General features: G+C 58.9%; 50 protein-coding genes and 1 pseudogene (2 of these 51 cut by a window edge). 36 read left to right on the forward strand and 15 right to left on the reverse strand.

Going from position 1 to position 57,671, the window contains the following annotated elements; all coding sequences use genetic code 11:
- The 14 genes from AEQ63_RS08065 to AEQ63_RS08120 all read left to right on the forward strand — a co-directional run.
- Positions 1–606 carry the 3' portion of an AraC family transcriptional regulator gene (locus AEQ63_RS08065; RefSeq protein WP_064362681.1) on the forward strand. The gene continues 300 nt to the left of window position 1, outside the view, so only the last 606 of its 906 coding nucleotides appear in the window; its start codon lies beyond the left edge, outside the window; it ends in the stop codon at positions 604–606.
- A 341-nt stretch (positions 607–947) separates the two neighbouring features.
- On the forward strand, positions 948–2,258 hold the full coding sequence (locus AEQ63_RS08070; protein WP_042610085.1) for an ABC transporter substrate-binding protein: 1,311 nt from the start codon (positions 948–950) through the stop codon (positions 2,256–2,258).
- A gap of 149 nt (positions 2,259–2,407) precedes the next feature.
- Positions 2,408–3,334: a carbohydrate ABC transporter permease gene (locus AEQ63_RS08075; RefSeq protein ID WP_041480415.1), complete on the forward strand. Its 927-nt coding sequence runs from the start codon at positions 2,408–2,410 to the stop codon at positions 3,332–3,334.
- An 8-nt stretch (positions 3,335–3,342) separates the two neighbouring features.
- On the forward strand, positions 3,343–4,173 hold the full coding sequence (locus AEQ63_RS08080; protein ID WP_016774872.1) for a carbohydrate ABC transporter permease: 831 nt from the start codon (positions 3,343–3,345) through the stop codon (positions 4,171–4,173).
- A 163-nt stretch (positions 4,174–4,336) separates the two neighbouring features.
- A complete protein-coding gene (locus AEQ63_RS08085) occupies positions 4,337–5,440 on the forward strand; it encodes an ABC transporter ATP-binding protein (protein WP_042606892.1) in 1,104 nt (367 codons plus the stop codon).
- Between the two features lie 15 nt (positions 5,441–5,455).
- Positions 5,456–6,928: a mannitol dehydrogenase family protein gene (locus AEQ63_RS08090; protein WP_064362683.1), complete on the forward strand. Its 1,473-nt coding sequence runs from the start codon at positions 5,456–5,458 to the stop codon at positions 6,926–6,928.
- 204 nt (positions 6,929–7,132) lie between these two features.
- Positions 7,133–8,629: a xylulokinase gene (gene xylB / locus AEQ63_RS08095; RefSeq protein WP_064362686.1), complete on the forward strand. Its 1,497-nt coding sequence runs from the start codon at positions 7,133–7,135 to the stop codon at positions 8,627–8,629.
- A gap of 13 nt (positions 8,630–8,642) precedes the next feature.
- On the forward strand, positions 8,643–9,581 hold the full coding sequence (locus AEQ63_RS08100) for a carbohydrate kinase family protein (RefSeq protein WP_064362688.1): 939 nt from the start codon (positions 8,643–8,645) through the stop codon (positions 9,579–9,581).
- Positions 9,582–9,625: 44 nt separating this feature from the next.
- A complete protein-coding gene (locus AEQ63_RS08105) occupies positions 9,626–10,246 on the forward strand; it encodes a transglycosylase SLT domain-containing protein (protein WP_064362690.1) in 621 nt (206 codons plus the stop codon).
- A gap of 288 nt (positions 10,247–10,534) precedes the next feature.
- A complete protein-coding gene (locus tag AEQ63_RS08110; RefSeq protein WP_064362693.1) occupies positions 10,535–12,607 on the forward strand; it encodes a type VI secretion system Vgr family protein in 2,073 nt (690 codons plus the stop codon).
- The gene (locus AEQ63_RS08115) at positions 12,604–13,452 is read left to right on the forward strand and encodes a DUF4123 domain-containing protein (protein ID WP_064362694.1); all 849 of its coding nucleotides are present in this window, start codon (positions 12,604–12,606) and stop codon (positions 13,450–13,452) included. Before AEQ63_RS08110 ends, AEQ63_RS08115 begins: the two co-directional genes overlap by 4 nt.
- Positions 13,449–14,309, forward strand: coding sequence for a hypothetical protein (locus AEQ63_RS27105; RefSeq protein ID WP_082367760.1), 861 nt, complete (start codon positions 13,449–13,451; stop codon positions 14,307–14,309). The genes AEQ63_RS08115 and AEQ63_RS27105 overlap by 4 nt, the downstream gene beginning before the upstream one ends.
- Entirely contained in the window at positions 14,302–15,159 is an 858-nt protein-coding gene (locus AEQ63_RS27110) for a hypothetical protein (RefSeq protein ID WP_082367762.1), read from the forward strand. The genes AEQ63_RS27105 and AEQ63_RS27110 overlap by 8 nt, the downstream gene beginning before the upstream one ends.
- 12 nt (positions 15,160–15,171) lie before the next feature.
- Positions 15,172–17,397, forward strand: a complete 2,226-nt coding sequence (locus AEQ63_RS08120; protein WP_064362696.1) for a lipase family protein — start codon at positions 15,172–15,174, stop codon at positions 17,395–17,397.
- A 76-nt stretch (positions 17,398–17,473) separates the two neighbouring features.
- On the opposite strand, the gene AEQ63_RS08125 is transcribed toward AEQ63_RS08120, so the two are convergent.
- Positions 17,474–17,770: a hypothetical protein gene (locus tag AEQ63_RS08125; RefSeq protein ID WP_007912147.1), complete on the reverse strand. Its 297-nt coding sequence runs from the start codon at positions 17,768–17,770 to the stop codon at positions 17,474–17,476.
- A gap of 78 nt (positions 17,771–17,848) precedes the next feature.
- Complete coding sequence (locus tag AEQ63_RS08130) at positions 17,849–18,247, reverse strand: hypothetical protein (protein ID WP_064362698.1); 399 nt, start codon at positions 18,245–18,247, stop codon at positions 17,849–17,851.
- A gap of 14 nt (positions 18,248–18,261) precedes the next feature.
- On the opposite strand from AEQ63_RS08130, the gene AEQ63_RS08135 reads away from it, so the two are divergent.
- Both AEQ63_RS08135 and AEQ63_RS08140 read left to right on the forward strand, forming a co-directional pair.
- Positions 18,262–18,531: a DUF2790 domain-containing protein gene (locus tag AEQ63_RS08135; RefSeq protein ID WP_064362699.1), complete on the forward strand. Its 270-nt coding sequence runs from the start codon at positions 18,262–18,264 to the stop codon at positions 18,529–18,531.
- Positions 18,532–18,620: 89 nt separating this feature from the next.
- Positions 18,621–19,019, forward strand: a complete 399-nt coding sequence (locus AEQ63_RS08140; RefSeq protein ID WP_064362701.1) for a hypothetical protein — start codon at positions 18,621–18,623, stop codon at positions 19,017–19,019.
- Here the strand turns inward: AEQ63_RS08140 and AEQ63_RS08145 are convergent.
- Positions 19,016–19,282, reverse strand: a complete 267-nt coding sequence (locus AEQ63_RS08145; protein WP_064362703.1) for a DUF1652 domain-containing protein — start codon at positions 19,280–19,282, stop codon at positions 19,016–19,018. The two genes, AEQ63_RS08140 and AEQ63_RS08145, sit on opposite strands and share 4 nt — an antisense overlap.
- 366 nt (positions 19,283–19,648) lie before the next feature.
- Here AEQ63_RS08145 and eco point away from each other — a divergent pair, with 366 nt between their 5' ends.
- Both eco and AEQ63_RS08155 read left to right on the forward strand, forming a co-directional pair.
- Complete coding sequence (gene eco / locus AEQ63_RS08150; protein ID WP_064362705.1) at positions 19,649–20,134, forward strand: serine protease inhibitor ecotin; 486 nt, start codon at positions 19,649–19,651, stop codon at positions 20,132–20,134.
- A 21-nt stretch (positions 20,135–20,155) separates the two neighbouring features.
- On the forward strand, positions 20,156–20,461 hold the full coding sequence (locus AEQ63_RS08155; RefSeq protein WP_064362707.1) for an NIPSNAP family protein: 306 nt from the start codon (positions 20,156–20,158) through the stop codon (positions 20,459–20,461).
- Between the two features lie 30 nt (positions 20,462–20,491).
- Here the strand turns inward: AEQ63_RS08155 and ilvA are convergent.
- Positions 20,492–21,481: pseudogene (gene ilvA / locus AEQ63_RS08160) on the reverse strand (threonine ammonia-lyase, biosynthetic); the annotation flags it as partial.
- Between the two features lie 248 nt (positions 21,482–21,729).
- Here ilvA and AEQ63_RS08165 point away from each other — a divergent pair.
- Positions 21,730–22,068: a DUF2834 domain-containing protein gene (locus tag AEQ63_RS08165; RefSeq protein ID WP_064362708.1), complete on the forward strand. Its 339-nt coding sequence runs from the start codon at positions 21,730–21,732 to the stop codon at positions 22,066–22,068.
- Between the two features lie 98 nt (positions 22,069–22,166).
- Here AEQ63_RS08165 and AEQ63_RS08170 read toward each other — a convergent pair whose 3' ends face one another.
- Positions 22,167–22,961 carry a class I SAM-dependent methyltransferase gene (locus AEQ63_RS08170; protein ID WP_064362710.1) on the reverse strand — a complete coding sequence of 265 codons (795 nt, stop codon included), beginning with the start codon at positions 22,959–22,961 and terminating at the stop codon, positions 22,167–22,169.
- 158 nt (positions 22,962–23,119) lie between these two features.
- Here AEQ63_RS08170 and AEQ63_RS08175 point away from each other — a divergent pair, with 158 nt between their 5' ends.
- Complete coding sequence (locus AEQ63_RS08175) at positions 23,120–23,380, forward strand: hypothetical protein (RefSeq protein WP_152972339.1); 261 nt, start codon at positions 23,120–23,122, stop codon at positions 23,378–23,380.
- 5 nt (positions 23,381–23,385) lie between these two features.
- Here the strand turns inward: AEQ63_RS08175 and AEQ63_RS08180 are convergent, their stop codons facing one another.
- The 3 genes from AEQ63_RS08180 to AEQ63_RS08190 all read right to left on the reverse strand — a co-directional run bounded on the left by AEQ63_RS08180 (position 23,386) and on the right by AEQ63_RS08190 (position 27,937).
- Complete coding sequence (locus AEQ63_RS08180) at positions 23,386–25,653, reverse strand: hypothetical protein (protein WP_064362714.1); 2,268 nt, start codon at positions 25,651–25,653, stop codon at positions 23,386–23,388.
- 276 nt (positions 25,654–25,929) lie between these two features.
- Positions 25,930–27,231 (reverse strand): ATP-binding protein, encoded by a 1,302-nt coding sequence (locus AEQ63_RS08185; protein WP_042606876.1) that lies wholly within the window; start codon positions 27,229–27,231, stop codon positions 25,930–25,932.
- A gap of 4 nt (positions 27,232–27,235) precedes the next feature.
- Complete coding sequence (locus AEQ63_RS08190; protein WP_016774890.1) at positions 27,236–27,937, reverse strand: response regulator transcription factor; 702 nt, start codon at positions 27,935–27,937, stop codon at positions 27,236–27,238.
- Positions 27,938–28,204: 267 nt separating this feature from the next.
- Here AEQ63_RS08190 and AEQ63_RS08195 point away from each other — a divergent pair, with 267 nt between their 5' ends.
- From AEQ63_RS08195 to AEQ63_RS08230, 8 genes are all read left to right on the forward strand, one after another.
- The gene (locus tag AEQ63_RS08195; RefSeq protein ID WP_042606875.1) at positions 28,205–29,362 is read left to right on the forward strand and encodes an efflux RND transporter periplasmic adaptor subunit; all 1,158 of its coding nucleotides are present in this window, start codon (positions 28,205–28,207) and stop codon (positions 29,360–29,362) included.
- 15 nt (positions 29,363–29,377) lie between these two features.
- Entirely contained in the window at positions 29,378–32,476 is a 3,099-nt protein-coding gene (locus AEQ63_RS08200) for an efflux RND transporter permease subunit (RefSeq protein ID WP_064362716.1), read from the forward strand.
- 162 nt (positions 32,477–32,638) lie between these two features.
- A complete protein-coding gene (locus AEQ63_RS08205) occupies positions 32,639–33,280 on the forward strand; it encodes a DUF1345 domain-containing protein (RefSeq protein WP_064362718.1) in 642 nt (213 codons plus the stop codon).
- A gap of 140 nt (positions 33,281–33,420) precedes the next feature.
- Positions 33,421–34,449 (forward strand): LacI family DNA-binding transcriptional regulator, encoded by a 1,029-nt coding sequence (locus AEQ63_RS08210; protein ID WP_064362719.1) that lies wholly within the window; start codon positions 33,421–33,423, stop codon positions 34,447–34,449.
- A gap of 151 nt (positions 34,450–34,600) precedes the next feature.
- Positions 34,601–35,383 (forward strand): sugar phosphate isomerase/epimerase family protein, encoded by a 783-nt coding sequence (locus AEQ63_RS08215; RefSeq protein ID WP_064362721.1) that lies wholly within the window; start codon positions 34,601–34,603, stop codon positions 35,381–35,383.
- Positions 35,376–36,395 carry a sugar kinase gene (locus AEQ63_RS08220; protein ID WP_064362722.1) on the forward strand — a complete coding sequence of 340 codons (1,020 nt, stop codon included), beginning with the start codon at positions 35,376–35,378 and terminating at the stop codon, positions 36,393–36,395. Before AEQ63_RS08215 ends, AEQ63_RS08220 begins: the two co-directional genes overlap by 8 nt.
- Positions 36,396–36,452: 57 nt before the next feature.
- Positions 36,453–37,751 (forward strand): MFS transporter, encoded by a 1,299-nt coding sequence (locus AEQ63_RS08225; RefSeq protein WP_042606869.1) that lies wholly within the window; start codon positions 36,453–36,455, stop codon positions 37,749–37,751.
- Between the two features lie 13 nt (positions 37,752–37,764).
- On the forward strand, positions 37,765–38,742 hold the full coding sequence (locus tag AEQ63_RS08230) for a 2-hydroxyacid dehydrogenase (protein WP_064362725.1): 978 nt from the start codon (positions 37,765–37,767) through the stop codon (positions 38,740–38,742).
- A gap of 116 nt (positions 38,743–38,858) precedes the next feature.
- On the opposite strand, the gene AEQ63_RS08235 is transcribed toward AEQ63_RS08230, so the two are convergent.
- A complete protein-coding gene (locus AEQ63_RS08235; RefSeq protein WP_064362727.1) occupies positions 38,859–40,046 on the reverse strand; it encodes a pyridoxal phosphate-dependent aminotransferase in 1,188 nt (395 codons plus the stop codon).
- Between the two features lie 190 nt (positions 40,047–40,236).
- Between AEQ63_RS08235 and AEQ63_RS08240 the strand changes: the two genes are divergently transcribed.
- Entirely contained in the window at positions 40,237–41,004 is a 768-nt protein-coding gene (locus AEQ63_RS08240; protein WP_152972340.1) for a hypothetical protein, read from the forward strand.
- A 66-nt stretch (positions 41,005–41,070) separates the two neighbouring features.
- Here AEQ63_RS08240 and AEQ63_RS08245 read toward each other — a convergent pair whose 3' ends face one another.
- The 3 genes from AEQ63_RS08245 to AEQ63_RS08255 form a co-directional block, all read right to left on the reverse strand.
- Positions 41,071–42,696 (reverse strand): methyl-accepting chemotaxis protein, encoded by a 1,626-nt coding sequence (locus tag AEQ63_RS08245; RefSeq protein WP_064362730.1) that lies wholly within the window; start codon positions 42,694–42,696, stop codon positions 41,071–41,073.
- 304 nt (positions 42,697–43,000) lie between these two features.
- The gene (locus AEQ63_RS08250) at positions 43,001–44,140 is read right to left on the reverse strand and encodes a glycerate kinase (protein ID WP_064362732.1); all 1,140 of its coding nucleotides are present in this window, start codon (positions 44,138–44,140) and stop codon (positions 43,001–43,003) included.
- 199 nt (positions 44,141–44,339) lie between these two features.
- Positions 44,340–45,458, reverse strand: a complete 1,119-nt coding sequence (locus tag AEQ63_RS08255; protein WP_064362734.1) for a sugar diacid recognition domain-containing protein — start codon at positions 45,456–45,458, stop codon at positions 44,340–44,342.
- Positions 45,459–45,629: 171 nt separating this feature from the next.
- On the opposite strand from AEQ63_RS08255, the gene AEQ63_RS08260 reads away from it, so the two are divergent.
- From AEQ63_RS08260 to rarD, 4 genes are all read left to right on the forward strand, one after another.
- Complete coding sequence (locus AEQ63_RS08260) at positions 45,630–46,940, forward strand: MFS transporter (RefSeq protein ID WP_064362736.1); 1,311 nt, start codon at positions 45,630–45,632, stop codon at positions 46,938–46,940.
- 178 nt (positions 46,941–47,118) lie between these two features.
- Positions 47,119–48,132, forward strand: a complete 1,014-nt coding sequence (locus AEQ63_RS08265) for an aldo/keto reductase (protein ID WP_064362739.1) — start codon at positions 47,119–47,121, stop codon at positions 48,130–48,132.
- A 154-nt stretch (positions 48,133–48,286) separates the two neighbouring features.
- Positions 48,287–50,398, forward strand: coding sequence for an acyltransferase family protein (locus tag AEQ63_RS08270; RefSeq protein WP_064362740.1), 2,112 nt, complete (start codon positions 48,287–48,289; stop codon positions 50,396–50,398).
- Between the two features lie 179 nt (positions 50,399–50,577).
- The gene (gene rarD, locus AEQ63_RS08275) at positions 50,578–51,459 is read left to right on the forward strand and encodes an EamA family transporter RarD (RefSeq protein ID WP_064362742.1); all 882 of its coding nucleotides are present in this window, start codon (positions 50,578–50,580) and stop codon (positions 51,457–51,459) included.
- Between the two features lie 144 nt (positions 51,460–51,603).
- Here rarD and hppD read toward each other — a convergent pair whose 3' ends face one another.
- Entirely contained in the window at positions 51,604–52,680 is a 1,077-nt protein-coding gene (hppD, locus tag AEQ63_RS08280; RefSeq protein WP_016774910.1) for a 4-hydroxyphenylpyruvate dioxygenase, read from the reverse strand.
- A 351-nt stretch (positions 52,681–53,031) separates the two neighbouring features.
- Here hppD and AEQ63_RS08285 point away from each other — a divergent pair, with 351 nt between their 5' ends.
- Together AEQ63_RS08285 and AEQ63_RS08290 are read left to right on the forward strand one after the other, a co-directional pair.
- Positions 53,032–54,567 carry an EAL domain-containing protein gene (locus AEQ63_RS08285; RefSeq protein WP_064362744.1) on the forward strand — a complete coding sequence of 512 codons (1,536 nt, stop codon included), beginning with the start codon at positions 53,032–53,034 and terminating at the stop codon, positions 54,565–54,567.
- Between the two features lie 227 nt (positions 54,568–54,794).
- On the forward strand, positions 54,795–55,160 hold the full coding sequence (locus AEQ63_RS08290) for a histone-like nucleoid-structuring protein, MvaT/MvaU family (RefSeq protein WP_042606858.1): 366 nt from the start codon (positions 54,795–54,797) through the stop codon (positions 55,158–55,160).
- Between the two features lie 215 nt (positions 55,161–55,375).
- On the opposite strand, the gene AEQ63_RS08295 is transcribed toward AEQ63_RS08290, so the two are convergent.
- On the reverse strand, positions 55,376–55,894 hold the full coding sequence (locus AEQ63_RS08295; RefSeq protein WP_064362745.1) for a DUF4946 domain-containing protein: 519 nt from the start codon (positions 55,892–55,894) through the stop codon (positions 55,376–55,378).
- Positions 55,895–56,031: 137 nt separating this feature from the next.
- On the opposite strand from AEQ63_RS08295, the gene gloA reads away from it, so the two are divergent.
- Positions 56,032–56,553 (forward strand): lactoylglutathione lyase, encoded by a 522-nt coding sequence (gene gloA, locus AEQ63_RS08300; protein WP_039762746.1) that lies wholly within the window; start codon positions 56,032–56,034, stop codon positions 56,551–56,553.
- 252 nt (positions 56,554–56,805) lie between these two features.
- Here gloA and ahpF read toward each other — a convergent pair whose 3' ends face one another.
- Positions 56,806–57,671, reverse strand: partial view of an alkyl hydroperoxide reductase subunit F gene (ahpF, locus tag AEQ63_RS08305; protein WP_064362747.1) — the 3' portion only. 697 nt of this gene lie beyond the right edge of the window; 866 of the gene's 1,563 nt are visible here — the last part of the coding sequence; its start codon lies off the right edge, out of view — the gene reads right to left on this strand; its stop codon occupies positions 56,806–56,808.

The raw sequence follows: 57,671 nt of genomic DNA on the forward strand, positions 1-57,671 counted from the left end.
GACGAATTATTCGAAAGCGGGCACCAGGTTTTCGCTGAACTGAAAAGTCTCGCGCCGCTGCTTGAGCGTGCGCAATACGGCATCGAGTTCCGCTGCAAACGCACGATCCGCCAGGCCATGACGCTGATGCAACGCATCGCCGACAGCAGCGGCATCACCCGCCTCGGGCACTTTTTCATCCTGATGGAACTGCTCGCGGCCAGTGACGACTTCCAGTTGCTGTCCGGCGCCACCACGCCGCAATTGGCCGACGAACACAACATCGACCGCACCAACCGTGCGGTCGATTACATCTTCAGTCACTACGCCCGAGATATTTCATTGGAAGAGGTGGCCGAACACTTGGGCATGACGCCGACCTATTTCAGTCGAGTGTTCAAACAGGCCACCGGACGCAATTTCATCGAGTTCGTCAATCGCCTGCGCATCAGCAAATCCTGTGAACTGCTGGCCGACGGCGACAAACCGGTGACTGAGGTGTGCTTCGAGTCGGGCTTCAACAATATTTCCAACTTCAATCGGCGCTTTCAGCAGCTCAAGGGCATGACGCCTACGCACTATCGACGGCTGGCGGTGCAGCGCCTGACAGAACAGAACCACGGCTGATAAACAAAGCCCCTGTAGGAGTGAGCCTGCTCGCGATGGCGCTGAGTCAGCCAACACATTTGCAATGTGAAACACCGCTATCGCGAGCAGGCTCACTCCTACAGGGGCTGTGTTGGCATCAGAAATCTGTACGCATTCGCTAACGCTCCATCGCGCAAAACCCCTTCCCTGCGTTCCCCCAAGCAAACCCCAGTGCAAAAAAGTATCAACAAAAGTGCTAGGGATGATTTGTCAGTCCTGCCATTGAAGGCTGTAATCAGCGCAGATTCTTCCTGCATTCGGAAGACACAAAAACAATAACTGTCCTTCTGCCCCGACGGGTGTCAGAAAAGGAGTGCACGATGCAACCCACTGCAAAAGCTCTGCTCGCTCTCACCTGCATGACCCTCAGCAGCGTCAGCCTTGGCGCCCAGACCCTGACCATCGCCACCGTCAACAACAGCGACATGATCCGCATGCAAAAACTCTCGAAGACCTTCGAGAGCGAGCACCCGGACATCAAGCTCAATTGGGTGGTGCTGGAAGAAAACGTCCTGCGTCAGCGTCTGACCACTGACATCGCCACCCAGGGCGGACAGTTCGACGTGTTGACCATCGGCATGTACGAAGCGGCACTCTGGGGCGGCAAGGGCTGGCTCGAGCCGATGAAGGATCTGCCGGCCAGTTACGCTCTGGACGACGTGTTCCCCTCGGTGCGCGAAGGCCTGTCGGTGAAAGGTTCGCTGTATGCGCTGCCGTTCTACGCAGAGAGTTCGATCACCTACTACCGCACCGACCTGTTCAAGGACGCCGGGCTGACCATGCCGGAGCGTCCGACCTGGGAAGAGATCGCCGGTTTCGCGGAAAAACTCACCCAGAAAGACAAAGAGCAATACGGCATCTGCCTGCGCGGCAAGGCCGGTTGGGGCGAGAACATGGCGCTGGTCACCACGGTCGCCAACGCCTACGGCGCGCGCTGGTTCGATGAGCAGTGGAAGCCGGAATTCAGCGGGCCGGAATGGAAAAATGCGCTGAATTTCTACGTCAACACCATGAAGAAATCCGGCCCGCCGGGCGCATCCAGCAACGGTTTCAACGAAAACCTCGCCCTGTTCAACAGTGGCAAATGCGCGATCTGGGTCGATGCCAGCGTCGCCGGCTCCTTCGTCACCGACAAGACCCAGAGCAAGGTCGCCGATCACGTCGGCTTCACCTTCGCCCCGCATCAGGTCACGGATAAAGGCTCGGCGTGGCTGTATTCATGGGCGCTGGCGATTCCAACCAGTTCCAAGGCCAAAGACGCGGCGAAAACCTTCAGCGCGTGGGCCACTTCCAAAGAGTACGGCGAACTGGTTGCCAAGACCGATGGCATCGCCAACGTGCCGCCGGGCACCCGCGCTTCGACCTACAGCGACGCGTACATGAGCGCCGCGCCGTTTGCCAAGGTGACGCTGGAGTCGCTGAAGGCCGCCGACCCGAGCAAGCCGACGCTCAAACCAGTGCCGTACATTGGCATTCAGCTGGTGACCATTCCTGAATTCCAGGCCGTGGGCACCCAGGTCGGCAAGCTGTTCTCGGCCGCGCTGATCGGCCAGACCACGGTGGACCAGGCGCTGGCAGCGGCGCAGCAGACCACGGAACGTGAGATGAAGCGCGCGGGTTATCCGAAGTAATCCGCAAAGCTTGCTCCTGCTTTTGTAGGAGTGAGCCTGCTCGCGATGAGGCCGTGTCAGTCGACATCAACGTTGAATGATATTGCGCTATCGCGAGCAGGCTCACTCCTACAGGGGATCTTCATTCGCCTGTCGAATCGGTTACTGCCATGAATACTTCAACTGCCAAAGCCCACATCGATCTGTCGCCACCCCAGCGCAAGCTTCGGGTGCGCAACCCAGGCTGGTTTCTGGTCAGTCCTTCGGTGGCACTCTTGCTGCTGTGGATGATCGTGCCGCTGGGCATGACCCTGTACTTTTCGATGATCCGCTACAACCTGCTCTACCCCGGCGAAAACGAATTCGTGGGGCTTGAGAACTTCACGTATTTCCTTACCGATTCGGGTTTCATGCCCGGTGCGACCAATACGTTGTTGCTGGTTGGCAGCGTGTTGCTGATCAGCGTGGTCTTCGGCGTGCTGATCAGCGCGTTGCTGGAGGCCAGCGAATTTCTGGGTCGCGGTCTGGTGCGAGTGATGCTGATTTCGCCGTTCTTCATCATGCCCACGGTCGGTGCGCTGATCTGGAAGAACCTGATCTTCCACCCGGTTTCGGGGATCCTCGCCTACATCTGGAAGCTGTTCGGCGCGCAACCGGTGGACTGGCTGGCGCACTACCCGCTGCTGTCGATCATCATCATCGTTTCGTGGCAATGGCTGCCCTTCGCGATCCTGATTCTGATGACGGCGATGCAGTCGCTGGATCAGGAACAGAAGGAAGCCGCACGCCTGGACGGTGCCGGCCCGATCGCGATCTTCTGGCATCTGACGCTGCCGCATCTGGCACGGCCGATCGCCGTGGTGGTGATGATCGAAACGATCTTCCTGCTCTCGGTATTCGCGGAAATCTTCACCACCACTAATGGCGGCCCCGGCTACGCCTCGACCAACCTCGCCTACCTGATCTACAACCAGGCGCTGGTGCAGTTCGACGTCGGCATGGCTTCGGCGGGCGGTTTGATTGCCGTGGTCATCGCCAACATCGCCGCGATCATTCTGGTGCGGATGATCGGCAAAAACCTGACTGACAAAGCGTGAGGCCTGCCATGACGCTCCAACAATCCCGCCGCCTGCAAAGCCTGCTGCTCGGTACGCTGGCCTGGGCCATCGCGATCGTGATTTTCTTCCCGATCTTCTGGATGGTGATGACCAGCTTCAAGAGCGAAATCGACGCTTTCGCCACGCCGCCGCAGTTCATCTTCACACCGACGCTGGAGAACTACCTGCACATCAACGAGCGCAGCGACTATTTCAGTTTCGCCTGGAATTCGGTGGTGATCTCCTTCAGCGCCACCGCCCTGTGTCTGTTGATCGCGGTGCCGGCGGCCTACTCGATGGCGTTCTACGAAACCCAGCGCACCAAAGGCACGCTGCTGTGGATGCTCTCGACCAAGATGCTGCCGCCGGTGGGCGTGCTGATGCCGATTTATCTGTTGGCCAAGAGCTTTGGCCTGCTCGACACGCGCATTGCGCTGATCGTGATCTACACGCTGATCAACCTGCCGATCGTGGTCTGGATGGTTTACACCTACTTCAAGGACATTCCCAAAGACATCCTCGAAGCCGCCCGGCTTGACGGCGCGACGCTGTGGCAGGAAATGGTGCGCGTGCTGCTGCCGATCGCCAAGGGCGGCCTCGCCTCGACCGTGCTGCTGTCGCTGATCCTGTGCTGGAACGAGGCGTTCTGGTCGCTGAACCTGACCTCGTCGAATGCCGCGCCACTGACTGCGTTGATCGCCTCGTACTCAAGCCCCGAGGGTCTGTTCTGGGCCAAGTTGTCGGCAGTCTCGACCCTCGCCTGCGCGCCGATTCTGATCTTCGGCTGGATCAGCCAGAAACAACTGGTGCGCGGGCTGTCGTTTGGTGCCGTCAAATGAATACCCCTGAGCGAACACATTCCCCTGTAGGAGTGAGCCTGCTCGCGATTCGGCCGTGTCAGTCGACATCAATGTTGAAGGACATTCCGCTATCGCGAGCAGGCTCACTCCTACAGAAAAGCGCGTCCGGCTTAACAGAATGAAAACCACGGAGGCCCATCTCATGGCCAACCTGAAAATCAAGAATCTGCAAAAAGGCTTCGAAGGCTTTTCCATCATCAAGGGCATCGACCTGGAAGTGAACGACAAGGAGTTCGTGGTCTTCGTCGGCCCGTCGGGCTGCGGCAAGTCCACCCTGCTGCGGCTGATCGCCGGGCTGGAAGAAGTCAGCGGCGGCACCATCGAACTCGACGGCCGCGACATTACTGAAGTCAGCCCGGCCAAGCGTGATCTGGCGATGGTGTTCCAGACCTACGCGCTGTATCCGCACATGACCGTGAAGAAGAACATGTCCTTCGCCCTCGATCTGGCCGGCGTGCCGAAAGCCGAGGTCGAGCGCAAGGTCGGCGAAGCGGCGCGCATTCTCGAACTCGGGCCGATGCTCGAGCGCAAACCCAAGCAGCTGTCCGGCGGCCAGCGCCAGCGCGTGGCGATCGGCCGTGCCATCGTGCGCAACCCGAAGATTTTCCTTTTCGATGAACCGCTGTCCAACCTCGACGCGGCGTTGCGCGTGCAGATGCGTCTGGAGCTGCTGCGCCTGCACAAAGACCTGCAAGCAACGATGATCTACGTGACCCACGATCAGGTCGAAGCGATGACCATGGCCGACAAGGTCGTGGTGCTCAACGGCGGCAGGATCGAACAGGTCGGCTCGCCGCTTGACCTCTATCACCACCCGGCCAACCTGTTCGTCGCCGGCTTTCTCGGCACGCCGAAAATGGGTTTCCTCAAAGGCAAGATCGCGCGCATCGACGGCGCCAGCTGCGAAGTTGCGCTGGACGCCGGCACGCGCATCACCCTGCCGTTCAATGCCGCCAACCTCAGCGTCGGCAGCGCGGTGACGCTGGGCATTCGCCCGGAACACCTTGAGCTGGCGCAACCCGGCGACTGCACGTTGCAGGTGACTGCCGACGTTAGCGAGCGCCTCGGCAGCGACACTTTCTGCCACGTCACCACCAGCGCCGGCGAAGCCCTGACCATGCGCGTGCGCGGCGATCTGGCCAGCCGTTATGGCGAACAATTGAACCTGCGCCTGGATCCGACTCACTGCCATCTGTTCGACGCCGAGGGTGTGGCGCTGACCCGCCCACTGCGCGCTGCCGCCTGACTTCGAGACTATCCGATGAAACTCAACCAACAGAACCTCAATCGCCTCGCCGCCGAAGTGCAACTCCCCGGCTACGACCTCGGCGACACACGCCAGGGCATCGCGCACATCGGCGTCGGTGGCTTCCACCGCGCGCATCAGGCCTATTACACCGATGCCTTGATGAACACTGGCGAAGCGCTCGACTGGGCCATCTGTGGCGTCGGCCTGCGCCCGGAAGATCGCCGCGCTCGCGATGATCTGCGCGAGCAGGATTATCTGTTCACTCTGTTCGAACTGGGCGACAGCGACGACACCGAAGTGCGCGTCATCGGCGCCATCCGCGACATGCTGCTCGCCGAAGATGGCGCACAGGCGCTGATCGACAAACTGGCCGAACCGCAGATCCGCATCGTCTCCCTGACCATCACCGAGGGCGGTTACTGCATCGACGACAGCAACGGCGAGTTCATGGCGCATCTGCCGCAGATTCAACACGACCTGGCCCATCCCGAAGCGCCGGGCACCGTGTTCGGTTTCCTCTGCGCCGCATTGGCCAAACGCCGAGCGGCGGGCGTTCCGGCGTTCACGGTGATGTCCTGCGATAACCTGCCGCACAACGGCGCGGTCGCTCGCAAGGCGCTGCTGGCCTTCGCCGCCCTGCGTGATCCGCAACTGCGCGAGTGGATCGAGCAGAACGTCAGTTTCCCCAACGCCATGGTCGACCGCATTACACCGATGACCAGCACCGCACATCGCCTGCAACTGGCCGACAAACACGCCGTTGACGATGCCTGGCCGGTGGTCTGCGAACCGTTTGTGCAGTGGGTGCTGGAGGACAAATTCGGCAACGGCCGCCCCGCATGGGAAAAGGTCGGCGTGCAGTTCACCGACGATGTTTCGCCGTATGAAGAAATGAAAATCAAGCTGCTCAACGGTAGTCACTTGGCGCTCACCTATCTGGGTTTTCTCAAGGGTTATCGCTTCGTCCACGAGACCATGAACGACCCGCTGTTCGTGCGGTACATGCGCGCCTATATGGACCTCGACGTCACGCCGCAACTGGCACCGGTACCGGGCATCGATCTGAGCGAGTACAAGGACACGCTGGTGGCGCGATTTTCCAATCAGGCGATTGCCGATCAGCTTGAGCGGGTGTGTTCGGATGGCTCGTCGAAGTTTCCCAAATTCACCGTGCCGACGATCAATCGGTTGATTGCCGATGGCAAAGAGACCAAACGCGCGGCATTGGTCGTCGCCGCGTGGGCCTTGTATTTGAAGGGCGTGGACGAGAACGGCGATACGTATTCGATTCCGGATCCGCGAGCGGCTTTCGTTCAGGGACTGGTGGCGGACGATGAGTTGATCACGGAGCGGTTACTGGGCGTTGAAGAGATTTTCGGCACGGCGATCGCGAATTCGGCGGAGTTTGTTGCGGCGTTCGAATGGTGCTGCCAGAGTCTGCGCGAGGTTGGGGTTTCGCGGACTCTGGAACGGGTGCTCGGCTGAAAAGCCCCTCACCCTAGCCCTCTCCCTGGGGGAGAGGGAACCGACCGCGGGGTTCTTCGTTATTCATCGACCTGAAATTTCGAATCGAATACAAAGTTTGAAAAGCATGAAAATCTGCTCCCTTTTCCCCTCGCCCCCCCTGGGGGAGAGGGCTGGGGTGAGGGGGTAGCTCTTGATCTTCAGCGCAATCTGACAGGCCCATACATGACAACAACAAAGCTCTTCCTGGGTATCGACTGCGGCACCCAAGGCACCAAAGCGATCATCCTCGATGCCGACAGCGGTCAGGTGCTCGGTCTGGGCGCGGCGCCCCATACGATGATCAGCGGCGCCAATGGCCGCCGCGAACAAGACGTCCAGCAGTGGCTCGACGCTTTCGTCAGCGCCACTCGCCAGGCCTTGCAGGCGGCCAATGTCGACGGTCAGGCGATTCTCGGCGTCGGCGTCTCCGGGCAGCAACACGGTCTGGTTCTGCTCGACGAGAAAGGGGCAGTGCTGCGCCCGGCCAAGCTCTGGTGCGATACCGAAACCACGCCGGAAAACGACCGCTTGCTCGCGCAACTGGGCGGCGAGCAAGGTTCACTGGAACGCCTCGGCGTGGTCATTGCACCGGGTTACACGGTGTCGAAACTGCTCTGGACCAAAGAGCAGCACCCCGAGGTGTTCTCACGCATCGCTCGGATCCTCCTGCCCCACGACTACCTCAACTACTGGCTTACCGGCCGCGCCTGCAGCGAATACGGCGACGCGTCCGGCACCGGTTATTTCAACGTACGCACGCGTCAGTGGGATTTGCAGATCCTGCGCGACATAGACGCCAGCGGCCGTTTGCAAACCGCGCTGCCGGAGCTGATCGACGCACATGCCGCGGTTGGTACCCTCCTGCCAGCGATTGCCGAGCAACTCGGCATCAACCCCAACGCAGTCGTTTCGAGCGGCGGTGGCGACAACATGATGGGCGCCATCGGCACCGGCAATATCCAGCCCGGCGCGATCACCATGAGCCTCGGATCGTCCGGCACGGTCTACGCCTTCTCCGACGCGCCGAAGGTCAGCGCCGATGCCTCGGTGGCCACGTTCTGCTCGTCCAGCGGCGGCTGGCTGCCGCTGATCTGCACCATGAACCTGACCAACGCCACCGGCGCGATTCGTGAATTGTTCAAGCTCGATCTGCCGACCTTCAATGAATTGGTCGCGCAGTCGCCGATCGGCGCCGAAGGCGTGAGCATGCTGCCGTTTCTCAACGGCGAACGCGTCCCCGCCCTGCCCCACGCGACCGGCAGCCTGCACGGGCTGACCATGGACAATCTGACCCAGGCCAATCTGTGCCGCGCCGCTGTCGAAGGCACCACCTTCGGTTTGCGCTACGGGCTGGATTTGCTCCGTCAGAATGGTTTACAAAGCCTGCGCATCTGCCTGATCGGAGGCGGCTCGAAGAGCGCGGTGTGGCGGCAGATCGTCGCCGACATCATGAACGCCCCGGTGATCTGCACCGAACAAAGCGAAGCCGCCGCACTGGGCGCAGCGATTCAGGCAGCGTGGTGCGCGTTGCGTTTGAACGGTGACGATGTCTCCCTGGCCGCTCTGTGCGAACGCTGCGTGAAACTCGACACGCGCAGTGAAACCCTGCCGATTGCCGCCAATGTCGCGGCGTTCCAGCAGGCCTACGAACGCTATCAACAGCATGTCGCAACCCTATAACGAGCAAACAACTATGTACCTGGTGTGTGGCGAAGCCCTGTTTGATTTCTTCAGCGAAAACGATGCCAGCGGTCTGGCCTCGAAAGTCAATTTCAAAGCGATTGCCGGCGGCTCGCCGTTCAACGTTGCCGTCGGTTTGCGCCGTTTGGGCGTGGACTCGGCGTTGTTCGGCGGCCTGTCCACTGACTACCTCGGCCGCCGACTGCAGCAAGTGCTGCAGGACGAAGGCGTGCGCCCGGACTATCTGGTGGATTTCGCCGCGCCGACCACCCTGGCAATGGTCGCCGTGGGCGCCAACGGTTCGCCGCATTACAGCTTCCGTGGCGAGGGTTGTGCCGACCGGCAGTTGAGCGAGGCGCATCTGCCGACACTCAGCGACGAGGTGCGCGGCCTGCACATTGGCTCGTTTTCGCTGGTGGTGCAGCCGATTGGCGACACGCTGCTGAGACTGGTTCAGCGCGAAAGCGGCAATCGCCTGATCAGCCTCGATCCCAATGTGCGTCTCAACCCCGAGCCGAACATCGATCTATGGCGCGAGCGCATCGCCACGCTGGTGCGGCTGGCCGATCTGATCAAAGTCAGCGACGAAGACCTGAGCCTGCTTTATCCCGAGCAGGATCCGCAGCAGGTGATTGAAGGCTGGCTCGAACATCGCTGCCAGATCGTCTTCCTGACGCGCGGCGGCGACGGCGCGACCGTGTTCAGTCGCGCCCACGGCTCATGGTCGGTGCCGGCCAACCCGGTAACGATTGCCGATACCGTCGGCGCCGGTGATACCTTCCAGGCAGCGCTGATCACTTGGCTGACCGAGCACTCGCTGGACTCGGTCGCAGGCGTGCAGCAGCTCAGTCGCGAGCAAATTGACGGCATGCTCAGGTTCGCCGTGCAAGCCGCCGCGCTGACGTGTAGCAAAACCGGTCCGGATCTGCCCTATCGTCATCAATTGAGCTGAGCGCGTAGACTGTCGGCCTTTTTGCGCACGACGGAAAACAGCTTTTGAATCACAGGCACATCTTCGCCCTCCTGACCCTGGCCACCCTGCTGAGCGGTTGCGGCACCTCGCCGCCCCGCTCGCCGGAAGACATCTGCGCAATCTTCCGCGAGAAAAGCGACTGGTACGACGCCGCGCAAGTCACCCAGAAACGCTGGGGCGTGCCGATTCAGGTGCCCTTCGCGATCATGTACCAAGAGTCCGGCTATCGCTACGACGCCAAGACGCCTCGCAAATACCTGCTCTGGGTGATTCCTTGGGGCCGCGTCTCGACCGCGTCCGGCTACGCGCAAGCCAAGGACGAAGTCTGGGCCGACTACCAGAAAAGCACCGGTCGCAACTGGGCCGATCGCGAAGACTTCGACGACGCCATCGACTTCGTCGGCTGGTACATGGACAAGACCACCTCGATCAACGGCGTGTACAAATACGACGCCTACAACCAGTACCTGAACTACCACGAAGGCTGGGGCGGCTTTCGCAACAAGACCTACGCGAGCAAAGCGTGGCTACTACCGACCGCACGCAAGGTGCAGAACCGCTCGGATCTGTACGCGCAGCAGTATGCCGGGTGCAAGGAAGACCTCAATCGCGGGTTCTGGAGCCGGTTCTGGCATTGGTTGTAGGGTGATCCGAACGCCTCATCGCGAGCAGGCTCACTCCTACAAGAGATCTTCGGTGGACGCGGTAATCATGCCCGCCACCCATCCAATGCAGGAGTGAGCCTGCTCGCGATAGCGCCCGATCAGACACTAAAAATCCATTCACTGCCCGGCTTCACTGGCCGAAACCGCCCTCCTAAGGGTTTTCCCTATGGCATCGCAGTCCCACGCCTACGCCATTTGCGCCTTGAATGAGGCCGTCTAATCCTGCAACATCCATCACCTGCTTATTCAACGGACGGAATTCAAGGCATGCTGGACGCCAACGCAACCCACATCACCCTCTCGATCGAAGACGCCAACGCCGACCTGCAAGTCCTCAGCTTCACCGGTCGCGAAGCCCTCAACGAACCGTTCCGTTTCGACCTCGAACTGGTCAGCGCTCGCCCCGATCTGAAGCTCGAAGAGCTGCTGCACAAGCGCGCCTGCCTGACGTTCGGCGCCACCGGCGAAGGCAAGATTCACGGCCAGGTCTATCGCATCGAGCAGGGCGACTCCGGCAAGACCCTGACCCGCTACAGCATCAGCCTGATGCCACAATTGGCCTATCTGCAGCACAACCATGATCAGCAGATCTTCCAGCAACTGACGGTGCCGAAAATCATCGCCCAGGTGCTGGAAGATCGCGGCATTCTCTCCGACGCCTATAGCTTCCAGCTTGGCGCCGAGTACCAGGAACGCGATTATTGCGTGCAATACGACGAGTCCGACCTGCATTTCATCCAGCGTCTGTGCGAAGAGGAAGGCATTCACTTCCACTTCCAGCACAGCAGCAGCGGCCACAAACTGGTGTTCGGCGACGACCAGACCGTATTCCGCAAACTGAAACCGGTCAGCTACCAGCAAGACTCCGGCATGGCCGCCGAGAAGCCGGTGATCAAGCGCTTCAACCTGCGCCTGGAAACCCGCACCAGCCGCGTCAGCCGCCGCGACTACGATTTCGAAAAACCCAAGTTGCTGCCGGAAGGCGCGGTCAAATCCGAATTCGCCCCGGATCTGGAAGACTACGATTACCCCGGCCGCTTCACGACTCGCGAGCGCGGCAAGTTCCTCTCGACCCGCGCCCTGGAGCGCCATCGCAGCGACTACAAACTCGCCGAAGGCAAAGGTGACGAACCGACCCTCACCAGCGGCCATTTCCTCACGCTCGCCGAACACCCGCGCGCCGAGTGGAACGACCTGTGGCTGCTGCTGGAAGTCTTCCACGAAGGCAAACAACCGCAAGTGCTCGGCGAAAACGTCACCAGCGACGTCACCGACAACAAAAGCGATTTCCACCAGGGCTACCGCAACAGCTTCCTTGCCACCCCGTGGGACGCGCACTACCGCCCTGCCCTCGAACACCCGAAACCGAAAGTCCTCGGCAGCCAGACCGCCGTCGTCACCGGCCCGCCCGGTGAAGAAATCCACTGCGACCAGTACGGCCGCATCAAAGTGCAATTCCACTGGGACCGCGACGGCCAGTCCGACGACAAAACCACCTGCTGGATGCGCGTCGCCAGCGGCTGGGCCGGCGCAGCCTACGGCGGCATCGCCATCCCGCGCATCGGCATGGAAGTGCTCGTCACCTTCCTCGAAGGCGACCCCGACCAGCCCCTCGTCACCGGCTGCCTGTACCACAAGGAAAACGTCGTCCCCTACGACCTGCCCGCCAACAAGACCCGCAGCACCTTCAAAACCCTCAGCTCCCCGGGTGGCAAGGGCTACAACGAATTCCGCATCGAAGACAAGAAAGGCGCCGAACAGATCTACATCCACGCCCAGCGCGACTGGGACGAAAACATCGAACACGACCAGAAGATTCGCGTCGGCAACGAACGGCACGACACGGTTGAAGCCAACACCCTGAGCGAGTTCAAGGTTGAGGAACACCGGATTACGCATCTGGATCGGATTAGCGAGATGCGGGCGGATGATCATCTGACAGTTGCGGGGACGCAGCATGTGAAGGTGGGCATGGCGCAGTTTGTCGAGGCGGGGACGGAGATTCATTACCACGCTGGCGAAAAGGTTGTGATTGAGGGTGGCATGGAGCTGACCGCCAAGGCGGGCGGGAGCTTTGTGAAGGTGGATGCCGGTGGTGTGACCATCAGCGGGGCTGAGGTGAAGGTGAATACCGGTGGTGCGCCTGGGGTGGGAACCGGGATCGGGATTCTGGAACCTGTCATACCGTGGGCCGCAGCGAAAGACAAAGCAGGTGCCCTGCTCGTCCCGGCCGCCGCACAGATGGCCTTGGCCAAAGCCGCTCGCGCTGCCGGCGACATACGTTGCCCGATCTGCGAAGCCTGCCGCGAAGGCAAATGCGATCTGGGAGCTACAGCATGAGCGAAGCACTCAACAACTGGCTAGGCGAACAGGCCAGACTCAATCGCGTGCTGATTCTGGCACTGGACAGCCTCGCCGAACCCAATCCGGTCACCTCGCTGTATAGCGCCGGCGTCATGCAACGCTCGGTACAACTTTACCGCCGTACCGAATACGCGCAGTTCGCCGCCATCAGTCCATGGCTGACCGAATTACAGAACCCGGGCAACGATGCGTTCCGCAGACTACTTGATGACCCACAGCGCAACTGGGGCTGGATCGGCAGCATGGACAAGGCTGATCTCGACAGCCTGACCCAGCACTGGATCGCTCGCATGGTCATTGATGAAGATGGCGAGCGCTCGCTGTTCCGCTTCCAGGACAACCGCGTCCTCGCCCGCTGCCTCCGCAACTTGAAAGAAACCGAATGGCCGCTACTGCTCGGCCCGATCAGCAGCGTGCTGTATTGGGACCAGGATCAATGGAAAAGTGCGGATAACGGGCGGCCGGGGATATATCCGGTACCTAATCCGGCGCCGTGGCTTCGCAACCCGGAATCGGGTGAACAGGCCCGAAGCATCCTGCGAGACAACCTCAAGCGCTGGTTACTGACCTACCACGTCGATACGGCTGCCACACTGGCCGAAACCCGAGTCGTCAGTGAATGGCTTGAGGAGCAATTGGACTTGCTCGATGCATGGGACTGGCGAACCGAAGAGCAACGTCAGTTGATGCTGAGTCTGCGCCTGTCGCCACAATGCGCATCTGATATCGCCTGGGAACCCATTCCGGGAGAAACGCCTGAAGTGCATTTTGCGCGTTGTCAGCGAGTCTTCAGTAATCCAAAAGCAGGCGTCCCGGCTTGAGAATCAGTCTTTGGCCCGCCATGGCAGTGCTACCGGCACTGGGCGGATGCAGCTTCGCGCAACAGATTGCCGAAAGCAGCGTGAGTTACTACTCAAGCGACCATTTCACCTTGGTCGCCACCGTACCGGCGAACTTCGGTTTCACCTCTAAAGCACACTACTACCCAAAATCGGGCCAGACCTGCGAGGTCTACAGCTCCGGTCTTGGCGGCTACGTCACCCGTCAACAGCAGAAGTCCAATACGGTTGAAGCAAAAGCGGAAGCGCAGACAGCGTCTACGGATATACCGCTGGAATATCACATTGCGGGGTGTTCGATGGAGCTTGGCAGGGTTAGTTATGAGGTGAGCGGGAGGTATGGCGCAGGATCTTCAGACCGCGATTATGATCAGGCTGGTGGCTTATCTGTTAGGACGTGTGAAGTAGACAGTCGCTCAGGAATAATACCAAGCACCATAGAGCAAAGAGGCTTGTGCTCCTGGCTGTTCCAGATTAGTAAATCCAAGGCCAAGTTAGGAAAAATCGAAAAACTTTTGTTATGCAATGCAACCGATGAAAACTGGTCGTTGAAAAAAACGAAATATGAAACGAGGAAACCAGGTGGCTCAATCGCAATAAATAGACTTGCAAACACAACTGTAAAAGTTGAGTTTCGTCTTTCCAACGAAGAGCAGCCGTCAATTGGCGATACATGGATAAAATTTCCTAGCGGTTGGAAACCGTGCCTTGGAAAGGGCCCAAATGACCCTTTCGGATTCTGTCGTGGCAACAACAAAGACTTTAAAACTTTCAAAATGAATGATCGTGTATGCACCGTCTATCCCAACTGCGCAGAACAGGGAGTAGTTAATGAATGACCAAAATTTCTCACACAGTGTCCGAACTGTGTTTTTCCTTGTTCTGCCATTGATAGGCGCATGCAGCTTTGCCGGTCAGATGGCGAAGGACTCAGTAGAAGGTGTTACGAGCCACTACAGCAGTGACCACTTCACATTAGCTGCGACCATTCCTGCGAATTTTGGTTTTACATCGAAAGCCAAGTACTCGCCTAAAAAAGGTGAAAAATGCGAAGTCTACAGTCCTGGCCTTGGTGGAAATGTGATACGCCAACAACAAAAATCTAATACGACTGACGCTAAGAACGTTGAACAAACTGTGTCTACGGACATTCCGCTGGAATATAACATCGCTGACTGCTCCATGGAACTTACCCGCGTTAGTTATGAGGTAAGCGCCTCATACGGAGCAGGTGCGAGGGATCGCGACTTGGAACTCGCAGGAGGCTTAACCGTAACAGACACTAGAGCCCCCCAAGATCAAGTTCCTGCAAATATTATTGAGCAACGTGGAATTTGCAGTTGGCTTTTTCAAATCAGCACAGCGAAGGCAAAAAAAGACAATATTGAGAAGATATTGTCGTGTAGCGCCGCCGACCAACAATGGAACGTTCCTGACGATTATTCGAAGAGGAAAAAGCCTGGAGGAGCTATAACTAGAGACAAACTCAACAAAAAAACAGTCAACGTTGTATTCCACTTCTCTGAGATTGAAGAACCTTCGAAAGACAACCGCTGGGTTAAGACAAATCAAGGTTGGAAGCCTTGCCAAGAGACCGCTGAATCTGTTCGCTGCGGAGTTCTTCCTACCTTTAGAAATTTTAAGATAAATGGACGAGAATGCAGTATTTACCCGACCTGCAGTGAATAAGGACATAAGCGAATGCAGACTCAAGAAAAGCGCCTACTAAACGACCAAGCAAGATCATGCCCTCTAAAAGGAGGGTGGGTTAGTTTCCGACTTGTAGATGAGTTTGGGGAAGGAAAACCATACGCGAGCTTAGAATATGAAGTTACGGATTGCGAGGGCACAAAGCAGTCTGGTTCGCTTGATGCAGATGGATACGCAAAAATTGAAGGAAACTATAGCGGCCCACTGATACTTACATTGGCTAAAAAGTATTCTGGTGGAATCCCTTGGTACGAGGAGATTAGTGACCGCAAGACGTATCCTATTCCGCTGACAGACTTACAAGTTGCTGCTGAGCAAACTTTACGTCGTCCCATCGGTAGCACCAGCAAAACCGGCGCATACCGTGCCTCGGCGGAGAAAGGCGAATTTCACAACGTTGAAGTTCGTGACCTTGTTGAGCTCAGTAAACATTTGCCCCCTGCTGCAAAGCTTTCCAATCCTGTGCCAGCAGGTTGCGCCAAACTCGCTCGTGATTTCGCCGGGGACAAAGTTCCGAGTTTTGGTGTAGGCCTGCTACCAGAAAAACACTATGTCCTCGAAGTTCGCGCCTTGCGCGCATTCAGGCCGCTTCTGTCGCTCGCTCCAGAATTCAGTGCGTTGAACCTTTATCAACTGTCGCTGCTGGCTACGCTCAGTTACGGTGCTTTCGGTCAGACACCCGAGAAAGCTGACGCGACCCCGAAAAAAGATTTTGCGTTCACCTATCCCTCGCGCGGCACCATTGGTCATGTACTGAATACTTGCCTCGCGTGTTTCGAAGAGCCATCGAGTTACGCGGACTCCAAGAAGCCATCGTTTCCACTCGTAGAAGATGTGCCCTACTCCAAGCGCCTGGAAATCGTGCCCTTCGATCCAGAACTTTACCCGCAGAATGACTCATCCTCTGGTGAAGAACTGGAAACCCCCTCAGACGTGCATTTTTTCAATGATTTGAGACAAGGTGCAACGGACTGGAAAAATACCGACACCCAGGCCTATGCCACCCACGATGACCGGATCATCCTTATCGGTGTACGGGGTACGGCCGAAGGCTGGGATGGCTGGCGAGATGCCGATGCCAAACAAGTACCGATTGAGGGCGGAACCGGCAAGGCGCATCAAGGCTTTTATGAAGCATACATGGCGTTGCGGCCATTTATAGACCGCTACATTCTTCGCTTTCGCACCAATCAAAAGATCATCGTCTGCGGCCATAGTCTGGGCGGCGCCATTTCCTTGCTGCTTTCGGAATGGCTCCATCGTGAAATCACCAGCGACGTCATCCTGTACACCTTCGGCTCACCGCGTGCTGGCGACAAAGACTTTGTTGAATCCGCGAGCGGCCTGGTTCATCACCGGATCGTCAACCAGAACGACCCTGTGCCGAGCGTACCCGCCGGTTGGATGGATACCAAAAAGCCGATCTGGATCACCGGTCTTGCGGCGACGGTATCGGGTGTTCTAACACCTGCCGCTGGTGGGTTGGTCTTTGCCGCAGGCATGACGCGTTTCGGTGGCAAGCCTTATTGGCACCACGGTGAGCAACGCTACTTCATGCCATTACGACTACCTGGTCAAGGTGTCTCTTCTGTGTTGTGGACGCCCAACTGCGAAGGTTATGAAGAAGCCGCCATGACACGCTGCGTTGCGCAGTTGAAAAACAATGACACACCTGATCGCAAGCAATTCCTGGTGCAGGCGGCCAACGGCGGCGATCACAAAATGCTCGACGGTTATATTCCGGCATGTTGGGCATCCCTGCGCCGGTGGCAGGACACCCTGAAAACCGGTGGCTATATCATCAGTACCACGGAATCTGATCGATTAAAGCTTGAAGTCGAAACTTATCGTACTCAACTCAAGGAATGGCAGAGCAGAGCCGATGCAGAGTTTCCCGGCGGCACCATTGAAAGCCGGCCACAAGATCGCTCTACCGCATTACAACGGCGCTCGACAATGTCTGACCTTCAGGATCGGCAAAGAGCTATCAGGCAAGCGGTAAAGCATAACGAGAAAGAACTGGAAGCCCTTGAAGAGACGCTTCGGACCATCACCCGCCTGAGTACGACGAAACTCACGCTGGCTGAGATCTATGGCGATTGCACCGCGCTTGCTGACCTGCAGACCCACATTGACCGGTGGGCGGAACACAAAGAAAATCAGGAGTCGGTACGTTTGGCGCAGATTCCTTCGGCAAGAAATACGAGCATGGCTTGATGCGAACATTATGTTAATCAATGCCTGCACAGTGGAGGGAGTCGTCAGACTCCCCTTCCATCCTGTTACGTTGAACTCACACCGGCGCCTTCCAACTCAACATCTGCTGCTGCGCCACCTGCAGCAAATCATTGCCATCCTGCGTCAGCAGGTAAAGCGCATGGGTGATGTGTGGAATGTCCTGCACGTCGGCGTGTTTGAAGCACAGGCAATGCAGGGTTTCGAGCAGGTCGGCGGCGGCGCGGATGCGCTGGACGGCGGCTTCGAGGATGTCTTTCGGGTTGGCCTGGGTGTCGATGAGCAGTGTCGGGGTTTCGGTGACGTTGCTGCTGAGGGGGAGATAGCGGTTTTGTAGCAGTTTGATTATTGGCATATTGATTACTCGATTGTTTCAAAAGTAACCGCCGACACCGTGACCAAACGATGGGAGGCGGACCGTGTACAGGCTTGGTCAACCGAGAACAATCAACTCAGCTCGCCCGAAGGCGTCCTGCACACGGCCGCCACAGCTATGCACTTCACGGTCAAAGAACTCCGCGGAGCAGATGATGGCACATATGCAATCGATTATTCCCGGGTGACCAAACCCGAACCACTGATTTTGCAGCGGCAACCGAAAATAACCGCCCCGCTCCAACCGCCGAAAGCAGACAAGGCACCAGCCTTTGTAGGAATTCGCCAAACCTTCCAAAGAAAACCACCCCACTCCCTGACAGCCGGCGTTCAGCCCGGTTAACCATCCCTTAACGCCGTGGTCAAAAACTCTACTGAACCGCACGCCCTCAGCCATTCTGGCTGTCGCCCGGTGCGGCAGGTTCGGCTGAATCACGCCGAACTGTAGAACCGCCACACGGGAGTCCTTTCATGAACATTCGTCCTTTATTGCTCACTGCCGCCCTCGCCTGCACCGCGTTTGCCGGGCTGTCCCAGGCCAATGACACTTCCACCACGTCCAAAGCCGTGCCGTATCAGTACGGCATGCCGCTGCAGGTGGCCAAAGTGGTGTCGTTGACCGAGCCGCCAACCCAACTGTGCAAGGTGGTTACAGCCGATATGAAGTACATCGACAACGCCGGTCGACCTGAGGAAATCAGCTATAGGAAATTGTCTGACGCGTGCAACTTCCAGAACTGACAGAAACGTCTGGTTTGCGGGTTTGCGGTAGGCGTGAAGCGTTTCGACGGTTATTCTCGAAACCCTTCTCAATGCCGCAAGGATTGGCCATGCAGTTGTCGTTTCGCACGTTGTCGGGCTTCACGTGTTCGTTGTGTTTTTTGCTGGCGCTGGCCTGGGGCGTTTTCCCGGACAGGCTGCTGGCGATCTGGAGCCTCGAGTATTCCGACGCTGCCGGGTTTGTCGCGCGGCGCGGTGCGGTCCTGTTTGCGGCGCTGGGGGTGATGTTTTATCTGGTGCGCAACGCGCCGCCGTCGCTGGGGCGCAATGCGCTGAGCAACGGGTTTATCGTCGGTTGTTTTGGTTTGGCAGTGCTGGGCTTTGCGGAATGGATCAACGGCCATGCCGGCCCCGGGATTTTGCTCGCGGTGCTGGTCGAGTTCGCGCTGGGCCTTGGTTTTGTGCAGGCCCGGCGCGTGACGGTCGAACTGGGTGAAACGGTGCGTTAGACGGCTCTGGCTCGTGGGTAGTGATGTTGGACCGCTTGCTCTTTCAGCTCCGAGCGCAACCCGGCGATCAGGTCGTTGATTTCACGACAGCCGTTGAGGCGGCTGGCGTCAATGTCACTGACCTGCAGATCGACCTGATCGGTCTGGTGATCGCCGAAAATCTTGACGGTCATCGACAAGTCCGGCGACAGCGTGCACTGGCAACGTTTCGGCAAAAAACTGCTTTCGATGATATTGCGTAGTTCCAAGGCAGACAGAAACATGGCGAAACCCTCTCCTTACTGTGAGATGCCAATCAAGTATTCACGCTGACCGTTGCTGCCCCTGCACGGGTGTGTCCCCGCTGTTTCCCTGGTGCGACAAGCGGTGGTACTGCGAAATGCCCATTGGAGTGTAGGCGCCCAGGCCGGTGCGCCGCACTGAAAAGACGCATAAAGCGTGCCTTTCATCGGTTCATTTTCACCCTTGTGAAATCAAGCACTTGGCGGCGGTGCCAGTATTTGGCTACTTGCAAAATGCAAGAATGGCCTCGGCGGGTACTGCATTTTGCAACTCGACGCTGGTTTGCAATCACGGCCCATGAGGGTAAGAATGCCCGTCATCTACCCTACACCCGCACGGAGGCTTCCATGGGTTCTTTACGCGTCTACGCGACCACCGGCTTGTTTATCGCCAGCCTGTCCACCCTCGCCCACGCCGCCAATCTTGAAGACGTCGCGCCGTACCCGAAGGCTGAAGCCGGGTTCACCCGCCAGGTCATTCACTTGCCCAAGCAAGAGCAGGAAGAGAACTTCCAGGTGGAAATCCTCGCCGGCAAAACCCTTGAAGTGGACTGCAACCGTCAGCGTTTGGGCGGTGTTCTCGATGAGAAGAATCTTGAAGGCTGGGGTTATCCGTTCTATCGACTGGAAAAGGTCATTGGGCCGATGAGCACGATGATGGCCTGCCCGCCCGGCAGCCAGAAGAAGCGCGCGTTCGTGCCGGTCGTTGGTGATGGCTTCATGCTGCGTTACAACAGCAAGCTGCCGGTCGTGGTGTATGCGCCGTCGGATGTCGAAGTGCGTTATCGCATCTGGTCGGCGTCGGATAAAGTCGGTACCGCCCTGCAGGAATAACCCGAACAAGGAGTGCGTCGTTTGATTACCTGCCACGTCCGATATGTCATTGATCCCTACCAATTGCCTGAGTTCGAGGCCTACGCCAAGGCCTGGCTCGGCATCGTCGAGCGCTTGGGCGGCACGCATCACGGCTACTTTTTGCCGTCCGAGGGCGCGAGCAACATCGCTTATTGCCTGTTCAGCTTTCCGTCACTGGCGGATTACGAAAGCTATCGGCACATCGCGATGACCGACCCGGAAAGCACTGCACTGGTGGCCAGTCTGGTCGAGAAGAAGTTTATCGTCAGCTACGAGCGCAGCTTCCTGCGCCCCTTGCTGCCGTAAACATCTTCACGCCGAGACGCCGCACACCGCAGCGCGCTCGGCGACATGGCGCAGGCTGTCGAAGTTGATATTGGCGCCCGAGTCGATCGCCACGAATGTCTGCTCACGCACCCCGGTTCGCCCTACGTATTGCTTGATCCCGGCCACGGCCAACGCGCCGGAAGGTTCGGTGATCGAGCGGGTATCGTCGTAGATATTCTTGATCGCTGCGCAGAGGTCGTCGTTGCTGACGGTGATCACTTCGTCGACGCAAAAGCGGCAAACCTCAAACCCGAACGCACCAATCTGCGCTACCGCCACGCCATCGGCGAACGTCCCGACATTGGGCAGCACGACGCGCTGATCGGCTTCGAGCGCGGCCTTCAGGCACGCTGAATGTTCGGATTCGACGCCGATGATGCGCACTTCCGGGCGCAGATATTTGACGTACGCCGCGATGCCGGCGACCAAGCCTCCGCCGCCGACCGGGACAAAAATCGCATCCAGCGCGCCTTGATGCTGGCGCAGGATTTCCATTGCCACGGTGCCCTGTCCGGCGATCACATCTGGGTCATCGAAGGGTGAAACAAAGGTGCATCCGGTCTGTTCGGCCAATTGCAGCGCATGAGCCAATGCAAAGGGGAAACTCTCGCCGTGCAGCAATGCGTCGGCACCGCGACTGCGCACGCCGAGTACTTTGAGCTCAGGAGTGGTAGACGGCATGACGATCGTCGCAGCGATGCCCAACTCCCGCGCCGCCAGGGCTACGCCTTGCGCATGATTACCCGCCGATGCGGTGATCACTCCCCGCGCTCTCTGCTCATCGCTCAGTTGCACGAGTTTGTTGTAAGCACCACGGATCTTGAAAGAAAACGTCGGTTGCAGATCTTCGCGCTTGAGCAGGACCCGATTGCCCAGTGCTTCCGACAACGCCGGAGCTGGCTGCAACGGCGTGCGCACCGCAATGTCGTACACCGGCGCGGCGAGGATCTTTTTCACGTAGTGCTCGAGCAGGGCTTGCTGGTCGGTGCTGTGTGGCATGGTCGTCTCCTGACATTTTGCAGAACCCCGGAGACAGAAAGTAAAAACCCGCCTCTAGGGCGGGTTGGGTGCGCAGTCGTGAGCTAGCCCGCCAAATGAGGAATGGCGGTAATAATCATTGGCTGGCAGCGCGATACGGTGAAAGTCATGGGCTGGAAATTAGCCTGCGCGGTGCTGGCAAGTCAATGGCCAATTCCTGGCAGCGGCGTTAGTCTGGCGACTCTCTCATCACACCAAGGAAGGATTGCATGATGTCTATCACCCTGCCCCTCACGGCTTTGCTCGCTTTTAGCGGTTACACCGTTTCGGTGATGCTCCAGGCCGAACAGTCATTGATCGACTTCGGCATCAGCCTGATGACGCGGCCCGATACCGCGCAGGTGGTGATTGATCTGTACCTGCTGGCGACACTGGCGGGCATCTGGATGGTCAAGGACGCGCGGTCGCGTGGGCAGTCGGTTTGGTCGGTACTGCCGTATTTGTTGCTGACCGCGGTTTTCGTGTCGATCGGGCCGTTGTTGTATCTGGTGGTGCGTGGGGTTCGCGAGCGGCGCAAGGCAGTGGAAAAGTGCAGCCAGATACTATGAACACCTGAAAACCCTGTAGGAGTGAGCCTGCTCGCGATGGCGGAGTGTCAGCCAAAGATGAGGTGACTGACGCTCCGTTATCGCGAACAGGCTCACTCCTACACTGGAATGTCATGGGATTCAGCCTTTTTTACTGCGACGAACGCGGCGGTTTCATAAGGCACTGTCACCGTGTCCCTGCCGCGCAATTCTGGTTCTGCGGCAATCAACGCACGAATCTGCTCATCAACCTGCGCCCGCTGCGCCTCCGGCAGCGCGGCGATGAAACTGGTGGAACGCACACGGTTGAAGATCACGTCTTCCGGCGATCCGGTATGACCATGGTGAAACCGTTCAACCTGCAAGGGCGCGAATGCAGGGTGCGGAAACGCTTCGCGCCAGACGCCGGTGTAATAGCGCGGTGTGTCACCTTCCAGCGCATTGACGATGGCATCCAGTTTCGGCACCCAACTGACTTCAGTGTCACGCAGGTTCCAGATCAGCCCCAACTTGCCACCTGGCTTGAGCACCCGGGCGATTTCGCTCAGCGCCTCGGCGCTGGCAAACCAGTGAAACGCTTGTGCGCAGATCACCACATCCACTGAAGCATCCGGCAACGGCAGATCAGTCGCTGTGCCGCTCACCGCCAAAACTTGAGGCCATGCGTCAGAGAGTTTTTCCAGCATCTGCGCCACCGGTTCCACGGCGATCACCTGAGCACCGGTCGCCAGCAGCCGGCCAGTGAACTTGCCGGTGCCGGCACCCAGATCGATCACGGTTTTATGCCCATCCAGGCCCAGCGTCGCGGTCAACCATTGACTGACCTGCGGCGGATAGTCCGGCCGCCCTTTGACGTAGGTGTCGGCAGCGCTTTTGTAGCCGGCAGCGGCTGAGTGATGGACCTGATCGTTCATGACAATGCTCCTTCAGGCAAAACATCGGATCAACGGCAGACGCTTCCGAGCATAGCGCTTGAATTTACGCTGAACTTGAACAGTCACTGATAAAGCAATGAATAAAAATTCACCCTGTGGGTGTTCAAAGTGAAACACAACCTTCTGTGGAGCCTTCCATGAATATCCGTCCCGTTATGTTCGCCGCCCCGTTTCTGCTGGTCGCGGCGATGTCCAGCCAATTGGTCGTGGCCAGTGGTGGCGAAAAAGACCCCGTCCAGAAACCCGAATGCCCGAAAGGCCAGGTCTGGGACAGCAAAACGCAGAAATGCGTGCTGCAAACCAGCAGCCTGCTGCCGGACGCCGACCGTACTATTTATGCCTATCGCCTAGCAGATGGCAACGCTGTTGAAATCGCGGTTCATCGGTTAGTGCCCTGAGGGAATCAGGCATCCACTTTGAAAGTGTCGAGGGAAAACCAGTCCGGCGTCGGCATGTGGAACTCCAGGCGTGCGATCCCCGGTGCATCAAAGGCAACATTGACCGGTTTGCCGTACGACATGCCTAACGTCCGACGCCCCAGGAGCATCCCATTGCTGGCGAAGTAAGCCACGGTGCTGTCCTCATAGTTCACGCTTAAATGAAAGAAGCTGATTCGCGAGCATGTATTTTTCAGCTTTATTTCTACGACTTGCGCAGCCTGGCCAAACGCGTCGCGACCGATGCTCAGTACCTGACCTTCGATTTGGCCGGGAAAGGATTCGCCGATGTCGGAACGCGGCATGATCGCGCATTCGCCGTCACCGGATTTGAACGTGATCTGCATAGTGGGCGTTTCCATGATTGCGCCCTGCCGTGCCGTCTGATTCGGTACCCCGGTGAAATCTTCCATTAGTGTCGCTGGAGAATTCAGCACGGTAAATGTCGGCGCGTTGAACACCACCGCCGTGGTTTCATCATCGAGCCCGTCATAGGCAACTTTCAATTCCATGCGCAGGGGCGTACCTGGCTTGAGCTTCAGAAGTTCGCTGCGAGGCAGCGCATTATCCAGCCCACTGTCTTTCTCCGGCGCTGTCACTGGAGCAGCCTTGGCGATGACAATCGGGTGATCGTTACCGTTGATACCGGTGCCGTACAAGCGGAACCAACGCAACTGCCCCACCGCCATCGATGGCCACACCGCACATTGCGCCTGCGCACCACCGCTAAAATCAGCCAGATCAAGTATCCCGTTGCGGGCCTGAGGAATATCGGGTGACGGCAGCCGTCGATCCCGATCCTCGATCCGCTTGAGCACCACGTCACGGTGCATGGAGGGTTGAGGGGCCGCACCACGCAGCAGCTCCCATGACAGCTGGATTGTCTTGCCATGACTGGCCGCCAGCACTGGAGACTCGATCAGAAAGTTGGCCCGGTGATTCTTGTTGAATGCGGTTGGAGCAAAGACCGGCGAGACGGGCCCGGCTGCGCCCTGGATCAACAATCGCGCTTCGTCACCCGGTTGATCCTCCAGATACTCGACTCGGGCTGTCACGCCGTTGGGCAAATCCAGAGGGTCGATCAGGTAACCGGAGCCCACCAGTGCAGGTGGCAAAAGTGTCGCAGCGGGTTCGCCAGTGATGCTGGCTTTCAGGGCGTAGGACCGATCGAGCTCGGTCCCTTGGCTGACGCGCCTATAGGTAAACACTGCATGGCCCTTCGCGGCGGCGGCAAACGCTGCGTAAGGCACAGGGATCGAGTAGGAAAACGGCGCATTCTTCACTTTTTCGCTCAGCGTCAAATGGTCCAGTAACACTCCGTCCTCAGCGTAGAAGCGCCCCGTCAAACGGATTTCATCGTCTCTGAGCCAACTGCGCGATACATAGATTTGTGCAATCGCTGGTCCACCAGCCAGCTTGTTCAGGTCGATGATCCTGACGTCATCGTCAGGATCATCGGGCTTCTCGCTGAGGATCGGCGGGTCATACCAATTGCCCTTCCGATTGACATAAAGGTACTGGCTGGCCGAGGCAGGACTGTTGACATCCGGACTGTTGCCCACGCGATCAAGTACCGTGAAACGCACTTCGAAGCGCGGACTGTCACCCGCCTCGTCGAAGGTTGCCTCATCGATGATCATCTGGATGGGCTGCTGTCGATTCGCCTCTTCCTCACTGACCGGGTGGCGCAAGGTTTTACCATTGCAATACAACACGATGGTGTCGAACGCTCTCATCAACGGGTAGGCCACCCTGGCGCTTACACCTGCAAGCGCGCGCTCAGCGTCGATACCTTCATCCACTGCATCCTGATCCACTTCAAGCACCAATTCGGAATGGCCTGCCTCCTCAGGAAAACGGTCCACGTTACCCGGACGCTTGTCGTGATAAATGACCGTCAAAGGCGCCGAAGTTTCGAGCTCCATGCCTCCTCGCTCCAACCCGTACTCGAGAACGTTCAGCGGACTCTTCCATTTATCCGCAGCCACATAAACGATTACCTGTTGAGTCGTCTCGCCGATGGCGATGGTTTTGTCAGCAACCCGCTCTCCGTTCAAGCGCACGACATAGGTGTCATCGTCCTGCGCGGTAGTGGCGGGTTCGATGAACACCTTCACCCCCTCGGGGTACAGATAAGTGAGTGCCAGAGGCAGCCCGGCGTCTGCATTTTCCGGTCCGAGGACTGGCTGACTCATGCCAGGGATTCGTGGTTTTTCGAGGGTCTTGACGTTCATGGTGGTCATCCTTTTCCAATCGGGATCCGATGCGATGGGTGGCGAAGAGGCATTTCCTGCGCATGAGACACCCATCGGCTGCGGTTGCCTACTGTCAAACCTGACAGGTACCCCCTATGAAACCAGTGCAAAACGTTTCCATTGGTCGGAAAACACAATTCCACTGTGAAGCGAGCCTGCTCGCGATGACGGTATATCAGCTGAATATGCGCTGACTGACCCAACGCCTTCGCGAGCAAGCCAGCTCCCCCAGGTCACTACTCAGAGACATGAATCTCAGGCGTTAGTGGGCAACCACAACCGGAACCGTGCGCCGCCCAACGGCGAGGGCTCCACGGTCAACACGCCCCCCTGCGCTTCCAGTGCCCGGCGGCTGATCGCCAGGCCCAGACCAAACCCACCGGTGGCGCGATCACGGCTGCGGTCGAGTCGATAGAACGGCTCGAATATCCGCTCACGTTCGTCGTCGGGAATCCCGATGCCGTCGTCATCGACCCAGATCTCGCAGCCCTCGGCATTCACCTGCACGCCAATCTGGATGCGCTTCCCGCAATAGCGCATGGCGTTGCGCAGCAGGTTCTGGATCGCCCGCGCGGTCAGGCGCGGGTCCAGCGCGAAGCGTTCGAGCTGACCGTGCAGCAGAACATCGATAACGATTTCAGGTGATTCCAGCTCCTCGTCGACGCTCCCGAGAATGCTGTCGATGAACTCGTCCAGCGAAACCTCGATACGCTCGGGCGATTGCGCGGGGTTCTGCAAGCGGCTGTAGGAAAGCAATTCCAGCACCAGTTCATCCAGCTCACGAATATGCGCGACCAGGCTCTGCAAGCGCTCGCGGCTGGCGGCCGGCAAGTCTTCGGAGAGCGCCAGCGCCAGGCCGAAATCCAGACGCGTCAGCGGCGTACGCAGTTCGTGGGAAACAGCGTTGAGCAGGTCGCGTTGCTGGTTGAGCAGGTTTTCGATATCACCGGCCATGGTGTCGAACACGTTGGCGAGACTGCCGATGTTCGAACTGGGCGCGATTTTGGTCCGTTCGCTCAAATGGCCTTTGCCGAAGCGCTCAGCGGTGCCTTTCAAGCGTTCCAGATCGCGCCAGTGCGGGCGCAGCCAAAGCAGCAGGCAGCCGAGCAACATCGCGCCGATCAGCACGTTGATGCTCCAGTACAACAGGTCAACGTCGACCGGATCCGGCGGCACGACCATGCGCACGGCCATGTCCGCATTCAGCGGAGTGACCGCCAGCGTCCGCCAGCCCCAGTCGCCGATACGCACAACGTTTTCACCACGGTGTAATCGTTCCTGCTCAATGGGCGTGAATACCGGGTCGTCGATTGGCGTCAGGACGATGTGCAAAGGCTGGAACTCCTTGTCCATCGACGCAGCAATCGCCGGCCACTGTTCTTGCGGCGCGGCATGAAACTGACGGGTGATCAGTGATTGCAGGCCTCGGGAGAACTCCAGGTTGTAGGTGACGAAGCGATCCCGAAAAACCATCACCACCAGATCCGGCACCAGATAGATCGCCGCGCTATAGGAGACGATCGTCACCAGATACAGGCGAAACAGGATGCGAAACATCAGTTCAGCATTCCCATTCCGAGCGGCTGAACAGATAGCCCTTGCCCCACACGGTCTTGATCTTGCGCGCCTCGCCGGCGTGATCATCGAATTTGCGCCGCAGCTTGGAAATTGCCACGTCCACCGAGCGGTCGGTGCCGTTGAATTCGATACCGCGCAGTCGCTGCAGAATCTGATCGCGACTCAGCACTTCGCCGGCGTGCCGCGCCAGCACCACCAGCAAATTGTATTCGCCGCTGGACAGTTCGACCGCTTGATCGCGCCAGGTCACGGTGCGTTCGGAGAGGTCAATGCACAGATTGCCCATGACGATCCGGTCATTGACCGCCAGCGGTTCGCCGAGGCTGCTGCGTCGCAGCAACGTGCGCACCCGCGCCAGCAGCACCCGGGGCTCGCAGGGTTTGGTCACGTAGTCGTCAGCGCCCATCTCCAGGCCCAGCACCTGATCATGACTGTCATCGCGGGCCGTGAGCATGAGGATTGGCAGCGTCGCCGAATCGGCGCGCAGCAAACGGCAGACTTGCAGGCCATCGAGGCCCGGCAGCATGAGGTCGAGGATCACCAGATCCGGCGGACTGATCCGCGCCCGCTCGCGCACATGGTCGCCACGGCCAATGACGCTGACGGAATAACCGTTACGTTCCAGGTAGCTGGAAATCAGTTCGGCGAGGGCGGTGTCGTCTTCGACCAGGAGGATGTTGGGCATGGGGTGTTCCAGAAAAATGCTGGGGCGACAGTCAGGGCCTCATCGCGAGCAGGCTCACTCCTACAGTTGGAATGCGATCTCCTGTGGGAGCGAACCTGCTCGCGAAAGCGATCGAACTGTCGCAATAAATTTCAAGGGCTGCAGGATATACGCCCTCAACCGCCACTGAGCAAAACCCTTACACAATTTCACACAGCAACTACAAAGCTTCACCGCTAACCTCCCCGTCTGGCCGTAGGATGCGGCCTTCAATATTGGGGGTTGTACATGTCTGGAAAACTGCTGGCCGGGCTCGGCCTGATCGCATTGGCGCTGACGCTGAGCGCTTGTGATTCGTCCTCGAATGCCGAAGAGCAAGCGCCACCAGCCACGGTACGCATCGAGACCATCAAAACCCAGCCACTATCGATCAGCAGCGAATTGAGCGGGCGCATCGCCGCGCCACGGATTGCCGAAGTGCGTGCGCGAGTGGCCGGCGTGGTGTTGCAGCGCACTTATCGCGAAGGCAGCGACGTGAAAAAGGGTGATGTGCTGTTCCGCATCGACCCGGCGCCGTTCAAGGCGGATCTCGACAGTGCCGAAGCCGCACTGCGCAAAGCCGAGGCCAATGCCTTTCAGGCCAGACTGCAAGAACAACGCTACGCCCAATTGATCGAAGACAAGGCCATCAGCGGTCAGGACTACGACAACGCCCGCGCCGCTGCCCGGCAAACGGCAGCTGATGTTGCGGCCAGCAAGGCAGCGCTTGAACGGGCGAAACTGAACCTCGGCTACGCCACCGTCACTGCGCCGATTTCCGGGCGTATCGGCCGCGCGCTGGTCACCGAAGGTGCGCTGGTCGGGCAGAACGAAACCACGCCGCTGGCGCTGATTCAGCAACTCAACCCGATCCACGCCGACCTGACCCAGTCGACCCGCGAGCTCAACGAACTGCGTCGCGCATTCCGTTCCGGGCAGTTGCAGGAAGTCGGTCAGGATCAGGTCAAGGCCACTCTGATTCAGGATGACGGCAGCCTGTACCCGCTGCCCGGCAAGCTGTTGTTCAGTGACATCACAGTCGATCCGGGCACTGGTCAGATCATCCTGCGCAGCGAATTCCCCAACCCCGATCTCGACCTGCTGCCGGGCAGCTTCATCCGCGTACGCCTTGAACAGGCGACCATCCAGAACGGCATCACCGTGCCGCAACGCGCGGTGCAGCGTGACAGCGCCGGCATTGCCCAAGTGCTGACCGTCGACGAACAGATGCGCGTTGCCGAGCAACCGGTGCAACTGGGTGCGGTGCAGAACAATCGCTGGATCGTCACCGGCGGCCTCAAGCCCGGCGACCGTATTGTCATTGAAGGCCTGCAACACGCCCGTCCCGGGGAAAAGGTGCAGATCGACGAAACCCCTCTTCCACTTGCCCAGACCTCTGGTCAGTAAGCAGGACGCTTTTCTATGCCGCAGTTCTTTATCGACCGCCCGGTATTCGCCTGGGTGGTCGCGTTGTTCATCCTGTTGGCCGGTGCGCTGGCCATCCCACAGTTGCCGGTGGCGCAATACCCCGACGTCGCGCCGCCGCAGATCGAAATCTACGCCGTCTACCCTGGCGCCTCGGCGCAAACCGTCGATGAAAGCGTGGTCAGCCTGATCGAGGAAGAGCTTAACGGTGCCGATCACCTGCTCTATTTCGAATCGCAGAGCAGCCTTGGCAGCGCGACGATCAAAGCCACGTTCCAGCCAGGCACCAACCCGGAGCTGGCGCAGGTCGACGTGCAAAACCGCCTGAAGGTTGTCGAGTCGCGTCTACCGCAAGCGGTCAACCAGCAAGGACTGCAGGTGGAGAAGGTTTCTTCCGGTTTTCTGTTGCTGATCACCCTGACCTCCAGCGACGGTAAGCTCGATGACGTCGCGCTCAGCGATTACCTGGCGCGCAACGTGATGAACGAGATCAAGCGTCTGGACGGGGTCGGCAAGGCGCAGCTGTACGGCGCCGAACGGGCCATGCGCATCTGGATCGATCCGCAGAAGCTGATCGCGTTCAATCTGACACCGGCAGACGTCAACGCAGCCATCGTGGCGCAGAATGCCCAGGTGTCCGCCGGCAGCATCGGTGATCTGCCGTCACCTTCAACGCAGGAAATCACCGCGACGATTCTGGTCAAAGGGCAATTGTCGACACCCCAGGAATTCGCCGACATCGTGCTCAAGGCCAATCGCGATGGCTCCACGGTGCGCATCGGTGACGTCGCGCGAGTGGAGATCGGCAGTCAGGAATACCAGTTCGGCACACGCCTGAACGGTAAACCGTCCACCGCCGTCGGCGTGCAACTGTCACCAGGTGCCAACGCGCTGAACACCGCGACGCTGGTGCGGGCGAAGATGGACGAGCTGGCGCGCTACTTCCCGGTAGGCGTGGAATACAAGATTCCTTACGACACTTCGCCCTTCGTCAAGGTCTCGATCACCAAAGTGATCTATACCCTCGGCGAAGCGATGCTGCTGGTGTTTGCGGTGATGTTCCTGTTCCTGCAGAACGTGCGCTACACGCTGATCCCGACGCTGGTGGTGCCGGTGGCGCTGATGGGCACGTTCGCGACCATGCTGGCGCTGGGGTTCTCGATCAACGTGCTGACCATGTTCGGTATGGTGCTGGCCATCGGCATTCTGGTCGACGATGCCATCGTCGTGGTGGAAAACGTCGAACGGATCATGGCCACCGAGGGCTTGTCACCCAAGGAAGCCACGCGCAAGGCCATGACGCAGATCACCGGGGCGATCATCGGCATTACTCTGGTGTTGGTCGCAGTGTTTATTCCGATGGCGTTCATGCAAGGGTCGGTCGGGGTCATCTACCAGCAGTTCTCGCTATCGATGGCCACCTCGATTCTGTTCTCGGCGTTCCTCGCCCTGACGCTGACGCCGGCCTTGTGCGCGACCTTGCTCAAGCCTGTTGCCAAGGGCGAACATCACGAGAAATCGGGCTTCTTTGGCTGGTTCAATCGTCGTTTCGAGCAATTGACCGATCGCTATCAGGGCTGGGTCGGCTATGCGCTGAAGCGCACCGGTCGCTACCTGTTGATCTACGTCGTCCTGCTGATCGGGCTCGGGATATGTTTTGCGCGCCTGCCCTCCTCTTTTCTGCCGACCGAGGACCAGGGCTACACCATTACCGATATCCAACTGCCACCGGGGGCGACGAAGAACCGCACGGTGCAAGTGGCCGAACAGCTCGAAGCGCACAACGCGGGTGAGCCGGGGATCAGTGACAGTGTGGTGATTCTCGGTTTCAGCTTCTCCGGTAGCGGACAGAACGCAGCGCTGGCGTTTTCGACCCTCAAGGATTGGTCTGAACGCGGCAGTGACGATGCCGCCAGCTCGATCGCTGACCGGGCGAACGCTGCCCTCAGCCAGATCAAGGACGCCATGGCGTTCTCGGTACTGCCGCCGCCGGTGGATGGGCTCGGCACGTCCAGCGGTTTCGAGTTCCGCTTGCAGGATCGTGGTGGGCTCGGGCATGCGACGTTGATGCAGGCACGTACGGAACTGCTCGCCGCGGCCGAGAAAAGTCCGGTACTGATGAACGTGCGCGAAAGTGCGCTGGCCGAAGCGCCGCAAGTGCAGCTGATCGTCGACCGTAAACAGGCGAATGCCCTGGGCGTTTCGTTTGCCGACATTGGTAACGTGTTATCCACCGCAGTGGGGTCCAGCTACATCAACGATTTCCCCAATCAGGGCCGCATGCAGCGGGTGGTAGTGCAAGCTGAAGGTGATCAGCGCAGTCAGGTGGATGATTTGCTGAAAATGCACGTGCGCAACAACGCCGGGAGCATGGTGCCGCTGTCGGCGTTCGTCCAGGCCAACTGGATTCAAGGCCCGGCGCAGCTGACCCGCTACAACGGTTACCCGGCCATTGCTATTTCCGGCGAACCGTCAGCGGGGCACAGTACCGGTGAGGCCATGGCGGAAATCGAACGGCTGGTGGCGCAAGGGCCGAAAGGTCTGGGCCAGGAATGGACCGGCCTGTCGTTGCAGGAACGCTTGTCCGGCAATCAGGCGCCGATCCTGCTCGGTTTATCGTTGCTGGTGGTGTTCCTGTGTCTGGCGGCGCTGTATGAGAGCTGGTCGATTCCAACCTCGGTGTTGCTGGTCGTGCCGCTGGGTGTTCTCGGTGCGGTGTTGGCGGTAACGTTGCGTGGGATGCCTAATGATGTGTTCTTCAAAGTTGGTTTGATCACGATCATCGGTCTGTCGGCGAAGAACGCGATCCTGATCATCGAGTTCGCCAAGAGCCTGTATGACGAAGGTCATGACCTGATCGATGCGACGTTGCAGGCAGCGCGTCTGCGTCTGCGACCGATCGTGATGACGTCGCTGGCGTTCATTCTTGGCGTGGTGCCGTTGGCGATTGCCACGGGTGCCAGTTCGGCCAGCCAGCAGGCGATCGGCACTGGCGTGATCGGCGGGATGATTACTGCGACGCTGGCGGTGATCTTCGTACCCGTATTCTTCGTCGTAGTGATGAAACTCGTACAACGATTCACCAAACCCCACTGATCCAAATGTAGGAGCTGTCGAGTGCAACGAGGCTGCGATCTTTTGATTTTGAAAAGCTAAAACCAAAAGATCGTCCGATCGCGGCCCGAGCCATCGGCAGCTCCTACAAAATCAGGGTTGCGTACGCTATGGTGCAGAGACCATTCTCCAACGTGAGTCTCCATGCGCTTCCTCGCCCGCACCCACCCTCGCCTCTCCGCCGCCGCTCTGCTCGGACTCGCCACCGGCCTGCTGTTCCCCGCCGATTCGATCGTCAGCAAAATCCTCATCGGCTGGAACGCCGGTGTATGGACTTACCTGATCCTGATGTTCTGGCTGACCGTGAGCGCCAAGGCCCCGGACGTCAAACGCATCGCTGAAGTCGAAGACGAAAACGCCGGCCTGGTGTTGTTCGTGGTGTGCATTGCCGCGCTGGCGAGTCTGGCCACCATCACCTTCGAACTGGCCGGCAGCAAGGATCTGGATAGCACCCACAAACTGCTCCATTACGCGTTCACAGCACTCACGGTAATTGGTTCATGGCTGCTGATCGGGGTGATTTTCTGTGTGCACTACGCCAGGCTGTTTTACACCTGGGACGGTAAGGAGCCCGCCCTGCGTTTCGCCGAGGGTCTGACCACCCCCAATTATTGGGATTTTCTGTACTTCTCGTTCACTGTCGGCGTCGCGGTCCAAACGTCGGATGTGGGCGTAGCGACGCGGGGCATCCGCAAAATCGTACTGGCGCAGTCCCTGATCGGCTTTGTGTTCAACACTGCGATTCTGGGTTTTTCGATCAACATCGCCGCCGGGTTATTCGGGTAGGCAGCGCCCGCCCGTCGGTATCAGCGGGCAATCTCACGATCATTCACTTGACGCCCTATTTGTTTCTGGTGTTTCCTGAAACCGGTTTCAGGGCATCTTTCCGCCTTGGGCCTATAAATCCAATAACAAGGTTTAAGACCGTGCACGACTTTTCCGCCGCCCAGCGCAGCCGCGTCACCATGCTTGATGTCGCCGAACGCGCGGGCGTGTCCAAGGCCAGCGTATCGCGCTTCATCGGTGATGACCGCGCCCTGCTCTCCGAAGCAATCGCCCTGCGCATCGAGCAGGCCATCAGCGAACTTGGCTACCGCCCGAACCAGATGGCCCGTGGGCTCAAGCGCGGGCGCACTCGCCTGATCGGCATGCTCGTCGCCGATATCCGTAACCCTTATTCAATTGCCGTGATGCACGGGGTGGAAACCGCCTGCCGTGCGCACGGTTACAGCCTGGTGGTGTGCAACACCGACCGCGATGACGAGCAGGAACGCCAGCATCTGGCGCTGTTGCGCTCGTACAACATAGAAGGGCTGATCGTGAACACGCTTGGCCACCACCGTGACGAATTGCACGAGTTGCGCCGCGAGATGCCGCTGGTGCTGGTGGATCGCAAGGTGGACGGCCTCGACAGCGACATGGTCGGGCTGAATAACCCGCAAGCGGTGGAGATGGCGCTCGCGCACCTCGGGCAGCGAGGGTATCGCGATGTTTTATTAATCACCGAACCGTTTGATGGCACCAGTTCGCGGATCGAACGGGTCAGCAGTTTCCAGGCGCAGATCGCGCAGCGCTCGGGGTTAACCGGGGCAGTTGTTGAAACCGGTGATGGTCTGGCGAGCCAACTTCAGCAGTTCATGAACACGACCAATGCAGGGCCGAAAGCACTGTTTTGCGCCAATGGTGTGGCAGCGTTAGCCGCGACGACGGCGTTACGCCAAATCGGTTGTCGGTTGTTCGAGGATGTGGGGCTTATCGCCCTGGATGATCTGGATTGGTATCCGTTGGTGGGCAGCGGGATTACTGCGCTGGCGCAGCCGACGCAAGAGATTGGTGCGTGGGCGTTTGAGTGTCTGCTCAGGCGCCTGCGCGGGGATAACGAGGTGGCGCGGGTGATGGATTTTGCGCCGGAGCTGATTGAGCGGGGGTCTACTCTTGGGATTTGTGGTGTTTGAGCTGACGCTATCGCGAGCAGGCTCACTCCTACAGGGGAATGCATTGCAAACGTAGGAGTGAGCCTGCTCGCGATAGCGCCCGAGAGAACAACGCAGAAACACCCGATATTTTTTTGAACAAAAATGAAACCGGTTTCAGAGGTCAATAACAATGAACAAACCAGCCGTTTCCATCAGTCTGTCCAGCTACGGTGCCGACCTTGTGCGCCAGCGTGGCCAGGATTCCTTCATCGATATTCTCGCGGCGGCCGGGGCCAATCGCATCGAGTGGCGTGAAGAGCTGTTGACCCGTGAGGATCCGGCGCAACTGGCCCAGGCCACGCAAGCGCAAGGCCTGCAAAGCGTTTATTCCTCGCCCACCGAACTGTGGCTCGCAGGGCAAGCGCAGCCGAATCCCGAATTGATTACTGCGCTGCATCAGGCCCAGGCGTTCGGGTCGAAATGGCTGAAAGTGTCGCTCGGCTACTTCACCGACAACTCTGATTTGCAGGCACTGGCCGAGCGACTCCAGCAAAGCCCGGTGCAATTGCTGGTAGAGAACGACCAGACCTTGCATGGCGGGCGCATCGAGCCGTTTCAGCGTTTCTTCGCCGCCGTCGAACAGCACCACCTGCCGATCAAAATGACCTTCGACATTGGCAACTGGCATTGGCAGGACCAGTCCGCCGCCAGTGCCGCCCGCGCGCTGGGGCGACATGTCGGTTATGTGCATTGCAAGGCCGTTGCGCGCCGAGCCGACGGCAAACTGGTCGCCGTACCGCCAGCCATCAGCGACCTGCATCTGTGGGAACAACTGCTGCGGCACATGGACCAAGGCGTTATGCGCGCCGCCGAATACCCGTTGCAAGGCGATGACCTGGTGCAACTGACCCGCGAACACGTCGCCGCCCTCGCCCGCCTGGGGCAATCGCGCCTGGAGCCAGCTCATGTCTGAGATCGATATTCTTTCTTTCGGTGAAACCATGGCGATGCTGGTTGCCGAGCAGACCGGTGATCTGGCGAAGGTCGAGCAGTTTCATAAACGTATTGCCGGGGCCGACAGCAATGTCGCGATCGGCTTGTCGCGGCTGGGGTTCAATGTCGCGTGGCTGAGCCGCGTCGGTAATGATTCACTCGGGCGCTTTGTGGTCGAGACGCTGATCAAGGAAGGTCTGGATTGCAGCCACGTTGAAGTCGATAAAACCCATCCGACCGGGTTCCAGTTCAAATCGCGCAATGACGATGGCAGCGACCCGCAAGTCGAGTATTTCCGCCGTGGCTCCGCGGCCAGCCATCTGTCGCCGCGCTCCATCACCGACAACCTGCTCAGCGCCCGCCATCTGCACGCCACCGGCATTCCGCCGGCGCTGTCGGCTTCGGCGCGGGACATGTCCTTTGAACTGATGACCCGCATGCGCAACGCCGGACGCAGTGTGTCGTTCGATCCGAACCTGCGCCCGAGCCTTTGGGCCAGCGAGGGCGAGATGATCCGCGAGATCAACCGCCTCGCCGCCCTTGCTCATTGGGTGCTGCCGGGTTTGAGCGAAGGTCGTTTGCTCACCGGTTTTGACGACCCGGCGGACATCGCTGCGTTTTATCTTGATCAAGGTGCGGAAGCGGTGGCGATCAAGCTCGGGCCTGAAGGCGCTTACTACCGCACGCAGCTGGATCAGGGTTTTGTCGCTGGCGTGCCGGTGACCAACGTGGTCGATACGGTGGGTGCCGGAGATGGCTTTGCGGTGGGGATGATCAGCGCCCTTCTCGAGCATCAAAGTTTTGCCGAGGCGGTGCAGCGGGCGAACTGGATTGGCAGTCGCGCGGTGCAGAGTCGCGGGGATATGGAGGGCCTTCCAACCCGTCTGGAGTTATCGATTGAATTTGAATCCGCCTTCGCGAGCAGGCTCGCTCCCACAGGGCAACGCGTATCAAATGTGGGAGCGAGCCTGCTCGCGAAGAGGCCTGCCTAGGCAACGCAAATTTTTGAACCTGCTGCGACAAAAACAACAAGCTCAGGAGTCACACCGATGAAAACCGCAACCCTCGCCACCCGCCGCTGGTGGTACATCATGCCGATCGTGTTCATCACATACAGCCTGGCCTATCTCGATCGCGCCAACTACGGCTTCGCCGCTGCGTCGGGCATGGCCGAAGACCTGATGATCACACCGGGCCTGTCCTCGCTGCTCGGTGCGTTGTTCTTTCTCGGTTACTTTTTCTTCCAGGTACCGGGCGCGATCTACGCGCAAAAGCACAGTGTGAAGAAGCTGATTTTCGTCAGCCTGATCCTCTGGGGCGGTCTCGCCACGTTGACCGGCGTGGTCTCCAACGCCTATTGGCTGATCGTCATCCGCTTCATGCTCGGCGTGGTCGAAGCGGCGGTGATGCCGGCGATGCTGGTCTATCTCTGCCACTGGTTCACCCGGGCCGAACGCTCGCGCGCCAATACCTTTCTGATCCTCGGCAACCCGGTGACCATGCTGTGGATGTCAGTGGTCTCCGGTTATCTGGTGCAGCATTTCAGCTGGCGCTGGATGTTCATCATTGAAGGTCTGCCGGCGGTTCTGTGGGCCTTTATCTGGTGGCGACTGGCCGATGATCGTCCGGCCCAGGCCAAGTGGCTCAACGATCAGGAAAAACACGATCTGGAAAGCGCCCTCGCCGCCGAGCAGGTCGGTATCAAAGCGGTGAAGAATTACGCTGAGGCATTCCGTTCGCCGAAGGTGATCATCCTGGCGCTGCAGTTCTTCTGCTGGAGCATCGGCGTTTACGGCTTCGTTTTGTGGCTGCCGTCGATCCTCAAGGCAGGCGCGCAGATGGACATGATCGAGGCTGGCTGGCTGTCGGCGCTGCCGTATCTGGCGGCGGTGATCGGCATGCTCGCGGTGTCGTGGGGCTCGGACAAATTGCAGAAGCGCAAACGCTTCGTCTGGCCGCCGCTGCTGATCGCCTCGATTGCGTTCTACGGCTCCTATGCCTTGGGCGCCGAACATTTCTGGTGGTCGTACACACTGCTGGTGATCGCCGGCGCCTGCATGTACGCGCCGTACGGGCCGTTCTTCGCCATTGTTCCGGAAATCCTGCCGGCCAACGTCGCGGGCGGTGCCATGGCGCTGATCAACAGCATGGGCGCGCTCGGCTCGTTCGGCGGTTCATATCTGGTCGGTTATCTGAACAGCTCCACCGGTTCGCCCGGCGCTTCCTATCTGTTGATGAGCGGCGCGTTGCTGCTGTCGGTGGTGCTGACGATTTTCCTCAAGCCCGGCGCCAGTGATCGCGTCGTCGCCAAAGCCGTCGCCACACCGCGTGTGCCGGCGCATTCCTGAAAGGATTTTTGCCATGAAAAAACAGGTCGTGCTGTACAAGAAACTCTCGCCCGCGCTGATGGCGCGCCTGCAAGCGCAGTTTGACGTGACGCAGATCGAAAGCCTCGACGCCGATGGCCTCATGCAGTTGCGCGATGCCCTGCCCCGCGCCCACGGTTTGCTCGGCGCCAGCCTCAAACTCGATGCGGCGCTGCTGGATCTGGCGCCGCAGCTGGAGGCGATTGCCAGCGTTTCCGTCGGTGTCGATAACTACGATATTGATTATCTGAGCCGGCGCGGGATTCTGCTGACCAACACGCCGGATGTGCTCACCGAAACCACTGCCGACACCGGTTTCGCGCTGATCCTCGCCGCTGCCCGGCGCGTGGTCGAACTGGCGAACATGGTCCGTGGCGGCCAATGGAGTCGCAACATCGGCCCGGCGCATTTCGGCACCGATGTGCATGGCAAGACCTTGGGCATTATCGGCATGGGCCGTATCGGCGAAGCGCTGGCGCAGCGTGGGCATTTCGGCTTTGGCATGCCGGTGATCTATCACAGCCAGTCGCGCAAGCCGGCGGTCGAGGCGCGTTTTGATGCGCAGTATCGAAGCCTCGAAGAATTGTTACAGCAGGCTGATTTCATTTGCCTGACCTTGCCGCTGACGGCGCAGACCGAACGCTTGATCGGCACCGAACAGTTTGCGCTGATGCGCCCGGAGAGCATTTTCATCAATATCTCTCGCGGCAAAGTGGTCGATGAAGCAGCGATGGTCGAGGCATTGCGCAACAAGCGTATTCGCGCGGCGGGGCTGGATGTGTTCGAGCGCGAGCCGTTGAATCATGATTCACCATTGTTGCAGTTGAGCAATGTGGTGGCGACGCCGCACATGGGCTCGGCGACCCATGAGACGCGCGAGGCGATGGCGCGGTGTGCGGTGGAGAATCTGTTGGCGGCGCTGGGTGGGCAGCGGCCGGCGAATCTGGTGAATGCCTCTACTTGGCAAAACTGAGATCTCTGGTGTCAGTAAAGCCGCCTTCGCGAGCAGGCTCGCTCCTACATTTGAAATGCGTCCCCTTGTAGGAGTGAGCCTGCTCGCGATGAGGCAGGAACAGGCAACCCAAAACATCAGGCACTGCGCGCCTGCAGAAGCTGCACCGCACACAACGCAATCCGCGCGCAGGCATCCGCCAGTTTCACCCGATCCACCACCAGCCCTATGCGGATATGCCCCGCCGCGCTCGGCCCGAACGCCTCGCCTGCCAACACCGACACCCCGTAACCTTCCAGCAACCGCTCGGCAAACGCCTGTGCGCCGAGGCCAGTCTGGCGCACGTCGACCATCACGAACATGCCGCCATCCGGGCGGATCGGCTGCAAACCGGGGCAACCCTGCAACCGTTCGCACACCAGATCCCGGCGCAAGCGGTACTCCTCGCGCATCTGCGTGACTTCCGGCAGATCGGTTTGCAGCGCCACTTGCGCGGCCTTCTGGACGAAATCCGGCAGACCGAAGAGCATGCTCAGTGACAGGTTCACCAGATGTTCCGCCAAGGGTTTCGGGCCGATCATCCAGCCGATGCGCCAACCGGTCATCGCGTGGGATTTCGACAGACTGTTGATCGTCGCGGTGCGCTCGGCCATGCCCGGCAGGCTCGCCGGACTGATGTGCTCGCCTTCATATAACAGCTCGCTGTACACCTCGTCGCTGATCAGCCACAGGTCATGCCGAATGCACAGCGCCGCCAGTTCCTGCCAGATCAGCAGGGACAAGCTGGCGCCGCTGGGATTGTTCGGGCTGTTGAGCAGCATGGCGCGGGTTCGCGGGGTGATGCGCGCGGCGACATCGGCCGGGTCGACTCGAAAACCGTTTTCCGAGCGCACCGGCACAGGCACAACCGTCGCCCCGCAAGCGCCAAACACGCCTTCGTAGGTGACGTACATCGGTTCGGCGACGATCACTTCATCGCCCGGATCGAGCAGACATTGCGCCACCGAATAAACTGCGCATTGCGCGCCGGGCAGGACGATCACCTGATCAGGATCCACCCGTTGACCACTGCGCTGGCGATGACGCTCGGCAATCAGCCTGCGCAACTCGAATCGACCACGCACGTCGGCATAGTGCGTATCGCCGGCCAGCAGGCTGTCGATCGCGCCATGGACGATCGGTAACGGTGTATCGAAATCCGGATCGCCGACACTCAACAGCAAAACGTCGACGCCCTCGGCGCGCAGTTCCAGCGCTCGGTCGTGAATCTGCCAGGCGGCGGCTCCCTCCCCGGCGATTCGTTGGGTCAAGGCTGAATAGCGCATGTACGTCTCCTGAGGGCGCGGTCTCCAGCCTTCACCGTATCTCAAATCACGAAACGCGCCAGCCGTTTTGTCCCCAGGATGAATCTGAGGAGAAACTTCGCAGGATGCTCGATCACCGGTCCGGTGCCTACCTGTCAGAGTTGACAGTAGACCGATTGCAAGAATATTCCTCTAATGAACCCGCGGCAAAATGTTCAACCGTTTCTCATCAAAACAACGGAGTGTTAAAACGATGACAATTAATGAAAATATTCTCGATCTGGACCCACCGCGGATTCCTGATGCGTTACCAAATTTTCCTGACAGTCAAGTTAACTTGTTGCCATTGACTGCGCTGGAGTCGCCCTTGCTGGTGTTAATTCCAGAATGGTCGGATTTACCAACAACTCCAGGCATGCAAGTCGTGGTGAGTCTGTTGTTCAATGAGCAGCAAGTGGCGCAATACCAGTACACGACGCCTATTAACCCAGCGCTTTTCCCACTGAACGTGCATATTCCTAAGCATCATTTAGTAGAGGGCGCACACCGGGTTTCATACATCATGACAGTTTTCGAACGCCCAATGCCGTCGGCGAGCACGCCGATCACCGTCGATACAAGCGCTCCAAACCGCGGCAACCCGGGACACGCTCCGAACTTTCCGCTAGATGTCATCCGTGATGGGATTACACAGAGCTATCTAGACGAGAACGGTGATGAAGTTCTGGTAACTATTCCCCGGTATCTGCAGCAACAAGCCTGCGACAGCATCGAGCTTCACTATGGTTCACTAACAGATAAACCTGTCATCGTTAAAACGGTGCATGACTCGATCTCCCCTACCAAAATCAAACTGAGTGGCGAGATTATCCGTAGATACGGCTCCGGCATGATGCTCGCCTTCTACACGCTGGGCGATCGTGCAGGAAACCGGGGAAGTTTTTCTGAATTCGTGCAGATCAAGGTGAACCTTTCTTGAACGGTGATTGCCTGACGTGGGCCGGATGAAAACTGTTTCAGCCCACTTCAGGCAATTCCGTATTTCTCAAATCACAAAACGCGCCACCATAGCGTTCAAATCCACCGCCAGTCGTGACAGTTCATGGGTCGCGGCGCTGGTCTGGTTGGCGCCGGCGGCCGATTGAGTGGCCAGATCGCGGATGTTGACCAGGTTGCGGTCGACCTCGCGCGAGACTTGCGCCTGTTCTTCCGAGGCACTGGCAATCACCAGATTGCGTTCGTTGATCTGATGAATCGACTGGGTGATCTGCTCCAGCGCCACACCGGCGGCGCGGGCCATTTCCAGGGTGGACTGGGTGCGCTGATTGCTTTGCTGCATCGACGAGACCGCTTCACCCGTGCCGTTCTGGATGCCGGCGACCATTTTTTCGATTTCCTGAGTCGACTGCGCGGTGCGATGGGCCAGTGCCCGTACCTCGTCCGCCACCACGGCGAAGCCACGCCCGGCTTCCCCGGCACGGGCCGCTTCGATGGCCGCGTTGAGTGCCAACAGGTTGGTCTGCTCGGCGATGGCGCGAATCACGTCCAGCACTTTGCCAATGTCGCGACCTTGCGCGGCGAGACCTTCGATCATCTGCGCGGTGTTCTGCACGTCGTGGGTCATGGTCTGGATCGCGTCGACGGTTTTCACCACTTGATCGCGCCCTTCGCGGGCGGCGTGGGTCGACTGGTTGGAGGCCTCGGAAGTCGACACGGCGTTGCGCGCGACTTCTTCCACCGCAGCGGTCATCTCGTTGACGGCAGTGGCGGCTTGTTCGATTTCATTATTCTGCTGCTGCAAGCCACGGGAAGCTTCTTCGGTGACGGCACTGAGCTCCTCGGCAGCGGCGCCCAGTTGCGTGGCAGAGCCGGCAATCTGTTCGATGGTTTTGCGCAGGTTGGTCTGCATCGCGGCCAAGGCTTCGAGCAGACGCGCCGGTTCATCCTTGCCGTCGACTTCGATGGCTTTGCTCAGGTTGCCGCCGGCAATTGTCTGCGCGGCGAGCACTGCGCGGTTGAGCGGCGTGACGATGCTACGGGTCAGCAACCAGGCGAGCAGCACGGTGGCCAGCGCGGCGATCACGGCAACGATGATGATCCCGGTGATGGCGCTGTCATAGTTCTCACCGGCCTGGATGGCCGCCGCTCTGGCCCCGGCCGTATTCATGCCGATCAATTTGTTGAGCTGCTCGCCCATTTGATCGGTGCCTTCCTTGATGCGCGTGTTGATCAATGCACGCATCGCTTCCAGATCGCCTTGGCGCGACAGCTCAAGCATGCGGTTCTGCGCTTGCAGGTAGTTATCGAGGGTGGTCGAAAACGTCTGGAAGACCGCGCGCTCGTCAGCGCCTGCCGGCAGCGCGGCGTAGCTGGCCTGGGCTTTGCGCACCTTGTCGACCAGCACAGCGATGCGGGTTTCTGCTTCTTGCAAGCTGGCCGGTTCGCGATTGACCAGCACACGGAACGAGAGAATGCGCATGCGCAGGACGTTTTCCGTGACCACGCTGAGGTGGGTCACGCTGGGCAATTGGTTGGTGTCCATATCGATCGACGCCTGACGAATGACCGTCATGCGGCTGACGGCGAACACGCCGAGGACGATCACCAGCAAGGCGATAAAGGCAAAACCGAGGAACGCACGGGGCGCGATATTGAGGTTACGCAGGGACATGGTCGGACTCTCGATAGAAAGAAACTGCGAGCGTCCATGCCGTGAGCACTGGCCCTTGGCGGGCGGCAGTCCGGCGTCACTGGGTTATGGTTTTGTGCGCGCCTGACCGTTGTATCGGCCAGGCTTGAGGAAGGTTTCGGGTTCGCAGCAAATATTTTTCGGAACGTCACAACAATCAACCCAGCTCCGCTGCCTTTGGTAGGAGCTGTCGAGTGCAAAGAGGCTGCGATCTTTTGATCCTGCTTTTAAAAGTGAAAAGATCGCAGCCTCGTTGCACTCGACAGCTCCTACATAGGCAAGCCGATCAGCGTTGGGTGGCGAGTTGCCAGACCCGAGCAATATCGGTGGCACGCTCACTCAGCAGCCGTGGGGCTTCGGCGCAGGCCTGTTCCAGAGTCATCGGCCCGCTGGTCACGGCGAACGCGGCGTCGATGCCATGTTGATAGAGTTCCTGATAGCCCTCGCCCAAGGTTCCGGCAATCACAATCACCGGCACGGCATGCTGTCTGGCTATCCGCGCAACACCGAACGGCGTCTTGCCGCGCAGGGTCTGCGCGTCGAACCGACCTTCCCCGGTGATCACCAGATCGGCGCCATTGACCGCCTCAGCAAGCCCGACCAATTCCGCCACCACCTCGACGCCCGCCTGAAACTGCGCGCCGAGAAAAGCCTTGGCCGCAAACCCCAGGCCACCCGCCGCGCCGCTGCCCGGCTCATCGCGCACATCCTTGCCCAACGCCTGCGCGCAGAGTTCGGCGAAGTGCCCCAGCGCCTGATCCAGTTGCTCGACCTGCGCAGGCGACGCGCCCTTCTGCGGGCCGAAAATGGCCGAGGCACCCTGCGGGCCGCAGAGCGGATTGTTCACATCGGCGGCGATGTCGAAACGTACCTGCGCGAGACGCGGATCGACTTCGCTCAAGTCCAGCTTCGCCAATTGCGCCAAGGCCAGCCCACCGGGCACCAGCGGCTGATCCTGCGCATCCAGCCACTTCACGCCCAAGGCCTGCATCGCCCCGGCCCCGCCGTCGTTGGTCGCGCTGCCGCCAATCGCCAGAATCACCCGTTGCGCCCCCGCATCCAGCGCAGCACGAATCAATTCGCCGGTGCCGAAGGTGCTGCTGATGCAGGCATCGCGCTGTCCCGGCAACACCAATTGCAGGCCGCTGGCCTCGGCCATTTCGATGATTGCCGTGTGACTGTGCGGCAACCAGCCCCACGCCGCGTCGACCGGCGTACCCAACGGGCCGCGCACGCGGGTGCGGCGCAGTTCGCCTTCGCAGGCCGCGAGAATCGACTCGACCGTCCCTTCGCCGCCATCCGCCATCGGGCACTTGATCAGTGTCGCCTGCGGCCAGACCTGAGCCAATCCGCGGGCGATGGCTTCGGCAACGCCTTGGGCACTCAGGCTGTCCTTGAACGAGTCGGGGGCGATGACGATCTTCATGGGAATTCTCCGGTTGCAGTGGCGTTCATGCTGCCAGCGGTCGCGAGCGTTGACGCCGGTCGGGTGCACAAGGGCTGGAGGTGATTGTTGTTCATTTTCACAAAAGGCTCTGCGGTGAATGTACCGCCGCCATCGCGAGCAGGCTCACTCCTACAGGGGAATGCATTCTGCTCGCGATGGCGTCTTTGAAGTCGCCCAATTAACCCGGATCTGTCTGCGGCAGTAGCTGCACCCCAAGATACAACGCCAGCATCCCGTCCAGCTTCAACGGATCAGCCCCGCTCAACTCGGCAATCCGCTCCATCCGATAACGCAAACTGTTGCGATGAATCCCCAAGGCATCGGCACATGCCTGACTCTGACCATCGTGCTCGCACCAACTGCGCAAGGTCGCGAGCAACTGGCCGTTGCTGTCCTTGGCAATGACCTTGCGCAGCGGCTTGAGCAACTCGTCCAGCGCATCATCGTTGCGATGGCGCCACAGCATGACCGGCAAGCGGTAACGATTGAGCGTCAGCAGCCTCGAATTCGGCAGCACATCACGTCCATAAGCAAGCAAATCGCCGACTCGTCGATAGCAGCGACGCAACCCGGCCAGACCATCCGCCTGCCCGCCGACGGCGATACGCAGAATCTTCCAGCCAAGGCCGTCGAGTTTTTCCAGCAGGCGATCATGCTCGACGTGCTGGCTCGCCGGGCGACACCAGAGCAGCGACGACTTCGCCGAACTCACGCACCAACTGTCGGGATAACGCGATATCAGCCATGCGCTCAACGCCTCGACGGTTTGCCCGGGGCCGTGTTCGAGGCCCAGCTCGAACAGATAGGGCACCCGCGTCAATTGTGGTTTCAGCCCGAGCTGCTGCGCCTCGTCGACCAGACGCGGCGAATCCCCCGCCTCGCTCAACAACAGCGCCAGCAGATCATCACAACGCTGCCGCCGCCACTGCTGCTCGGCCTGCTGATTGCGCTGGCCGACGAGCATTTCGGCGGTCATGCGCACCAGTTCGGCGTAAGTGCGCAATTGTTCCGGCTCGCCGGTGATGCCGAGCACGCCGATCAGGCGCTGGTCGAGCAGCAGCGGCAGATGGATCCCCGGCTGCACGCCTTTGAGATGCACCGCCGTCTGCGCATCGATTTCCACTACACGCCCGTTGGCCAGCACCAGTTGCGCGCCTTCATGACGGGTGTTGATCCGCTCCGGTTCGCCGCTGCCGAGGATCAGGCCCTGACTGTCCATGACGTTGACGTTGTACGGCAAAATGGCCATGGCCCGGTCGACGATGTCCTGGGCAAGGTCGTGATCGAGTTCGAACATAGCGGCGACAATCCTTCATTTCAGGCACAAGCGGTTGTTCAGCCGCACAGGGTCTGGCGACAAACCCTGTGCTCAGGCACAAAGACAATCCGGCCAAAGGTGGCCGAGACTCTCAGGGCGATCAACGTTACCCTTTGCATCGCAAAAAATCATAATAAAGAGAGAGCCGCTATGTCGCAGAGCGCCGCAGCTACCCAGACCATCGAAGACGGTAAAAACGCCGTCTACAAACGCATCACCCTGCGTTTGATTCCCTTCATTTTCATCTGCTACCTGTTCAACTACCTCGACCGGGTCAACGTTGGTTTCGCCAAGTTGCAGATGCTCGATGCACTGAAGTTCAGCGAAACCGTGTACGGCCTCGGCGCCGGGATTTTCTTCATCGGATACGTGCTGTGCGGCGTGCCGAGCAACCTGGCACTGACCCGTTTCGGCCCACGGCGCTGGATTGCGCTGATGATGATCACCTGGGGCACGCTGTCGACTTGCCTGTTGTTCGTCACCACACCCACCGAGTTCTACACCCTGCGCTTCTTCACCGGTGCGGCTGAAGCCGGTTTCTTCCCGGGCGTCGTGCTGTATCTCTCGCAGTGGTTCCCGACCTTCCGCCGTGGGCGGATCATGGCGCTGTTCATGTCGGCAATTCCGGTCTCAGGTTTGCTCGGAAGCCCGTTTTCCGGGTGGATCCTCAACCACTTCGCCGCTGGCCAGGGTGGCCTGGCCGGCTGGCAATGGATGTTTCTGCTGCAAGGCATTCCGACCGTGATCCTCGGCGCGCTGGCCTATTTCCTGTTGAGCGACAGTTTCGCCAACGCCAAATGGCTGACCGCCCACGAACGTTCGGTGCTCGAAGCCGACCACGCCGAAGACCTCGCCAACAAACCGAAAACCGCCACCGACTCGCTGCTCGCGGTGTTCAAGAACCCGGCGATCTGGGCGTTCGGCCTCATCTACTTCTGCATCCAGAGCGGCGTCTACGCGATCAACTTCTGGCTGCCTTCGATCATCAAGAACCTCGGCTTCAGCGATAACCTGGTGATCGGCTGGCTGAGTGCGATTCCGTATCTGCTGGCGGCAGTGTTCATGCTGGTGGTCGGGCGTTCGGCAGACTTGCGCAAGGAGCGTCGCTGGCATTTGGTGGTACCGATGCTGATGGGGGCGGTCGGGCTGGTGATTGCAGTGAATTTTGCAGCGAATCCGGCGATTGCGATTCTCGGCCTGACCATTGCGACGATGGGAGCGCTGACCGGCCTGCCGATGTTCTGGCCAGTACCAACGGCCATGTTGAGCGCGGGTGCGGCGGCCGGTGGCCTGGCGTTGATCAACTCGATGGGGCAGATGGCGGGGTTCCTCAGTCCGTACCTGGTCGGTTGGGTCAAGGACAGCACCGGTTCGACGGATGCGGCGTTGTATGTGCTGGCGGCGGTGATTGTCGGCGGGAGTCTGCTGGCGTTGCGGATGACGCGGGCGTTGCGGGCCTAATCAGACGCGCAGATCAAAAGATCGCAGCCATCGGCAGCTCCTTCTCTGGAATGCGTTCCCTGTAGGAGCTGCCGAAGGCTGCGATCTTTTGCGTTTAACCGGTGCAATAATTCACTTTGCGGGCTCTGACGCTTCTGGTATTTGATTAACCCCTTCCCACCGACAAAAGGATTTCGGCATGAGCTTCCGCACACTGGGCCACTCGGGCTTGCAGGTCTCTACCCTCACCCTCGGCACGATGATGTTCGGCGAACAGACCAGCACGGAAGATTCGCTGCGCATCATCGACAAGGCATGGGATCAGGGCATCAATTTCATCGACACCGCCGACGTCTACACCAACGGCCGTTCCGAAGAGATCGTCGGGGAGGCGATTGCCCGGCATCGGCATGAATGGGTACTGGCCACCAAGGTCGGTTTCGGCCCAGTGGACGGTGTGCCGAACCGCAGCGGTCTGAGCCGCAAACACATCTTCAACGGGCTTGAAGCCAGCCTCACGCGGCTGGGAACTGACTACGTCGATATCTATTACCTGCACCGCGAAGACCACAATACCCCGCTTGAAGTCAGCGTGTCGGCGATTGGCGACCTGATTCGCCAGGGCAAGATTCGTTATTGGGGCTTGTCGAATTACCGAGGCTGGCGGATTGCCGAGGTGATTCGCATTGCCGACAAACTGGGCGTGGATCGGCCGGTAATCAGCCAGCCGCTGTACAACATCGTCAACCGCCAGGCCGAGACCGAGCAGATCACCGCTGCGCAAACCTACGGCCTCGGTGTGGTGCCTTACAGCCCGCTGGCCCGTGGCGTGCTCAGCGGCAAGTACGCACCCGATGTGACCCCAGACGCCAACAGCCGCGCCGGGCGTCAGGACAAGCGCATTCTGGAAACCGAATGGCGCGTGGAGTCGCTGCGCATTGCCCAGCAGATTCAGCAATACACCGAGCAACGCGGCGTCGGCATGGTCGAGTTCGCGATTGCCTGGGTGTTGAACAACCGCGCGGTGACCTCGGCGATCGTCGGTCCACGCACTGAACAGCAGTGGGACGCCTACACGCTGGCGCAGGCGGTGCAGATCACCGCCGAAGACGAGGCGTTCATTGATTCGCTGGTGACTCCAGGGCATGCCTCGACACCGGGTTTCAACGATGTGAGCCATTTTGTTTCAGGACGCAAACCGATTCAGTCCTGACATTGCCCCGGTCCTCTCCCGAAAGAGAGGGCTGGCCGGTGGAAACGAAACAAGGCCTTTGTAACAAAACCTATATACTCGGCCGCTTTATGGAACCGAGCTTCAGCAGCCACGACCTACGGTTGCTCGCTCGAAAAGTCAGCCAGGATAGTCAATGTTCAATCGGCCTCTCGAGTTTGCCTGTAAGCCTCTGCGCGCGATGTTCAAAGCGTTCGATAACAAAAAGGCATACGACACCTCCCCTTCTGCGCCGCCAACCAGCGCCAACCCGCGGATTGCCGCCCTTGAATACCGTGCGGACATCGACGGGCTGCGGGCAATCGCAGTTCTGCTCGTTCTCGTCTTCCACGGCGGCCTGACGCTGTTTCCGTCGGGCTTTATCGGCGTGGACATCTTCTTCGTGGTTTCGGGATATCTGACCACCTCGATCATCATGAAAGCGCTGGAGAACCGCACGTTCAGCTTCACAGGGTTCTACACCCGGCGAATCTGGCGCCTGCAACCGGCAGTCATTGCATTGCTGGTAGTGACGTTAGTCGTCAGCACGCTGCTGTATTTGCCCGATGACTACATCGACTTTCTGAAAAGCGGGAAATACACCTCGCTGCTCATCTCCAATCAGTACTTTTCCAAAGTGACTACGGGTTATGCGACGCCCGACGCGGCGAGTCTGCCGCTGTTGCACACCTGGTCGCTGGCCATTGAATGGCAGTGGTACCTGCTACTGCCATTGGGCATCTGGCTGCTTGATCGCTATGTGCCGGGAAAAGCGTTCAAAGTCGTCGTACTGGGTTTGACTGTGGCCGCCACGGCGCTCGCGCTATACCTGTCTCGGGCCTATCCCGACCTGAACTACTACTTCTTCACCGCGCGAATCTTTGAATTGATGATCGGCTCGTGTGCGGTCATTTTCAGCTCGGACAGATTTCGCCTGGGCCGTTTGAGCGCTTCTCTGGTTTGCGCGCTTGCACTGGCAACAATTTTCTACTGTGCGATTCAGGATGACATCCTCGGTGGCTTCCCCGGTCCCCATGCTGTCGCGGTGTGCATTGCCACCGCGGTGCTGCTGTTTCGCGGTATCGGTGACGTCAGCATCACCTCGAATGCCCTGGCATTCAAACCGTTGGTATTTATCGGCACCCTCTCCTACTCGCTGTATCTGTGGCACTGGCCGATTCTCGCGGTGCTCGCTTATCTGGGCATCGCGCTGACGCCAAGCGTGACGGTCGTGTACTTCATCGCCACGTTCGTGATCGGTTACCTGTCGTTTGTGCTTGTTGAAAACCGCTTTCGCAAGGCGCGAGCCGGTTTCGCCAAAACCCTGCTGTTGATGATGGTACTGCCCGCGATCTGCCTGTCGCTGCTGCACGCGGCGGGTAGAAACCATGAGGGCTGGCCTAACCGGTTTGGTGAAGACTCGGTCGCCATGTTCAGTACGTTGAAAGCCTACGTACCGCTCAACCGTGAGGATTGCCTGGGCGCCAGTGATGGCACCAATCCGGGCTGCATCATGGGCGCGACGCAGGCGAAACCGCAGGTGATGCTGATCGGCGATTCTTACTCGAACCACTATTGGGGCTTTGTCGAAACACTCGCCAAGGATGCTGGGCTGTCGGTGCTGGCGCAGGGATATCCCGCCTGCCTCGCACTGCCCCGGATTTATCTCTACAACTGGTACAAAGCCAAAAATGCGCTGTATGAGAAATGTCACGCCGCGGCGCAACGCTACTACGACCTCATCGCCAGCAATCGTTTTCAGTACGTGATCATCGGCCAGTTCTGGGAGGCTTACCTCACCGATTCCATCGTCACGAAACTCGATGACCCGCGCAGCCTGGCGTTGTCGCAGCAACGACTGGGGATGGCGCTTCGAGAGGCGCTGGACATCATCGTCAAATCCGGTGCGCGGCCGATCCTGCTGATGAATACCCTGCCCATGCCCGCGAGAATCAACGAGTGCCTGCTCCGAAAGGTCAAGCTGCGCGGGATGATGGGCAGCGCTGAACAGAGCCGTCTGTGTGCTGCCGTGCCATGGTCAGGCCTGGAGGATCCGTTCATGGCGAAGCTGTTCACCGAACTGCAGACGGACTATCCACAATTGATGGTGCTTGATCCAAAAACCGTGCAATGCAAAGACGGCACCTGCATGACCACGGTCGATGACGTGCCGGTGTACCGCGACATCGGTCATGTGTCCGATTACGCCTCGTACAAGTTTGGGGAGCTGTACCTCAAACGCTTCGGCAATCCGTTGAAGGCTGATTGATAACGGGCGCTAACCAACCAGAGCTCGCCAAGGCAGATTCGCCAACTATGCTGAATCTGCCAACAGGTCCGGCGCCCGCGCGCCTGCTTTGCGTTTGAAATAATGAGCACTTGCTCAATATTCGCCACGAAAAACCCGTATCCTGCGCACCCGTTCAACCCTCAACACGCGAGGACAGTTTGTCTAAAGGTATCGCTTTATCAGTGTCAGCCTCGGTGCTGTTTGCCGTCATGTATTACTACACGTCGCTGCTTACGCCTCTGAGCGGCGTGGAAATTTTCGGCTGGCGGATGCTCCTGACCGTGCCGTGCATGACCTTGTTCATGCTGGTGTCCGGGGAATGGCGTCGGGTACTGGAGCTGATCCGGTTGATGGCGGCCAGGCCGAAACTGATTGCCGGGCTGCTTGTTTCGTCGGCGCTGCTTGGCGTCCAGCTATGGCTGTTCATGTGGGCGCCGCTCAATGGCTACAGCCTCGATGTATCGCTGGGTTATTTCCTGCTGCCACTGGCAATGGTGCTGACCGGGCGGATTACCTACGGCGAAAGCCTGTCTTACCTGCAAAAAATCGCAGTGTTCTTTGCCTGCCTCGGCGTGGTGAACGAGCTGTATCAGGTCGGTGGATTTTCCTGGGCGACGCTGGTCGTCGTGGTCGGCTATCCGCTGTACTTCGTCCTGCGCAAATACCTGAAAACCGACAATCTTGGCGGCCTGTGGGTCGACATGACGTTGATGCTGCCGATTGCTTACTGGTTTGTGCAGGGCGGCGAACAAGGTCTGGGAGTACTCGATCAGTATCCGGGCCTGATGTGGCTGATTCCGCTGCTCGGCCTGATCAGTGCTTCCGCGCTGGTGGTGTACATCATTGCCAGCCGCCTGCTGCCTTTCAGTCTGTTTGGCTTGTTGAGTTATGTTGAGCCGGTGTTGTTGCTTGCAGTGGCGTTGTTGCTTGGGGAAAGCATCAAGCCGGGCGAATGGCTGACTTACATCCCGATCTGGCTGGCGGTGGTGGTGCTGGTTTTCGAGGGCTTCAAGCATTTGACCCGCCAACGCCGCTCCTGAAAGCAAAAGATCGCCGCCTTCGGCAGCTCCTGCATTTGGAATGCGTTTTTCCTCTAGGAGCTGCCGAAGGCTGCGATCTTTGATCCTGAAAAAAATCCCGGCCCTGCATCTCTGCAGGCCGGGATTTTTCATTTCAGGTGCGGATTACTCAGTGGTCAGCACACCACGACGCACCTGGTCACGCTCGATCGATTCGAACAATGCCTTGAAGTTGCCTTCGCCGAAACCATCGTCACCTTTACGCTGGATGAACTCGAAGAACACCGGGCCCATCAGGGTCTCCGAGAAGATCTGCAACAGCAGACGCTTGTCGCCCTGCTCCGACGCACCGTCGAGCAGAATGCCGCGCGATTGCAGCTGATCGACCGGCTCGCCGTGATTCGGCAGACGTCCTTCAAGCATTTCGTAGTAAGTGTCCGGCGGCGCAGTCATGAAGCGCATGCCAATCTTCTTCAACTGATCCCAGGTCTTGATCAGGTCGTCAGTGAGGAAGGCAACGTGCTGGATGCCCTCGCCGTTGAACTGCATCAGGAACTCTTCGATCTGCCCGGCGCCTTTGGACGACTCTTCGTTCAACGGGATGCGGATCATGCCGTCCGGTGCGGTCATGGCTTTCGAGGTCAGGCCGGTGTACTCGCCCTTGATGTCGAAGTAACGGATCTCGCGGAAGTTGAACAGCTTCTCGTAGAAGTTCGCCCAGTAGGCCATACGCCCGCGATAAACGTTGTGGGTCAGGTGGTCGATGATCTTCAGGCCGGCGCCGACCGGGTTGCGATCAACGCCTTCGATAAACACGAAGTCGATGTCGTAGATCGAGCTGCCTTCGCCGAAACGGTCGATCAGGTACAGCGGCGCGCCGCCGATGCCTTTGATCGCTGGCAGATTGAGCTCCATCGGACCGGTTTCGATATGGATCGGCTGAGCGCCGAGTTCCAGTGCACGGCTGTAGGCTTTCTGCGAATCCTTGACGCGGAACGCCATGCCGCAAACGGACGGGCCGTGTTCGGCAGCGAAGTACGAGGCGACGCTGTTGGGTTCGTTGTTGAGGATCAGGTTGATCGCGCCCTGACGATACAGGTGCACGTTCTTGGAACGGTGGGTCGCGACCTTGGTGAAGCCCATGATCTCGAAGATCGGCTCAAGCGTGCCAGGAGTCGGCGCTGCGAACTCGATGAACTCGAAGCCCATCAGGCCCATTGGGTTTTCGTATAAATCTGCCATGGTGACGCCTCATCATTTCTTATCAATTAACCAGGGTTATTTGTCAGGAACGTGAGGCAGAGGGAGGCGCACAGGAGATGCCACGCACGCTGCGGGCGAGGAAGTCTCCGTAGATCAGTTGAAACCCGAATATCTTCATTGTCGACCCAAGGCTCTTGTGGGCGAGGCTTCTGCTGCCAGAAGACGATTATTATTGTATGCGTAACCCGATTCTACACAGCGTAACCTGGCTTGTCTGCCCTCCCTTTAGAATCCGCTTTTTTGCCTACTGTACAAGAGCCATCTGCCATCTATTCTCCCCTCTGGCTCAATTGTTTACCGGGCCCGACTTCCATGCCACAGGATGTGCCCATGCCGTTGACCCGCAGACCCCGCCGCAAACGCAGCACCCGCATCGCAGTAACGCTGCTCAGCGGTTTGCTGCCCATCGCGCTGGGCAGTGTGATCCTCTATATGCAGGCAGAACGCACGCTGCAGCAAAGCGCCGGGGAAACTGCCGAACAAGCGTTGCGCCAGTTCGACCTGATGCTCGATAACACCGCAGAAGCCGCCCGGGCTTTGCTTCCGCTTGCCGGAAAAAACTGCGAAGAGGTGAAGCTGGCCCTGCGCGAACAAGTGACCCGCCGGCCATTCGTGCGCTCGACCAATCTGGTCTGGGATAACAATCTTTATTGCAGCTCGCTGTTCGGTCAGTTCGAGGAAGCCGTGAATGCCGGGGATTATCATCAGGGCCGGCTGTGGTTGATGAATGGTAACCCTGTGACACCCGATACGGCGCTGCTGGTCTATCGCCTCAGCGACGGTCGCGGCGGCGCGCTGACCACGCTCGATGGTTATCACCTGAGCAATATTCTGCGCCTGATCGGTCGCCAGACATTGCTGATGCTGCAAGTGGGCGATAACTGGTTGTCCGCCGACGGCAAAGTGCATCAGGGGTCGCTGCCGACCTTGCCGGTCGCGCAGAGCATGCTGGAGTCCCGGCAATATGGTTTCAGAGTTACGGCGGGTTTCCCTCAAGGCGAAACCTGGCGATACATGGCGGCTGAGTATCCGCCACTGTTCAGCCTGCTGATCTTTTTCGGCGTGGTCTCCGGCGCGATCGGACACTTCGTACAAAAACGCTCGAGCTCACCCAGTCACGAAATGCTCCGTGCGCTGGAAGCCGGTGAATTCATTCCATACTTCCAGCCCGTGGTTAACGGCGACAGCCAGCAATGGTCAGGCGCCGAAGTATTGATGCGCTGGAACCACCCGAAAGAAGGGCTGGTGCGTCCGGATCTGTTTATCCCGTTTGCCGAACACTCGGGCCTGATCGTACCCATGACCCGCGCCCTGATGCAGCAGACAGCCCTGCTGCTAGGGCCTCACGCGGCGACCTTCGCCAAGCCGTTTCACCTGGGGATCAACATCACCGCCAGCCATTGCCGGGACCTGGAACTGGTGGAAGATTGTCGCGAGCTCCTTTCTGCATTCGCGCCGGGTAGCGTGCAACTCATACTGGAACTGACGGAGCGCGAGCTGATCGAGCCGACCGACATCACATTGCAGCTGTTTGAGCAGTTGCGTGCGTTGGGCGTAAAAATCGCGATCGACGACTTCGGCACCGGCCACTCCAGTCTCGGTTACCTGCGTACTTTCAATGTCGACTTTCTCAAGATCGACCAGAGTTTCGTGGCTATGGTCGGCATCGATGCCTTATCGCGGCACATACTCGATTCCATCATTGAGCTTGCGGCCAAGCTGGAGCTGGGTATTGTTGCCGAAGGTGTCGAAACCCAGGCCCAGGCCGATTACCTGACCGAACATCACGTTAACTTTCTGCAGGGTTATTTTTACGCTAAACCAATGCCAGCCGCAGATTTCATCGACGCATTAACTCACCATTAACTCCACCGACCATCCTGCCGAACAGGCGCACCAATTTGATACAAAAAATCATTGTTGTTACATGACGACAACATCAGGATTTACTCTTGTCGCATTAACTACTACAATTTTTTCAACCTCAGCCGGATTGGCAGGTGAGCCATTTATCACCGAGTCGCTTCAAGGCTCTTGGCTTATAGCTTTGTTTGCGGTTGGTATCAGCCAAACACACTATTGGAGTAAAGATATTGTCCAGACTCGCTGAATTTCGTGCAGCTGAAAAGGCCCTTCAGGAACAGCTCAAACAGCTGGAATCGCTGAAGAACGATGCCGGGCTCAAGAAAGAAATCGAATTCGAAGAGAAGCTCCAGGGACTGATGAAAAGCTACGGCAAAGGCTTGAAAGACATCATCGCCATTCTCGATCCGAACCCGGCAAAGTCCGGCCTGCAAGCGCCTGCAGCGCCCAAGACCCGCCGCGCTCGCGTGGTCAAGGTTTACCAGAACCCACACACTGGCGAACTGATCGAAACCAAGGGCGGCAATCATCGCGGCCTGAAAGCCTGGAAAGAACAGTACGGTGCATCCACCGTTGATTCCTGGTTGCGCGGTTAATCTGACGCCGGCAAAAAGCCCTGCTCGATGCAGGGCTTTTTTATTGACAATATCTAACAAATGAAATGATTTTCATCAAATAAGTTAGAATTTTGTGTAACGTTAGTGAGTCAGTCGCTTAAACATTCTGCTGCGCGATGTTGCCGTGAGAACCTGATAAAACTTTGTGCTTAATCCTTTCCGGTATTCAAATTTCAGCGACTTAGTACGAACGTCTATAGTTTCAGGCTGTTGCGAGCAGCCACTATTTCGTCCTCGCTCGCCTTATAAACCGCTGCCTGGCCGGCGTATGAAAGTACATAAGCCTTGTCCGATTGCACAGCTGCCACCAACGTTTGTGATAATACGTGCCGGCCATTTTCGGTTACCGTGCAGGTCGTCTCCAGCCCGGTCAATGAACCCAGTGCTGCGGGATGAATCCTGTTGCACACGCTTTGATAACCACTGCGGAAAAAATCCTTCTGAATGGATTTGCGCATCTCCAGCAGCACACCCTGCAAATTGACCTGATGCCCCGCCTCCACCTGGCTCATGGTCAACTCCATCACCATCACCTGGTTACCATCGGCATCGTGCTTCACCGCCCTTTGTCGCGAGACCGGCGCTGCGGTGTCCGGCAAGGCTTCAACTTCCCAGCCTGCCGGCCAGGTGATGGCTGGTTCGGCCACCGCCGGAAAAACCACGGTCGACGACAAGACAAAAAAAACAAACACGGATTTGAACAGTCGGATCATTGCCGGACGCACTCGCAGGTAGAAGGCAAAGTCTGAGCCCCGCCTTCGCGCAGGACAAGCCCGCCTTGCATTTGGCGATGCCGGCCGGCATGCGTATCATTGCGCCCATACACTTGCCCATTGTTATTGGAGGGCCCATGAGCCTCAACGAACTGAACACTTTTCCCGGCGTGACTGCCACGCCAGACAGCGCAACCCGCAACTTCGTGTTCAACCACACCATGCTGCGCGTCAAGGACATCACCAAGTCGCTGGATTTCTACACCCGCGTGCTGGGTTTTTCGCTGGTCGAGAAACGTGATTTCCCGGAGGCCGAGTTCAGCCTGTACTTTCTCGCGCTGGTCGACAAAGCACAGATCCCGGCTGACGCCGCTGCACGCACCGAGTGGATGAAATCGATCCCGGGCATTCTCGAACTGACCCACAACCACGGCACCGAAAACGATGCCGACTTCGCCTATCACAACGGCAACACCGACCCGCGCGGCTTCGGCCACATCTGCATTTCGGTGCCGGATATCGTCGCGGCATGTGCACGTTTTGAAGAACTGGGTTGCGATTTCCAGAAGCGCTTGACCGATGGCCGCATGAAGAGCCTGGCGTTCATCAAGGATCCGGATGGTTACTGGGTTGAAATCATTCAGCCTGCGCCGCTGTAAAAGCTGAAAGCCCCTCACCCTAGCCCTCTCCCAGAGGGAGAGGGGACAGATTGCGGGATGCTGGAGAATTACGCCGACTTGAATGATTGGCGGTGAATCCATAATCGACCGGCGCTCTCAGGTCGATGGATGAGTTCAGACACCTCGGTCGGCTCCCTCTCCCTCGGGAGAGGGCTGGGGTGAGGGGCAGCTTTACGCGCGCATAAAAAAACCCATGATCGCTCATGGGTTTTTTCATTTCAGCCCTGACGATTACCCCGGTGCCGAAGTCCGGATCAAGTGATCGAACGCACTCAGCGAAGCCTTGGCGCCCTCGCCTACCGCAATCACGATCTGCTTGTAAGGCACAGTCGTCACATCACCGGCTGCGAAGATCCCCGGGATCGAAGTCTCGCCACGGTTATCGACAATGATTTCGCCACGCGGCGACAGCTCGATGGTGCCCTTCAGCCAATCGGTGTTGGGCAGCAGACCGATCTGCACGAAGATGCCTTCCAGTTCGACCGTGCGCAGCTCATCAGTGCTGCGATCCTTGTAGCGCAGGCCGTTGACCTTCTCGCCGTTGCCGGTAACTTCAGTGGTTTGCGCACTGGTGATCACGGTGACGTTCGGCAGGCTGTGCAGTTTGCGTTGCAATACGGCGTCGGCGCGCAGTTGCACGTCGAACTCCAGCAGCGTGACGTGCGAGACGATACCGGCCAGATCGATGGCTGCTTCAACGCCGGAGTTACCGCCGCCGATCACTGCCACGCGCTTGCCCTTGAACAGCGGGCCGTCGCAGTGCGGGCAGTACGCCACACCTTTGTTGCGGTATTCCTGCTCGCCCGGGACGTTCATTTCGCGCCAGCGTGCGCCGGTCGCGAGGATTACGCTCTTGGCTTTGAGGGTTGCACCGCTGGCGAAGCGGACTTCGTGCAGCTCGCCATTCTTGCCCGGGATCAGCTTGTCGGCACGTTGCAGGTTCATGATGTCGACGTCGTATTGCTTGACGTGTTCTTCCAGCGCCGTGGCCAGTTTCGGGCCTTCGGTTTCCTGTACGGAAATGAAGTTTTCGATGGCCATGGTGTCCAGCACCTGACCGCCGAAGCGCTCAGCAGCGACGCCGGTGCGGATGCCTT

Source organism: Pseudomonas sp. RIT-PI-o (genome assembly GCF_001297215.1).
Taxonomy (GTDB): Bacteria; Pseudomonadota; Gammaproteobacteria; order Pseudomonadales; family Pseudomonadaceae; genus Aquipseudomonas; species Aquipseudomonas moraviensis_A.

Excerpts from the sequence above, each read along its gene's own strand:
- AEQ63_RS08200 (WP_064362716.1), top strand. The coding sequence starts at position 29,378 with ATGCCGCAGTTCTTTATCGACCGCCCGGTATTCGCCTGGGTGGTCGCG.
- AEQ63_RS08080 (WP_016774872.1), top strand. The coding sequence starts at position 3,343 with ATGACGCTCCAACAATCCCGCCGCCTGCAAAGCCTGCTGCTCGGTACG.
- AEQ63_RS08185 (WP_042606876.1), bottom strand. The coding sequence starts at position 27,231 with ATGTTTCGCATCCTGTTTCGCCTGTATCTGGTGACGATCGTCTCCTAT.
- AEQ63_RS08285 (WP_064362744.1), top strand. The coding sequence starts at position 53,032 with ATGCCGTTGACCCGCAGACCCCGCCGCAAACGCAGCACCCGCATCGCA.
- AEQ63_RS08135 (WP_064362699.1), top strand. The coding sequence starts at position 18,262 with ATGAACATTCGTCCTTTATTGCTCACTGCCGCCCTCGCCTGCACCGCG.
- AEQ63_RS08165 (WP_064362708.1), top strand. The coding sequence starts at position 21,730 with ATGATGTCTATCACCCTGCCCCTCACGGCTTTGCTCGCTTTTAGCGGT.
- AEQ63_RS08270 (WP_064362740.1), top strand. The coding sequence starts at position 48,287 with ATGTTCAATCGGCCTCTCGAGTTTGCCTGTAAGCCTCTGCGCGCGATG.
- AEQ63_RS08215 (WP_064362721.1), top strand. The coding sequence starts at position 34,601 with ATGAACAAACCAGCCGTTTCCATCAGTCTGTCCAGCTACGGTGCCGAC.
- hppD (WP_016774910.1), bottom strand. The coding sequence starts at position 52,680 with ATGGCAGATTTATACGAAAACCCAATGGGCCTGATGGGCTTCGAGTTC.
- AEQ63_RS08240 (WP_152972340.1), top strand. The coding sequence starts at position 40,237 with ATGTTCAACCGTTTCTCATCAAAACAACGGAGTGTTAAAACGATGACA.
- AEQ63_RS08220 (WP_064362722.1), top strand. The coding sequence starts at position 35,376 with ATGTCTGAGATCGATATTCTTTCTTTCGGTGAAACCATGGCGATGCTG.
- AEQ63_RS08115 (WP_064362694.1), top strand. The coding sequence starts at position 12,604 with ATGAGCGAAGCACTCAACAACTGGCTAGGCGAACAGGCCAGACTCAAT.
- AEQ63_RS08090 (WP_064362683.1), top strand. The coding sequence starts at position 5,456 with ATGAAACTCAACCAACAGAACCTCAATCGCCTCGCCGCCGAAGTGCAA.
- AEQ63_RS08245 (WP_064362730.1), bottom strand. The coding sequence starts at position 42,696 with ATGTCCCTGCGTAACCTCAATATCGCGCCCCGTGCGTTCCTCGGTTTT.
- eco (WP_064362705.1), top strand. The coding sequence starts at position 19,649 with ATGGGTTCTTTACGCGTCTACGCGACCACCGGCTTGTTTATCGCCAGC.
- AEQ63_RS08070 (WP_042610085.1), top strand. The coding sequence starts at position 948 with ATGCAACCCACTGCAAAAGCTCTGCTCGCTCTCACCTGCATGACCCTC.
- AEQ63_RS08260 (WP_064362736.1), top strand. The coding sequence starts at position 45,630 with ATGTCGCAGAGCGCCGCAGCTACCCAGACCATCGAAGACGGTAAAAAC.
- AEQ63_RS08195 (WP_042606875.1), top strand. The coding sequence starts at position 28,205 with ATGTCTGGAAAACTGCTGGCCGGGCTCGGCCTGATCGCATTGGCGCTG.
- AEQ63_RS08205 (WP_064362718.1), top strand. The coding sequence starts at position 32,639 with ATGCGCTTCCTCGCCCGCACCCACCCTCGCCTCTCCGCCGCCGCTCTG.
- AEQ63_RS08190 (WP_016774890.1), bottom strand. The coding sequence starts at position 27,937 with ATGCCCAACATCCTCCTGGTCGAAGACGACACCGCCCTCGCCGAACTG.
- AEQ63_RS08100 (WP_064362688.1), top strand. The coding sequence starts at position 8,643 with ATGTACCTGGTGTGTGGCGAAGCCCTGTTTGATTTCTTCAGCGAAAAC.
- AEQ63_RS08110 (WP_064362693.1), top strand. The coding sequence starts at position 10,535 with ATGCTGGACGCCAACGCAACCCACATCACCCTCTCGATCGAAGACGCC.
- xylB (WP_064362686.1), top strand. The coding sequence starts at position 7,133 with ATGACAACAACAAAGCTCTTCCTGGGTATCGACTGCGGCACCCAAGGC.
- AEQ63_RS08225 (WP_042606869.1), top strand. The coding sequence starts at position 36,453 with ATGAAAACCGCAACCCTCGCCACCCGCCGCTGGTGGTACATCATGCCG.
- AEQ63_RS08175 (WP_152972339.1), top strand. The coding sequence starts at position 23,120 with ATGAATATCCGTCCCGTTATGTTCGCCGCCCCGTTTCTGCTGGTCGCG.
- AEQ63_RS08170 (WP_064362710.1), bottom strand. The coding sequence starts at position 22,961 with ATGAACGATCAGGTCCATCACTCAGCCGCTGCCGGCTACAAAAGCGCT.
- AEQ63_RS27110 (WP_082367762.1), top strand. The coding sequence starts at position 14,302 with ATGAATGACCAAAATTTCTCACACAGTGTCCGAACTGTGTTTTTCCTT.
- gloA (WP_039762746.1), top strand. The coding sequence starts at position 56,032 with ATGAGCCTCAACGAACTGAACACTTTTCCCGGCGTGACTGCCACGCCA.
- AEQ63_RS08125 (WP_007912147.1), bottom strand. The coding sequence starts at position 17,770 with ATGCCAATAATCAAACTGCTACAAAACCGCTATCTCCCCCTCAGCAGC.
- AEQ63_RS08230 (WP_064362725.1), top strand. The coding sequence starts at position 37,765 with ATGAAAAAACAGGTCGTGCTGTACAAGAAACTCTCGCCCGCGCTGATG.
- AEQ63_RS08145 (WP_064362703.1), bottom strand. The coding sequence starts at position 19,282 with ATGTTTCTGTCTGCCTTGGAACTACGCAATATCATCGAAAGCAGTTTT.
- AEQ63_RS08255 (WP_064362734.1), bottom strand. The coding sequence starts at position 45,458 with ATGTTCGAACTCGATCACGACCTTGCCCAGGACATCGTCGACCGGGCC.
- AEQ63_RS08140 (WP_064362701.1), top strand. The coding sequence starts at position 18,621 with ATGCAGTTGTCGTTTCGCACGTTGTCGGGCTTCACGTGTTCGTTGTGT.
- AEQ63_RS08180 (WP_064362714.1), bottom strand. The coding sequence starts at position 25,653 with ATGAACGTCAAGACCCTCGAAAAACCACGAATCCCTGGCATGAGTCAG.
- AEQ63_RS08295 (WP_064362745.1), bottom strand. The coding sequence starts at position 55,894 with ATGATCCGACTGTTCAAATCCGTGTTTGTTTTTTTTGTCTTGTCGTCG.
- AEQ63_RS08250 (WP_064362732.1), bottom strand. The coding sequence starts at position 44,140 with ATGAAGATCGTCATCGCCCCCGACTCGTTCAAGGACAGCCTGAGTGCC.
- AEQ63_RS08085 (WP_042606892.1), top strand. The coding sequence starts at position 4,337 with ATGGCCAACCTGAAAATCAAGAATCTGCAAAAAGGCTTCGAAGGCTTT.
- AEQ63_RS08120 (WP_064362696.1), top strand. The coding sequence starts at position 15,172 with ATGCAGACTCAAGAAAAGCGCCTACTAAACGACCAAGCAAGATCATGC.
- AEQ63_RS08075 (WP_041480415.1), top strand. The coding sequence starts at position 2,408 with ATGAATACTTCAACTGCCAAAGCCCACATCGATCTGTCGCCACCCCAG.
- AEQ63_RS08235 (WP_064362727.1), bottom strand. The coding sequence starts at position 40,046 with ATGCGCTATTCAGCCTTGACCCAACGAATCGCCGGGGAGGGAGCCGCC.
- AEQ63_RS08265 (WP_064362739.1), top strand. The coding sequence starts at position 47,119 with ATGAGCTTCCGCACACTGGGCCACTCGGGCTTGCAGGTCTCTACCCTC.